Source organism: Prosthecobacter sp. (assembly GCF_044222565.1).
In the GTDB taxonomy this organism is placed as follows: Bacteria; Verrucomicrobiota; Verrucomicrobiia; order Verrucomicrobiales; family Verrucomicrobiaceae; genus Prosthecobacter.
On record NZ_JBGANA010000011.1, the window covers coordinates 115,344 to 172,349 of the forward strand.

The 57,006-nt window shown below is 60.7% G+C and carries 48 protein-coding genes (1 of these 48 cut by a window edge); 30 read left to right on the plus strand and 18 right to left on the minus strand.

All coding sequences use genetic code 11. The annotated features are described in order from the left end of the window. From ACILSR_RS17360 to ACILSR_RS17375, 4 genes are all read left to right on the plus strand, one after another. Positions 1-408: the end of an NUDIX domain-containing protein gene (locus ACILSR_RS17360; RefSeq protein WP_395751059.1), read on the plus strand. The gene continues 645 nt to the left of window position 1, outside the view; only the last 408 of its 1,053 coding nucleotides appear in the window; the start codon falls outside the window, past its left edge; the stop codon is at positions 406-408. Between the two features lie 7 nt (positions 409-415). After that, positions 416-772, plus strand: a complete 357-nt coding sequence (locus ACILSR_RS17365) for a dihydroneopterin aldolase (RefSeq protein WP_395751060.1) — start codon at positions 416-418, stop codon at positions 770-772. A 97-nt stretch (positions 773-869) separates the two neighbouring features. Further along, positions 870-1,187: a hypothetical protein gene (locus ACILSR_RS17370; RefSeq protein ID WP_395751061.1), complete on the plus strand. Its 318-nt coding sequence runs from the start codon at positions 870-872 to the stop codon at positions 1,185-1,187. Positions 1,188-1,248: 61 nt separating this feature from the next. Then, positions 1,249-2,193, plus strand: coding sequence for a peptidylprolyl isomerase (locus tag ACILSR_RS17375; RefSeq protein ID WP_395751062.1), 945 nt, complete (start codon positions 1,249-1,251; stop codon positions 2,191-2,193). Positions 2,194-2,766: 573 nt separating this feature from the next. On the opposite strand, the gene ACILSR_RS17380 is transcribed toward ACILSR_RS17375, so the two are convergent. Then, positions 2,767-4,296, minus strand: a complete 1,530-nt coding sequence (locus ACILSR_RS17380; protein WP_395751063.1) for a PQQ-binding-like beta-propeller repeat protein — start codon at positions 4,294-4,296, stop codon at positions 2,767-2,769. A gap of 114 nt (positions 4,297-4,410) precedes the next feature. Here ACILSR_RS17380 and ACILSR_RS17385 point away from each other — a divergent pair, with 114 nt between their 5' ends. Next, positions 4,411-5,412, plus strand: coding sequence for a ThuA domain-containing protein (locus ACILSR_RS17385; protein WP_395751064.1), 1,002 nt, complete (start codon positions 4,411-4,413; stop codon positions 5,410-5,412). 219 nt (positions 5,413-5,631) lie between these two features. Here ACILSR_RS17385 and ACILSR_RS17390 read toward each other — a convergent pair whose 3' ends face one another. From ACILSR_RS17390 to ACILSR_RS17415, 6 genes are all read right to left on the minus strand, one after another. Continuing rightward, the gene (locus ACILSR_RS17390; protein WP_395751065.1) at positions 5,632-6,405 is read right to left on the minus strand and encodes a transporter substrate-binding domain-containing protein; all 774 of its coding nucleotides are present in this window, start codon (positions 6,403-6,405) and stop codon (positions 5,632-5,634) included. 15 nt (positions 6,406-6,420) lie between these two features. Next, positions 6,421-8,373: an NAD(+) synthase gene (locus ACILSR_RS17395; protein WP_395751066.1), complete on the minus strand. Its 1,953-nt coding sequence runs from the start codon at positions 8,371-8,373 to the stop codon at positions 6,421-6,423. Between the two features lie 487 nt (positions 8,374-8,860). Continuing rightward, complete coding sequence (locus ACILSR_RS17400) at positions 8,861-9,280, minus strand: thiol-disulfide oxidoreductase DCC family protein (protein WP_395751067.1); 420 nt, start codon at positions 9,278-9,280, stop codon at positions 8,861-8,863. After that, entirely contained in the window at positions 9,281-9,922 is a 642-nt protein-coding gene (locus tag ACILSR_RS17405; RefSeq protein WP_395751068.1) for a DUF1361 domain-containing protein, read from the minus strand. An 88-nt stretch (positions 9,923-10,010) separates the two neighbouring features. Further along, on the minus strand, positions 10,011-11,084 hold the full coding sequence (gene rlmN / locus ACILSR_RS17410) for a 23S rRNA (adenine(2503)-C(2))-methyltransferase RlmN (protein ID WP_395751069.1): 1,074 nt from the start codon (positions 11,082-11,084) through the stop codon (positions 10,011-10,013). Next, on the minus strand, positions 11,084-11,701 hold the full coding sequence (locus ACILSR_RS17415) for an MBL fold metallo-hydrolase (protein WP_395751070.1): 618 nt from the start codon (positions 11,699-11,701) through the stop codon (positions 11,084-11,086). The genes rlmN and ACILSR_RS17415 overlap by 1 nt, the downstream gene beginning before the upstream one ends. A gap of 107 nt (positions 11,702-11,808) precedes the next feature. Here ACILSR_RS17415 and ACILSR_RS17420 point away from each other — a divergent pair, with 107 nt between their 5' ends. The 3 genes from ACILSR_RS17420 to ACILSR_RS17430 all read left to right on the plus strand — a co-directional run bounded on the left by ACILSR_RS17420 (position 11,809) and on the right by ACILSR_RS17430 (position 16,282). Beyond that, complete coding sequence (locus ACILSR_RS17420) at positions 11,809-14,202, plus strand: carboxy terminal-processing peptidase (protein WP_395751071.1); 2,394 nt, start codon at positions 11,809-11,811, stop codon at positions 14,200-14,202. A gap of 11 nt (positions 14,203-14,213) precedes the next feature. Next, positions 14,214-14,732, plus strand: coding sequence for a molybdenum cofactor biosynthesis protein B (locus tag ACILSR_RS17425; RefSeq protein ID WP_395751072.1), 519 nt, complete (start codon positions 14,214-14,216; stop codon positions 14,730-14,732). Positions 14,733-14,902: 170 nt separating this feature from the next. After that, positions 14,903-16,282, plus strand: coding sequence for a Gfo/Idh/MocA family protein (locus ACILSR_RS17430; protein WP_395751073.1), 1,380 nt, complete (start codon positions 14,903-14,905; stop codon positions 16,280-16,282). Positions 16,283-16,620: 338 nt separating this feature from the next. On the opposite strand, the gene ACILSR_RS17435 is transcribed toward ACILSR_RS17430, so the two are convergent. Further along, complete coding sequence (locus ACILSR_RS17435) at positions 16,621-18,024, minus strand: DUF1501 domain-containing protein (RefSeq protein ID WP_395751074.1); 1,404 nt, start codon at positions 18,022-18,024, stop codon at positions 16,621-16,623. Then, entirely contained in the window at positions 18,024-19,442 is a 1,419-nt protein-coding gene (locus ACILSR_RS17440; protein ID WP_395751075.1) for a DUF1501 domain-containing protein, read from the minus strand. Before ACILSR_RS17440 ends, ACILSR_RS17435 begins: the two co-directional genes overlap by 1 nt. Positions 19,443-19,495: 53 nt before the next feature. On the opposite strand from ACILSR_RS17440, the gene ACILSR_RS17445 reads away from it, so the two are divergent. Then, the gene (locus ACILSR_RS17445; protein WP_395751076.1) at positions 19,496-19,978 is read left to right on the plus strand and encodes a Uma2 family endonuclease; all 483 of its coding nucleotides are present in this window, start codon (positions 19,496-19,498) and stop codon (positions 19,976-19,978) included. Between the two features lie 191 nt (positions 19,979-20,169). Here ACILSR_RS17445 and ACILSR_RS17450 read toward each other — a convergent pair whose 3' ends face one another. Continuing rightward, positions 20,170-23,877, minus strand: a complete 3,708-nt coding sequence (locus ACILSR_RS17450; protein WP_395751077.1) for a DUF1553 domain-containing protein — start codon at positions 23,875-23,877, stop codon at positions 20,170-20,172. Continuing rightward, a complete protein-coding gene (locus ACILSR_RS17455; RefSeq protein ID WP_395751078.1) occupies positions 23,874-24,659 on the minus strand; it encodes an IclR family transcriptional regulator in 786 nt (261 codons plus the stop codon). The genes ACILSR_RS17450 and ACILSR_RS17455 overlap by 4 nt, the downstream gene beginning before the upstream one ends. A gap of 103 nt (positions 24,660-24,762) precedes the next feature. Here ACILSR_RS17455 and queF point away from each other — a divergent pair, with 103 nt between their 5' ends. Then, positions 24,763-25,200 (plus strand): preQ(1) synthase, encoded by a 438-nt coding sequence (gene queF, locus ACILSR_RS17460; protein WP_395751079.1) that lies wholly within the window; start codon positions 24,763-24,765, stop codon positions 25,198-25,200. Then, positions 25,197-25,859 carry a 7-cyano-7-deazaguanine synthase QueC gene (queC, locus tag ACILSR_RS17465; protein ID WP_395751080.1) on the plus strand — a complete coding sequence of 221 codons (663 nt, stop codon included), beginning with the start codon at positions 25,197-25,199 and terminating at the stop codon, positions 25,857-25,859. Before queF ends, queC begins: the two co-directional genes overlap by 4 nt. On the opposite strand, the gene ACILSR_RS17470 is transcribed toward queC, so the two are convergent. Continuing rightward, positions 25,841-27,316, minus strand: a complete 1,476-nt coding sequence (locus ACILSR_RS17470) for a sigma-54-dependent transcriptional regulator (RefSeq protein WP_395751081.1) — start codon at positions 27,314-27,316, stop codon at positions 25,841-25,843. The genes queC and ACILSR_RS17470 overlap by 19 nt on opposite strands. Positions 27,317-27,441: 125 nt before the next feature. Here ACILSR_RS17470 and ACILSR_RS17475 point away from each other — a divergent pair, with 125 nt between their 5' ends. From ACILSR_RS17475 to ACILSR_RS17495, 5 genes are all read left to right on the plus strand, one after another. Continuing rightward, entirely contained in the window at positions 27,442-28,038 is a 597-nt protein-coding gene (locus ACILSR_RS17475) for a TetR/AcrR family transcriptional regulator (protein WP_395751082.1), read from the plus strand. 99 nt (positions 28,039-28,137) lie between these two features. After that, a complete protein-coding gene (locus ACILSR_RS17480) occupies positions 28,138-29,304 on the plus strand; it encodes an efflux RND transporter periplasmic adaptor subunit (protein WP_395751083.1) in 1,167 nt (388 codons plus the stop codon). A 42-nt stretch (positions 29,305-29,346) separates the two neighbouring features. After that, positions 29,347-32,541 (plus strand): efflux RND transporter permease subunit, encoded by a 3,195-nt coding sequence (locus tag ACILSR_RS17485; RefSeq protein WP_395751084.1) that lies wholly within the window; start codon positions 29,347-29,349, stop codon positions 32,539-32,541. A gap of 16 nt (positions 32,542-32,557) precedes the next feature. After that, positions 32,558-34,072, plus strand: coding sequence for an efflux transporter outer membrane subunit (locus tag ACILSR_RS17490; protein ID WP_395751085.1), 1,515 nt, complete (start codon positions 32,558-32,560; stop codon positions 34,070-34,072). 93 nt (positions 34,073-34,165) lie between these two features. Further along, positions 34,166-34,600: a hypothetical protein gene (locus ACILSR_RS17495; protein ID WP_395751086.1), complete on the plus strand. Its 435-nt coding sequence runs from the start codon at positions 34,166-34,168 to the stop codon at positions 34,598-34,600. A 28-nt stretch (positions 34,601-34,628) separates the two neighbouring features. On the opposite strand, the gene ACILSR_RS17500 is transcribed toward ACILSR_RS17495, so the two are convergent. Then, a complete protein-coding gene (locus ACILSR_RS17500) occupies positions 34,629-35,606 on the minus strand; it encodes a squalene/phytoene synthase family protein (RefSeq protein ID WP_395751087.1) in 978 nt (325 codons plus the stop codon). A 64-nt stretch (positions 35,607-35,670) separates the two neighbouring features. Here ACILSR_RS17500 and hemW point away from each other — a divergent pair, with 64 nt between their 5' ends. Continuing rightward, complete coding sequence (hemW, locus tag ACILSR_RS17505) at positions 35,671-36,759, plus strand: radical SAM family heme chaperone HemW (protein ID WP_395751088.1); 1,089 nt, start codon at positions 35,671-35,673, stop codon at positions 36,757-36,759. Position 36,760: 1 nt separating this feature from the next. Here the strand turns inward: hemW and ACILSR_RS17510 are convergent, their stop codons facing one another. Beyond that, the gene (locus ACILSR_RS17510) at positions 36,761-37,312 is read right to left on the minus strand and encodes a DUF5362 family protein (RefSeq protein ID WP_395751089.1); all 552 of its coding nucleotides are present in this window, start codon (positions 37,310-37,312) and stop codon (positions 36,761-36,763) included. Positions 37,313-37,429: 117 nt separating this feature from the next. Here ACILSR_RS17510 and ACILSR_RS17515 point away from each other — a divergent pair, with 117 nt between their 5' ends. From ACILSR_RS17515 to ACILSR_RS17575, 13 genes are all read left to right on the plus strand, one after another. Continuing rightward, complete coding sequence (locus tag ACILSR_RS17515; protein ID WP_395751090.1) at positions 37,430-38,197, plus strand: RDD family protein; 768 nt, start codon at positions 37,430-37,432, stop codon at positions 38,195-38,197. Then, the gene (locus ACILSR_RS17520; protein ID WP_395751091.1) at positions 38,194-39,165 is read left to right on the plus strand and encodes a stage II sporulation protein M; all 972 of its coding nucleotides are present in this window, start codon (positions 38,194-38,196) and stop codon (positions 39,163-39,165) included. The genes ACILSR_RS17515 and ACILSR_RS17520 overlap by 4 nt, the downstream gene beginning before the upstream one ends. 10 nt (positions 39,166-39,175) lie before the next feature. Further along, positions 39,176-40,660, plus strand: coding sequence for a DUF4129 domain-containing protein (locus ACILSR_RS17525; protein WP_395751092.1), 1,485 nt, complete (start codon positions 39,176-39,178; stop codon positions 40,658-40,660). After that, positions 40,657-41,961, plus strand: a complete 1,305-nt coding sequence (locus ACILSR_RS17530) for a DUF4350 domain-containing protein (RefSeq protein WP_395751093.1) — start codon at positions 40,657-40,659, stop codon at positions 41,959-41,961. The genes ACILSR_RS17525 and ACILSR_RS17530 overlap by 4 nt, the downstream gene beginning before the upstream one ends. A gap of 17 nt (positions 41,962-41,978) precedes the next feature. Next, positions 41,979-43,031, plus strand: a complete 1,053-nt coding sequence (locus ACILSR_RS17535; protein ID WP_395751094.1) for an AAA family ATPase — start codon at positions 41,979-41,981, stop codon at positions 43,029-43,031. A gap of 4 nt (positions 43,032-43,035) precedes the next feature. Further along, a complete protein-coding gene (locus tag ACILSR_RS17540; RefSeq protein ID WP_395751095.1) occupies positions 43,036-44,340 on the plus strand; it encodes a DUF58 domain-containing protein in 1,305 nt (434 codons plus the stop codon). Positions 44,341-44,528: 188 nt separating this feature from the next. Further along, a complete protein-coding gene (locus tag ACILSR_RS17545; protein WP_395751096.1) occupies positions 44,529-45,665 on the plus strand; it encodes a DegT/DnrJ/EryC1/StrS family aminotransferase in 1,137 nt (378 codons plus the stop codon). Next, the gene (locus ACILSR_RS17550) at positions 45,652-46,431 is read left to right on the plus strand and encodes a class I SAM-dependent methyltransferase (protein ID WP_395751097.1); all 780 of its coding nucleotides are present in this window, start codon (positions 45,652-45,654) and stop codon (positions 46,429-46,431) included. Before ACILSR_RS17545 ends, ACILSR_RS17550 begins: the two co-directional genes overlap by 14 nt. Beyond that, positions 46,418-47,377, plus strand: coding sequence for a glycosyltransferase family 2 protein (locus ACILSR_RS17555; RefSeq protein WP_395751098.1), 960 nt, complete (start codon positions 46,418-46,420; stop codon positions 47,375-47,377). The genes ACILSR_RS17550 and ACILSR_RS17555 overlap by 14 nt, the downstream gene beginning before the upstream one ends. Then, positions 47,374-47,829, plus strand: coding sequence for a sugar 3,4-ketoisomerase (locus ACILSR_RS17560; RefSeq protein ID WP_395751099.1), 456 nt, complete (start codon positions 47,374-47,376; stop codon positions 47,827-47,829). Before ACILSR_RS17555 ends, ACILSR_RS17560 begins: the two co-directional genes overlap by 4 nt. Next, positions 47,826-48,938 (plus strand): sensor histidine kinase, encoded by a 1,113-nt coding sequence (locus ACILSR_RS17565; protein WP_395751100.1) that lies wholly within the window; start codon positions 47,826-47,828, stop codon positions 48,936-48,938. Before ACILSR_RS17560 ends, ACILSR_RS17565 begins: the two co-directional genes overlap by 4 nt. After that, a complete protein-coding gene (locus ACILSR_RS17570) occupies positions 48,925-49,602 on the plus strand; it encodes a response regulator (protein WP_395751101.1) in 678 nt (225 codons plus the stop codon). The genes ACILSR_RS17565 and ACILSR_RS17570 overlap by 14 nt, the downstream gene beginning before the upstream one ends. 115 nt (positions 49,603-49,717) lie before the next feature. After that, positions 49,718-51,694, plus strand: a complete 1,977-nt coding sequence (locus ACILSR_RS17575; protein ID WP_395751102.1) for a tetratricopeptide repeat protein — start codon at positions 49,718-49,720, stop codon at positions 51,692-51,694. A 15-nt stretch (positions 51,695-51,709) separates the two neighbouring features. Here the strand turns inward: ACILSR_RS17575 and ACILSR_RS17580 are convergent, their stop codons facing one another. From ACILSR_RS17580 to ACILSR_RS17595, 4 genes are all read right to left on the minus strand, one after another. Then, positions 51,710-52,735, minus strand: coding sequence for a WD40 repeat domain-containing protein (locus ACILSR_RS17580; RefSeq protein ID WP_395751103.1), 1,026 nt, complete (start codon positions 52,733-52,735; stop codon positions 51,710-51,712). Beyond that, on the minus strand, positions 52,732-53,997 hold the full coding sequence (locus ACILSR_RS17585) for a DUF1501 domain-containing protein (RefSeq protein WP_395751104.1): 1,266 nt from the start codon (positions 53,995-53,997) through the stop codon (positions 52,732-52,734). The genes ACILSR_RS17580 and ACILSR_RS17585 overlap by 4 nt, the downstream gene beginning before the upstream one ends. Before the next feature lie 15 nt (positions 53,998-54,012). After that, the gene (locus ACILSR_RS17590) at positions 54,013-55,569 is read right to left on the minus strand and encodes a DUF1549 domain-containing protein (protein WP_395751105.1); all 1,557 of its coding nucleotides are present in this window, start codon (positions 55,567-55,569) and stop codon (positions 54,013-54,015) included. Positions 55,570-55,634: 65 nt separating this feature from the next. Then, positions 55,635-56,453 (minus strand): alpha/beta hydrolase family protein, encoded by an 819-nt coding sequence (locus tag ACILSR_RS17595; protein WP_395751106.1) that lies wholly within the window; start codon positions 56,451-56,453, stop codon positions 55,635-55,637. Positions 56,454-57,006 lie beyond the last annotated feature (553 nt).

Genomic DNA, 57,006 nt, shown 5'->3' on the forward strand with positions numbered 1-57,006 from the left:
GTGCCGACGGTGGGAGCGCTCATCCTCAATGCGAAGGGCGAGATGCTGCTCATCCGCACGCACAAGTGGAGCCACCGCTGGGGCATCCCGGGAGGAAAAATCAAACGTGGCGAGACCTGCCTGGCCGCGCTCGAGCGTGAGATCACGGAGGAGACCGCTCTCACGCTGCAGGACATCGAATTTGTGATGGTGCAGGACTGCATTGAGCCGTCCGAGTTTCAGCGCTCGGCTCATTTTCTGCTGCTGAACTACATCGCCCGCTGTGCGGAGGCGCAGCCGCAGGTGGTGCTGAATGAGGAGGCGCAGGCCTTTCAATGGCTGCCGCTGGAGGAGGCGCTGAAGATGGACCTGAACATCCCCACGCGCATTCTTTTGGACGAGTGCATGCGGCGGAAGCTTGTGTCATGATCCGGCTATGACTCCCCTCGATGAGATCCACCTTTCCGCGCTGCGGCTGACGACGCACATCGGCGTTCCGGAGGAGGAACGTGCCGGCAGCCAGGTGCTGGTGGCCGATGTGGTGCTGCGCGTCCGCAGCCGCTTTGAGGCGATGAACGACGAGATCAGCGCCACGATCGACTACGCGGCGGTGGCCGCACGGCTGCAGGCGCTGGCGGCGGAGCGACCACGCCGGCTGATCGAGACGCTGGCGGCGGAGATGGCGGCCTGCGTTCTGGAGGAGTTTGGAGCCGCCGGAGTTACCATAGAATTGCGCAAACACATTCTGCCAGACACAGAGCATGTGGCCGTGCGTTTGGTGCGTGGAGACTGAACGAAATCCATACGCCGGGGTCCAAGACTTCGATCTTGCCAGCTAGAGCCACCCCGCTACTATCATGGTTAAACAAGCACTCACTTCAGCCAAACCAATGACTCCACTGCGCTATTTTCTTGCCGCCCTGCTTGCCTCGGCCAGCCTTTCTTCGTGCTCCTTTGAGCACTACGACTCCAGAACGCCGACGGTGGCGCAGCAGGACGCTTATGATGTGGCCTGGGGCCTTCCTGCACGCAAACCTCGCGGCAACCCGCGCATGCATTATAAGTACAATGCCCGTGCCGAGCAGGCTGAGCAGTCCGCCCCCATGAGCCTGAATCCTCCTAGTGCTGCACCTGCGCCTTCCTCGGCTCCAGCCCCGGTTTCCCCAGCCCCGGCCGGCAGCGCCACCATCCCGCCAAACCTGCGCTAAAATAGTGGCAGTCGCCCGGCTTTTCTTTTCCCGTCCCGCATTCAAACCACACGCTCGCCTAGTGAAGACCCCGCTTCTGACCTGCCTGCTGGCCCTTGGCTTCCACGTCGCAACAAACGCCCAGCAGACCAAGGCGCCGGAGACTCTCCGGCCCGGGCTGGCTCCAGCACCCACGACCTCGCCCGCACCTGCGCCTGCGACTACTCCTGCTCCCTCGACGGCGGAGATCGACAAGCTGGCGGAAGAAGCGCAGAAGGCTCTCTTCCAGTCCGTGGACAAAGGGACGAGCGGAGCCACGAAAGGCACAAGCCAAAACTACAATTCCAATACGCCGATGCGTCTGCCGGCGCAGCGTGCCGAGGATCCTTCGCTGTGGGCCAAGGACTCCGTGCACAAGATCGCGCTCATGGAGGTCGCGTTTGGCGGTGCACGTGAAACGGTCATGATCGAGCTGTTTCCAAACGACGCTCCGCAGACGGTGAACAATTTCATCGACAAATGCGACAGCGGCTTCTACAACGGCCTGGCATTCCATCGCGCCATCGAAGGCTTTCTGGTGCAGACCGGCGACCCGCTGACCTCGGATGAATCCGCCCGGACCAAATGGGGAACCGGTGGCGAGGAAAAGACCGTTCCCGCTGAGATCAAACTGCGGCACCGCGTGGGAGCCGTGGCCATGGCACGCCGCTCTGACAAGGTCAATCCTGAGCGCCGCTCCAACGGCTCCCAGTTCTACATCACACTGGGCAACTACGGCGCCATCGATGGCAAATACACGGTCTTTGGCCAGGTGGTCTCCGGCCTGGAAACCATCAAGCGCATCTCCATCATGCCGGTGGATGCCAACGACTGCCCGGTGGCGCGCATCGAGATCAAATCCATGAAGGTGATCAATCAAAAAGGTCCGATGCAGCTGCCATCCATGGCTTCTGGAGATGGCCTGCGCTACATCAAGCCCGATGCCGCGCGTGGCTTTGTGAGCCGCTGGTTCCACCATATTTGGTAGGAGTAGCTGCGGGGTGGTTTGTGAATATCACGAGCCATTGAAAACGGGTCTGCTGTGGCGCTCGGGCCGTAGGTTGGTTGTGTTTGGCGTCGAGAGTGCTCCTACGCTCCAATACTCCATCCGCCAAACCGACCGACTGCGAGGATGGTCGTACGCCACGTGGCTTGCGGTACGCTCGCAGACGGGCGGGCTGTCGCCACGCCCATCCTACGATCCGGCAGGCGCCAATAGCTGAGGGGTGGCTTGTGAATATCACGAGCCATTGAAAACGGGTCTGCTGTGGCGCTCGGGCTGTAGGTTGGTTGTGTTTGGCGTCGAGAGTGCTCCATCCGCCAAACCGACCGACTGCGAGGATGGTCGTACGCCACGTGGCTTGCGGTACGCTCGCAGACGGGCGGGCTGTCGCCACGCCCATCCTACGATCCGGCAGGCGCCTGCTGTTTGAACTCTGAGTGGTTACCCATAGACCTGATTTCGACCGATTGTAACATTGCTCGTCCGCAGTGGCGACACTGTCACCCCAAGGGGAAAGCATTGCCGACCGCAGCTGACTGAAAATCTCTGCGTCTCGCATCACTTCGCGGGCACTTCATAGCACACGGCCTCGTGGTCATTGCGCAGCAGCAGCCAGCGGCCTGCCAGGGTGGGAGGATTCCAGGTCTTCGAGCTCAGGGCTTCAAGGCGTGAGACCTCTTCCAGCTTTTCTGGGCTGGCTTTCACCAGGGCGACAAAGCCTTTCTCTGCCTGCACAAGCATCCATTGCTCACCCACGCGGATCTGCTGGCCAAAGCCGTAGCGCCCTTCGCGCCAGCCGCGCTCACCGGTGGTCAGGTCCACGCAGCAGAAAGTCCCTTCATCCAGCGCATAAGCATGGGTGCCGAAGACGCTGGCGCTGCTGAACTTCGTGCGCGGTGCCTTGCTTTCCCACACTGAGGTCGCGCTAAGCTTGCCACCGGCATCCGCCTTGATCTCCAGCAGGTGGCTTTTCAAGCCATAGCTGCTGGTGATGAAGATGCGCTCGGGCGTCACCTGCACTGGCTGCCCCACTTTGGGGAACATGCCCGGCCACTCAAAGCTCCACAGCACCGCGCCGCTGGCGGGATCATGCCCCGTGACGGAGTTGGCGTTCAGATTCACGATCTGCTCGCGTCCTGCCAGCGTGAGCAGCACAGGAGAGCTGTAGCTGCCTCCGTCTTCTCCCGCGGTCCATGCCACCTGGCCGTCCTTGCGACGGTAGGCGATGAGTGACTCGCCTTTGTCGCCGCCGCTGCAGACGACGTATTCTCCCACGAGCAGCGGAGCCGCGCTCTTGCCCCACTCGGGGCTTTTCGTGCTGGCGCCGTCCTTCAGCACATCTTTGCTCCAGCGGACTTTTCCCGTGCTGAGTTCCAGGCAGTTGAGCAAACCTTTGGCCCCCAGGGAGAAGAGCACATTCTCCTGCACATCCACGGTGGGCGTGGAACGCGGGCCGATTCCGCCCATGGGCTCATCAAAACGAGTCTCGTCCGCGTGAGACCACAGCAGCTTGCCGGTGGCGAGGTCATAGCAGGTCACGTACTCTTCTGTGCCGCGTTGCTCCTGGGTGATGGCACGGCCGCCAACCACCGCAAAACCTGCCCAGCCGTCTCCAACTTTGATGCGCCACACCTCGCGCGGCGGGTGGGCTTTCCAGTCGGTCTGCCAGCCAGGATCCGGCAGCACGCCATCTCCTTTGGCGCCGAGAAAGCGTGGCATGTCCGCCGCTCCGGGCGGAGTGGCGGAAGGGCCTGGGGCTGCCTCGGCATTCCCTTTGAGGGATGGCAGCACTTCCTGCTTCTGCCAGCGCCAGCCCAGGCTGGGCATGGCCGAGCCGTCAGCGGAGCCTTCATAGCGCAGCAGCAAGCGAGCTCCGCCCCCGATGACGATGACTCCGAGGATAAACAATCCCAGCCGCTTCAGGCGCACGCCACTCTTGTGCAGCGCCCACCACAGGCCGAGAAGCAGGAGGTACAGGGGCAGGAGAAGCATCACGCTCGCAGCGCGAAAGGTGTGATCTGTGGACCAGAGCCAGGCGAAAACTGCGCCAACCAGAAGGGTGAGAATGAGGGGGAATTTCGGGATCATGAGGAGGATGAGGCAGGGAGGTGCTGGATCTTCATACGCCTGTCGCAGAGCCGAGGAAATGCTTGGCCTTGTCGGGACGTATGGATCATCCTCCGCCAATCTCACCCAACCACCATGATAAAAAACCTGCTCTTTTCTCTGTTCGCCGCCTCCAGCCTCTGCGCCGCCGCCGACCACGTCGTGTATGAGCCCGCGGGCACGGCCAAAGGAAAGCACATCGTGCTCCTTTCCGGCGATGAGGAATACCGCAGCGAGGAGGCCATGCCCATGCTCGGCAAGCTGCTCAGCCAGCGCCACGGCTTCAAATGCACCGTGCTTTTCAGCCTCGGCACGGATGGGGGCATCGATCCCACCGCAGGCGGCAGCCTCAGCCATCCGGAGGCGCTGGATTCTGCCGATGCCATTGTGATGCTGCTGCGCTTCCGCCATTGGGATGAAGCCGCGAGCAGGAAGTTTGCAGCCGCCGTGAACCGCGGCGTGCCCATCATCGCGCTGCGCACCAGCACGCATGCCTTCAGCGGCTACGCCAAGGACAGCCCGTATGCCGCGTGGAATTTCAACAACAACGGCGGCTGGGGTAAAAAATTCCTCGGCGAGACCTGGGTGAGCCACTGGGGCAAGCACAAGGTGGAGGCTACGAAGGGCATCATCGAAGCCGCGAATGCCGGCCATCCCGTGCTGCGTGGAGTGAGCGATCTCTTTGCCAACACCGACGTGTATGAAGCTGCGCCGCCTGCGGATGCGACCATCCTCGTGCGCGGGCAGATCCTGCAGGGCATGACGCCGGACACCGCACCCGCCAGCTACAAAAAAGCCACCGCCGCCAAGGTGGAGCAGGACGTGAACAGTCCCATGATGCCCGTGGCCTGGCTGCGCACGGTGAAAAACGAAGGCGGCAGTGAAAACAAAATCATCGCCTCCACCATGGGCGCCGCCACCGACCTCACCAACGAAGGCCTCCGCCGCATGGTGGTCAACGGCGTGTACTGGGGCCTCGGACTGGAGGTGCCGGAGAAGGCCGACGTGAGCATCGTGGGTGAATACAAGCCCACGATGTACGGCTTCGGCGGCTTTCAGAAAGGGCTGAAGCCAGAAGGCTTTGAGCTGGCGAAGTAGCCGGGATTATTTGGAGTGCGGTCGCGCAGCGAAGAATGAGCGCAGCTACCGCTTTCGGACGACTCCTGACCTGCGAGAGCTGACCGCGCTTGCGAGTGACTGCGCGCTCCCGCTCGCGTATTCGAATGGTCGTTCGCTGCCGTTTTCCTCACGTCGGAAAGCGGTAGCTGCGTTCGTGCCTCACTTCGCGACCGCACTCCGAACGAGGTCGGCTTGTGCTTATTTCAGCTCAAACACAAAGGGCAGGCCCTGGTCTTCCATCATCTTCTTTTCCTTGGCCATGAAGCGCTCGGCCAGCTTGGTGAAGGTGCCGTCGGTGCGCATGCGCTGGATGACTTCGTTTACCTTGGCCTTCAGTTCTTCGTTGCCCTTCTTCAGTCCCACGGCCCACACCTCTTCGCGCAGCGGAGCCAGCAGCGCGCGAGTTTTCTCGGCATGCTTGGAGTGGTAGATCATGATGGAGACCTGGTCATAAATCCACGCATCCACGGTTCCGTTCACCACTTCCATCACACAGGAAACGTCGGCATCAAGGGCGATGATTTTGGCGTCCTTGAGGTTTTCTCGTGCCCAGCTTTCTCCAGTGGTGCCGAGGCGCACGACGATCCTGCGGCCGGGGGCCTTCAGATCAGCGGCGTTTTGAATGGTGGAGTCTTTCGCTGCCAGAACGGCCAGTCCGGTCTTCACGTAGGGCTCGGAGAAATCGATCGACTGGCGCCGCTCCGGCGTGGTGGACATGGAGGAGATCACCAGGTCGATGGAACCGGTGCGCAGCGCGGTGATCAAGCCGTCGAAGTTGATGTTGCGAAACTCCACCTCGCGTCCCAGCGCCTTGGCGATCTCTTTCCCCACCTCGATGTCCACTCCGGCAAGCTCGCCGGATTTTTCACCAAACTCAAACGGTGGGTAGGTGGCGTCCGTGCCGATGATGAGTTTGTTGCTGCGCGAGCAGGTGCAGAGGAGCAGGCAGAGGAAGGCGAGGAAGGATTTCATGACGTTGCGTTTGTTTTAGGAGTTCAAGTCACCCGCATAATCGCTCGGCATGCGCCAGTCGCCACGTGGCGAGAGGGCCACGGAGCCGACCTTGGGGCCATCCGGCACGCTGGAGCGTTTGAACTGGTTTTGGGCGAAGCGTTTGAAGAACAGCGCCAGCCATTTCGCGATGGTTTCCTCGTCGTAGCGGCTGGCAAATGCCTGCGCGGCGAGCCAGCGGATTTTCTCCGCGTTGCTGCCATGACGCACGAAGTGGAACAGGAAAAAGTCATGCAGCTCATACGGCCCGACGGTGTCCTCGGTCTTTTGCTGCAGAGATTCATCCGCCGCGAGCGGCAGCAGCTCCGGGGAGATCGGTGTGTCTGCGATGTCGCGCAGAACGTCTCCTGCTTTGGCCGCGAAGGGGCCTTCAGCGCACCATTCGATGAGGTAGCGCACCAGCGTCTTTGGCACGCCCACGTTCACGTGGTACATGGACATGTGGTCGCCATTGAAGGTGCACCAGCCCAGCGCCGACTCGGAGAGATCGCCGGTGCCGATGACGATGCCGCCGGTTTTGTTGGCCACATCCATGAGGATCTGCGTGCGCTCACGGGCCTGCGAGTTTTCATACGTCGTATCGTGCTGATGCTCCGAATGGCCGATGTCCGCAAAGTGCTGCCTCACCGCATCCGTGATCGAGATGCTGCGCAGCTCGACATTGAGTGCCTCGGCCAGCTTCTCGGCGTTGCCCTTCGTGCGCGAGGTGGTGCCAAAGCCCGGCATGGTGATCGTCAGTGCCGAGCTCAGCGGCATGCCAGCACGTTTGATGGCCTCCAGCATCACCAGCAGCGCCAGAGTGGAGTCCAGACCGCCGGAGAGTCCCAGCACGGCGGTCTTGGCGCGTGCTTGTTTCAAACGGCGTGCGAGTCCCGTGGCCTGGATGGCAAAGATTTCTTCGCATACCGCAGCGCGGTCCGCCTTGGCCGAAGGCACAAACGGATGCGCCGAGAGCGGGCGCTGCAGCCTGTCATCGCCGCCGAGAGCCGCACCAATGCTGAAGGCCACACGGCGGAAACCGATGCTTCCCGCTTCATCGCGGAAGGAAGTGCTCTTCAGGCGCTCATGCGCCAGCAGCTGCAGATCCACGTCCGCGACGACGCTGCGAGTCTCGAAGGAAAAGCGTTCGGTCTCGCCCAGCAGGTTGCCATTTTCCGCCACGAGTCCATGTCCCGAATAAACCACATCGGTGGTCGATTCACCGGCACCCGCTCCCGAATAGATATAAGCCGCCAGGCAGCGAGCCGCCTGCTGTGCCACGAGGTGGCGGCGATACGGGGCCTTGCCAAGCACTTCCGTGCTCGCGGATGGATTGGCCAGCAGCATGGCTCCCGCGAGCGCGAGGTGGCTTGAGGGCGGGATCACCGTCCACAAGTCTTCGCAGATCTCCACTCCGAGCACGAAGCCCGGGACATCCAGCACTTCAAAAACGAGGTCTGTGCCGATGGCGACATCCTGGTCGTTCAGGCGCAGGGTTGAAAGGTTCAGCGTGTGGGCAGGCGAGAACCAGCGGCGTTCATAAAACTCCGCTGAATTGGGCAGATAAGTCTTTGGCACCAATCCAAGCAGACGACCTTTGGCCAGCACCGCCGCCACGTTGTAAAGCCTGTCCTGCACCCGCAGCGGCAGGCCCACCACCAACACGCAGGGGAGATCTTGTGTGGCCTCCACGAGGTCGGCCAGGCCCTTCACAGCGGCAGCCAGAAGAGCATTGGTATGAAACAGATCCGCGCAGGAGTAGCCGGTGAGGCACAGCTCCGGGAAGACGGCCAGGCGGCAGCCGCGCTGCGCCAGCGTGCGGGCTTCACGTGCGAGGATCGTGACATTCTTCGCCACATCTCCCAGCACCAGTTCCGCGGAGACGGCGGCGACACGTACAAAGCCAAGTCGTTCACGGGTGGTGGTCGGGGTGGGGGATGCTTGCGGCATTGGCAATCCTAGCACGGGGTGTGCAGGGTTTGCGAGGGAGAAGTACGATGGGCACTCCAGCAAGTCGATCAGTGCTGGAAAACACCTCTGGTGTGCGAGTGGCCATTCGGTGCCTGATCAGCGAAGCGATGTGCGCGAGCGCGCTAGGCCGTGTTTGAAACCTGTTGCAACGTCGCGGGCCAAAGCGCTTTTGGAGCGCGGAATTCATTCCGCAGAACTCCGCTGCCTCCAGCAACTCCGCCTTCCACTTTCACTCACACCTGCTACGCCACTGGCGCTCCTCAGCATGCTCGTGCTTGCCACCTATTGGAAGCCGTGTTTCTGGCCTGTGGGTGTTTGCGACGTTCTGCGGAATAAATTCCGCGCTCCACGGAGCATGCGCTTAGTCGTTCAGTTGGTGTTTCAAACACGTCCTTTGCCATGCGGCGCACTGAAGCTGGTGTGTGTCCGAGGGAGCGCTGAGCGACAGACAGGAGTGTCTATCGTACTACTCCAGCATGCGCGCTCTCAGTTCCGGCGTCGGCATCATGCACGCATCATCCCTGCCGAACCAGCGGTAGCGGTTGCGGGCAATGATGTAGTAGGCGGCATCGCGCAGGACACTAGGCAGGAGTTTGAAGACAAGCGCGAGCTTCCACACGCCGCCGAGTGTGCGGGCGATTTCGAGGGCGGCGTCGCTGGCTTTGAATGCGCCGCGCGGAGTGATAAACAGCATCGCATTCGGTGCGGCGGGATCGAGGCCATGCTCCGTGTAGAGCCTGCTGCCCAGCGCGCTTTGGATGGGCGCGAATTTGATTTTGCCTCCTGGATCGCGCTTCAGAATGAACTTCACGCTGTTGTCGCAGAGATGGCAGACGCCATCAAAGAGCAGCAGGTGGTCATGGCTGGGATCGTAGTGGGACACCATTCAATCCTCCCGGCGGTGATCATGCGTGGCAGAGAACCAGAACAGGTAGGCAAGAATGAGCAGGGTGCCAAAGCCCAGCGTGAAGCCCCAGGTGCGCGTGTTTGCCAGCGGATGCAGGATGTAGCCGGCGATGCGGCCCAGCAGTGAAAAGGGCCTGTGCACCAGGTCCCAGCTATTCCAGCGGTCAAAGCGGCCGAGGTAAACACCAAAGCCGCTCAGCCCCAAAGTGCCGACCGTGACGCACCAGGCCGTCGCGTGAGAAAACTTCCGTGCAAACCAATGCTGCACGATGTGCATGGACTGAAAGCCGAACCACAGCGACACGATGGCAAACGAAAGCAGCATCAGCAGGTCCAGCCATTTGGGCACGGGGGAGTGGGTCTCATTCAGATGCAGCAGGTCCGTGAGGACGTAGGGTGCATTCGGAAAAAACAGCAGCCACACCGCCAGCAGCGGCAGCGCAAACACGAGGCTGTTGATCCTGCGCAGCCCCAGGCTCAGTCCCAGTGGTATGGCCGCCAGAAAGAGGTTCCACATCATGAAGGCGTAGTGGAGGTGCCCGGCCAGATGAAAGCGCAGACCCAGCATGAGGCCGCACCACAGGCAGGCGAACAGATTCAGAAGGAAAATGCGAGCGGACATGACTGGCCCAAGGATACTCTTTCCCAGACAACAGCAAGTGCTGCTCCATTTATGGAGATGATTTCACGCCGGCTTCACCGGGAGTTCATCAGGCCACCAGCTTCCGCCTCTCCCTCTTTGCCGCCTTGAGCTGACCACAGCCCGCCGCGACATCGATGCCTCGCCTTTGCCGGATGGTGCAGGGGAAGCCGGCATCCTGCAGAATGCGGTGGAAGGTGTCGGCGGCGCTGTCGCTGCTTTCCTCGCCGGTGTAGCCATCCGTGCGGTTGAGCGGGATGAGATTGATGTGCGCGTCCAGGCCCTGGAGCAGATCGGCGATGCGCCGGGCATGCTCGGGGGTGTCATTGACACCGTCGATCAAGGTCCAGGCGAAGAAGATGCGGCGGCCCGTCTGCGCATTGTAGCTGCGACAGGCGGCCATGAGTTCGGCCAGCGGCCAGCGCTGGTTGGCGGGGATGAGTTTGGCGCGTTCCTCCTCCGTTGCGGCATGCAGGCTCACGGCGAGGTTGTAGGGGCGGTTCTCCGCCGCCAGACGCAGGATGCCCGGGACCACGCCGACGGTGGAGACGCTGATCTTGCTGGGGCCGATGTTCAGTCCGCGCGTGTCGCAGATGATGTCCAGGGCGGTCATCACGGAGTCGTAATTGTGCAGCGGCTCGCCCATGCCCATGAAGACGAGATTGCGGAGGCCCTTTTCACCCTTGGCGCGCACACTGCGCTGCGCATGCAGCACCTGGGCCACGATTTCGCCGGGACGCAGGTGGCGCACAAAGCCCATCTGCCCGGTGGCACAAAAGACGCAGCCCATGGCGCACCCGGCCTGGGTGCTGATGCAGGCGGTGTGGCGTCCGGTGTAGCCCATGATCACGGTCTCGATCTCCTGACCATCTGCCATGCGCAGGAGGAACTTGTGCGTGAGGCCGTCGCCACTCGGTGTGTCCACTGAGACGGGCGGGACATCGAGCATCCAGGAGCCGTCGCCGAGCACCTGCGTGAGCCACCTGCGCAGCGGCGGAGGGAGATCTTCGCGGGCCAGGGGATCGGCCATGGCACGGAAGTGCAGCGTATTCCACAGCGTGCCCGCATGGGCGGGGCGCAGGCCTGCGGCCACGATCTGCTCGCGGAGCTGATCGAAGGTCAGGTCATGGAATGATTGTGGCATCAGGTGAGGTAGGGGTTTTCCATCCGCTCGCGGCCGATGGTGGTGTCGTCGCCATGGCCGGGGAAGACGCGGGTGGCATCTGGCAGCACGAAGAGCTTCTTGATGATGCCGCTGAGCAGCAGCGCGCCGGAGCCATTGGGGAAATCGGTGCGCCCGACGCTGTCCAGAAAGAGCACATCACCGCCGAAGAGCAGATTTTGGGAGGGCAGGTGGAGGCAGAGGCTGTCTGGCGAATGCCCTGGCACGTGGTAGAGCTTCCATGTCTCGCCGAGGAGCTCGAGTTCGTTTTTTCCTTCGAGGATTTCGTCCGCTACGAAGGGCGGAACAGAGAAGGGGCTGCCTGTGACCGCACCGTAGAGAATCTCCAGTGTCAGCTCGCGCGAATACTGGGCGAAGGAGTAGACCCGGCATCCATGCTCGGCCTTCACGGCGGCGGCATCCAGCACGTGGTCAAAGTGCTGGTGGGTGAGGAACAGGGCATCCACTTTGACATTCTGCCGCTTAAGCCATGCGCCTATCCCCTCAGGGGCATCCACCAGCAGGGTGCCCCCTGGCAAGGTGATCAGGTGGCCATTGGTGGCGGCGATGCCGCCTGTGTAAGTGGAGATTTCTGGCATAGGACTGGCGAAAGACGGGAAAGAGTTGGACATTTCAACCCAGAAAAGGCAAAATCTGAACGCAAAACGCACCGCGAGGTTCGTTATAGATCTGGACGACCCCCACCATGACTCGCTATTTACTCACCCCCGTCGCGGCAGCGGCCACCGCCCTCGCGCTCCTCATTCCCTCGGCGCAAGCGGAAACCAATTTTGGCCAGGTGGCCATGCATGTGGCCTACATGCTGCAGAACCACCATTACTCGAAGCAGGACTTTGACGACAAGGTGTCTGGCGAGATGCTGCACAACTATCTGAACATGCTGGACTTCAAGCACATCTTCTTCACCGAGCAGGATGTGGCCGGCTTTAAGGACAAGTATGAGACCACGCTGGATGACCATGTGCTCATGCGCAACATCAGCCCCGCCATCGAGATCTACGACATTTACAAGGAGCGCGTCAAAGAGCGCGTGGACTTCCTGAAGAAGGCGCTGGATTCCAACAAGTTCACCTTTGACTCAAAGCGCACCATCGAGATCAAGCGCGACAAGGCCCCCTGGCCCAAGGACAAGGCCGCTCAGGACAAGCTCTGGCTGGACATCATTGAAGACAATCTTCTGGCGGAACGCATCGCCGATGAGACCCGCGCTCGCGATGAAAAGAAGAAGGCTGAGAAAGCCGCCGCGAAAAAAGCCGCTGGCACAGCCGAGGCCAAAACGGATGCTCCGGCCACGCCTGAGGCTGACAAAGTGCAAGCCCCGCAGAAGCCGAATGAAGATGCTCCGAAGGTCGCTGCCAAGACTGACGCCAAGAAAGGCAAGGACGACAAAGACCTGACGCCGAAGGAGCGCGTCCTCAAGGACTACACCCGCCTGCTTGAGAGCATCGAGGAAAACGACACCAAGGATGTCGTGAACTTCTTCCTCTCCAGCCTCGCCACCGCCTACGACCCGCATACGGAGTACATGAGCACCGATGAGGCGGACAACTTCAAGATCCACATGCAGCACCAGCTCGTCGGCATCGGCGCGCTTCTCGGCCAGAAGGACGATGGCGCTGAGATCCAGGGCATCGTCGTGGGTGGCCCGGCTGACAAGCAGGGCGAACTCAAGCTCAACGACCGCATCATCGCCGTCGCCCAGGGCGATGACGAATTCGTCGATGTGAAGTACCTCAAGCTGCAGAAGATCGTGGACATGATCCGCGGGGAGGAGAAATCCACCGTGCGCATCAAGATCGTCCCCGCTGACGATCCTTCCGGCAACAAGATCATCTCCATCGTGCGCGACAAAGTCCCGCTCAAAGAAAAGCTCGCCAACGCCGAACTCCTCGTCACGCCTCCTGATCTTGGCAAGACCCTCAAGGTCGGCTGGATCAACCTTTCCAACTTCTACGCCGACATGGACAACGGCACCGTCAGCACCAGTGCGGACGTGGAGCGCCTGCTGCGCCGCCTGATGAAGGAGAAGATCGACGGCCTTGTGCTCGACCTCCGCGACAACGGCGGTGGCTCGCTCGATGAAGCGATCAAGCTTACCGGCCTCTTCATTCCTGCCGGACCCGTGGTGCAGGCCAAAGACTGGCGCGGCAGCATCACCTGGCGTGACTGCGAAAACGAGAAGCCCGTGTATGACGGCCCCATGATCGTCCTCACCAACAAGGCCTCCGCCTCCGCTTCGGAAATTCTCGCTGCTGCCCTGCAGGATTATCGCCGCGCACTCATCGTCGGAGACAAGTCCTCTTTCGGCAAAGGCACGGTGCAGACCATCCTCCCCGTGGAGCGCTACATGCCCTTCTTCAGCGACAAAAAAGGCGCTGGTGACCTTAAGGTGACCATTCAGAAGTTCTACCGCATCGCGGGTGGCTCCACCCAGCTCAAAGGTGTGGAGGCCGATGTGCCGCTGCCTTCCATCCGCGACGTGCTCGACATTGGCGAGTCCTCCGCTGAAAACCCGCTGCCCTATGACACCATCCCGCCGCGCAAATACCCCCTATTCCGCAAGGACCCTTTCCCGATTGAAGAGATCAATGCACGCGTGAAGAGCAGACTCGCCACCAATCCAGAGTTCCAGAACGTGGTGGAGGAGTCCAAGCGCCTGAAGGACAAAATTGACCGCAACACGGTTACTTTGAACCTGCAGGAGCGCGAGAAGGAGCGCCTGGACACTGAAGCCCGTCGCGACAAGCAGAACGAGGAACGTGCCCAGCGCGCCAAGGAAGTGGCCGAACGCATCAAGGACGCTGGCTTCAAGACCTACCACCTCACCCTCGACAACGTGGACAAGCCCGATCTGGTGCCTGAGTCTGCCTTTACCAAGGAGATGAACTCCGGCATGCGCACCGCCTCCAAGGATGACGAAAACAGCAGCGACGGAGCCAAGTTCCCCTATGGTATCGAGCCGGTGAAGCTGGAGACCATCCACATCCTGCGCGATCTCCTTGAGCTTGACCACAAGCCTACCACGGCGGCCAAGACGGGCGACAAAGCCCAGGACACCACCAAGCCCCAGGCTCAGTAATCCCGCCTCGCTTGCCTGATCCTCATTCACATCCAAACGGCGGTGCATCTCAGATGCAGGTAGGCATCATCACGGTGTCTGACCGGGCCAGCCAGGGAGTTTATGAGGATCTGGGCGGTCCGGCCCTGAGAGCGGCGGCGGCAGGTTACGGCTGGAATGTTGCTGCTGAAGCCATTGTCCCAGATGATCTGCAGCGCTTGCAGGACGCGATCCGTTCTTTCTCCGCCCAAGGCTGCGCGCTCATTCTTACCACCGGCGGCACCGGCATCGCCGAGCGCGATGTCACCCCGGAGGCCATTCGTGGGATCATGCGTGTGGAGATCCCCGGCTTCGGCGAACTCATGCGCATGAAGTCGCTCGAGCTGACCCCGAACGCCATTCTCTCCCGCTGCCTCGCGGCAGTTGTGGAGCGCAGCCTCGTCATTGCCCTGCCTGGAAAGCCCCAAGGCGCGGTGGACTGCCTTGGGTTTGTGATCGGCGCCATCCCCCACACCGTAAAGCTGGCCCAGCGGGTGCCCACGAGCTGCTAGGAAGCACGACAGACACTCTAGTCTGCGGGCGAGCGCTCCCGCAGGGTCTCTGGTCCCCATCCTGCCCAAAACATCGGAAATGTCTCGCTGTATGCTTCCCCGCATTTTGCGGCTGGACTTGCCCTTCAGGTTTCGTTTAAAACTCTCTTCCGTCAGCCCAACCCACTCCCATGAAACGCATTCCTGTTTCCTCCCGTCGTCAGTTCCTCACCAAGTCTGCCGCCGCCATCGGCTTTCCCACCATCATTCCGGCCAGTGTGCTGGGACAGAATGCGCCCTCCAACAAGATCACGATGGCCGTGTTTGGCTGGGGCATGATGGGGCCGGGCAACACCGCCAAATTTTTGCAGGAGCAGGACTGCCAGATCGTGGCTGCTTGTGACATCGACAAACGCAATCTGCAGAAGGCATTGGACACCATCAACGGCGCTTACAAGAACAAGGACTGCAAGCCCTACCATGACTATCGCGAGGTGATGGCCCGCAAGGACATCGACACGGTGATGCTCGCTCTGCCGGACAACTGGCACGCGCTCACCGCCATCGAGGCGGCGAAGAACGGCAAGGACATCTACGGCGAGAAGCCGCTGGCACGCACCATCGCGGAGCAGCAGGCGATTGTGAAGGCGGTGCAAAAGCACGGGCGCATCTGGCAGACGGGTTCCTGGCAGCGCAGCGAGGACAACTTCCGCATCGGCGCGGAGATCGTGCGCAACGGCCTCATTGGAAAGCTCAAAGAAGTGCACGTGGGCCTGCCTGCTGGACACAATGACTTTGCCGGCACGAAGGACAAGCGCAGCGTGACGCCGCCGCCTGCGGAGCTGGATTATGAAATGTGGATCGGTCCGGCGGCGATGCAGGACTACATCGAGTGCCGCGTGCACAAGAACTGGCGCTGGGACTACAACATCGGCGGCGGCCAGCTTCTGGACTGGGTGGGCCACCACTGCGACATCGCGCACTGGGGCATGGGCATGGACAGCAGCGGCCCCATGGAGGTCAGCCCCATCCAGGTGGACATGCCGCCGCGCACGGACATCTGGAACACGGCGACCAAGTACCGTGCCGAAGCCAAGTATGCGGGTGATATTGCGATGACAATCGCCGGCGGCCATGACGACATCAAGATGGGCACCAAGTGGATCGGCTCGGACGGCTGGGTGTATGTGAACCGCGGGGGCGCGTATGACTGCTCCAATCCGGCGTTCAAGCAGATCGTCAAGAAACGCAAAGACGACAAGGATCCGAACAGCGAGGTCATCGAAGTGGCCAAGGCACCGAAGCTGGGAGACGACGTCATCAAAACCCGCCTCTACGAGACCAAGGGCCACCACCGCAACTTCCTGGACTGCGTGAAGAGCCGCCAGCCCACCGTCACCCCGGTGGAAACCGCGCATCACAGCGCCACGCCTGGTCACCTCGCGCTCATCTCCTTCCTCGTGAACCGCTCCATCAAGTGGGACCCCGTGAAGGAGGAAATTTTGGGCGATGCAGATGCCGCGAAGCTGCTCACACGTGAGTATCGTGGGCCTTGGAAGCTGGAGGTGTAGTTGCTCTCCGGCTGTAGGTTGGGTGTGTTTGGCGTCGAAGGCATTGCAATGCCTTCGGCGTGCTCTTCGCCAAACCGCCCGACTGCGAGGACGTTCGCAGACTGTGGGGTTTGCGGTGCGCTGATGGACGGGCGGGCTGTCGCCACGACCGTCCTACGCCCATCTACGCGAATCACATCTCGCAGCTCTTTGAGAAGCGAGCATGCCGGGCTCCGCCGACGGCGGGCTGAGGACAGCCCGCCCTACCTTGCGCTGGGCGTTCGCATGCCCAGCGCTGGTAGGGAGGCTGATCCTCCAGCCTCCGCCGAACGGCTCCTGAATTTCTATTGGAGCAGCGCCTACGCGATCACATCCCGTAGCACATTTCCATGCACATCGGTGAGGCGCAGATCTCTTCCGCTGAAGCGGTAGGTGAGCTGTTCATGATCAATCCCCATGAGATGCAGCACCGTGGCCCAGAGGTCATAGACGGTGCTGACGCCCTCCACGGCGTGGTAGCCGAAGTCATCCGTGGCGCCGTAGATGTGACCGGGTTTGATGCCGCCGCCGGCCATCCAAAGGCTGAAGCCGTAGGGGTTGTGGTCGCGGCCATCGGTGCCCTGGGCAAAGGGCGTGCGGCCAAATTCGCCGGCCCAGATGACGAGGGTGCTGTCCAGAAGTCCGCGTGATTTGAGATCTTTGACCAATGCGGCGATGGGCTGATCCACCTGATAGGCCATGTTGCCGTGGCCTTTTTTGATCTGCCCGTGTTGATCCCAAGGGTTCGCCGCCTGGCCGCCGCCAAGTGTTTGCGGCAGGCAGCTCAACTCCACAAAGCGAACGCCGCGCTCCACGAGGCGTCGTGCGAGGAGGCACTGGCGGGCATACGCGGTACGCGTGTCGTCGGGCCCGTCCATGCCATAGAGCTTTCTGGTGGCTTCGGTCTCGCCGGAGATGTCGCACAGTTCCGGCACGGCGGACTGCATGCGCCAGGCCATCTCGTAGTTCGCGATGGCGGCATCCACATGCACGTCATGCTGCGCCATGCTGGCAAAGCGGTGATCCATGGAGCCGATGAAATCAAGCTGGCGGCGCTGGGAGCTGCGGGACTGATAGGAGCGGATGTTTTTCACCGCGTCTTCTTTGTCGGCCTGCACGATGCTGGCCTGATGCTGCGCGGGCAGGAAGCCATTGCTGAACACGCCCACACCGCCATGCGGCACCGTGGCGCCGCCGCTTTGCAGTACGATGTAGCCGGGCAGATCGCGCGACTCCGTACCGAGGCCGTAGCTGGCCCACGCCCCCGCGCTGGGATAACCCAGAAATGGGAAGCCGCTGTGCATGAAAAAATTGCCCTGAGCATGCTCGCTGAACTTCGCCGTCATGCTGCGGATGACGCAGATCTCATCCGCCAGCGTGGCCATGTGAGGGAAGAGCTCGCTCACAGGCATGCCGCTATGGCCGCGGCGTTTGAACTCCCAGTGCGCAGGCTGCACCGTGCCGTTGTTGTTGAACTGCGTCTTCTGCACCGCCACCGGCATGGCCTGTCCGGCGTACTTCTCCAGCAGCGGCTTCGGATCAAACGAGTCCAGGTGCGAAACGCCGCCGCTCATGTAGCAGAAGATGACACTGCGGGCCTTCGGCGCGAAACGCTTTGCGCGGTGCACGGGAGACTCGGCCTGCATCAGTCCTGCAAGCGCGGCCATGCCAAAGCCGGTGGAGGCATTGGCGAGGAGCTGACGGCGTGAGAGAAGGGGATTCATCAGGCGATGATGTCTTTGAGCACATTTCCATGTACATCCGTCAGGCGAAGATCTCGTCCGCTGAAACGATAGGTGAGCTGTTCGTGGTCGATGCCCATGAGGTGGAGGACGGTGGCCCAGAGGTCATAGACGGTGGAGATGCCTTCCACGGCGTTGTAGCCGAAGTCGTCCGTCGCGCCGTGCACGTGGCCGCCTTTCACACCGCCGCCGGCCATCCAGACGGTGAAGCCGTAGGGGTTGTGGTCGCGGCCATTGCTGCCTTGCGCGAAAGGCGTGCGGCCGAACTCACCGGCCCAGACGACGAGCGTGCTGTCCAGCAGGCCGCGGGCGCGCAAGTCTTTGAGAAGCGCTGCGATGGGCTGGTCGATCTGATTTCCCATCTTGCCGTGGCCTTCCACGATGGCGCTGTGGTGGTCCCAGGGGTTCGCGCCGTTGCCGCCGCCGACATTGTAGGCCAGCGTGCTCAGCTCAATAAAGCGCACGCCGCGCTCCACCAGACGCCGTGCGAGAAGGCACTGCCGCGCATAGGCGGCTTTCTTTGGCTCGGGATCGTCCAGGCCGTAGAGCTTTTTGGTTGCCTCGGTCTCGCCGCTGATGTCGCAGAGGTCCGGCACGGCGGACTGCATGCGCCAGGCCATCTCGTAGTTTGAAATCGCGGCCTCGATGTGCATGTCGTGCTGCGTGGTGCTGACAAAGCGGCGGTCCATGCTGCCGATGAAGTCGAGCTGCTTGCGCTGCATTCCCTGCGACTGGCGCGGGCGGATGTTTGCCACCGCCTCGGCTTCATCCGCCTTCACGATGCTGGCCTGATGCTGCGCAGGCAGGAAGCCATTGCTGAAGAGCCCCACGCCGCCGTGCGGGGTGGATGCCCCGCCGCTTTGCAGCACGATGTAGCCGGGAAGATCCCGCGACTCCGTGCCGAGGCCATAGCTCGTCCATGCTCCTGCGCTTGGGTAGCCCAGGAAAGGAAAGCCGGTGTGCATGAAGAAATTTCCCTGCGCATGCTCGCTGAATTTCGCCGTCATGCCGCGGAGCATGCACAGCTCGTCTGCCACGCCGCCGATCTGCGGAAACAGCTCACTCACCTCCAGCCCCGACTGTCCACGTGGTTTGAACTCCCAGTGGGAAGGCTGCACCGTGCCGTTGTTGTTGAACTGCGTCTTCTTCACCGCGCCCGGCATCGGCTGCCCTGCGTACTTCGTGAGCAGCGGCTTGTGGTCGAATGAGTCCACGTGAGACACGCCGCCGCTCATGTAGAGAAAGATCACGCTGCGGGCCTTCGGAGCGAATTTCTTCGCGCGATGCACAAGCGGCATGTCTGCGAGCGCCTGTTCCTGCATGAGACCTGCAAGTGCTGCCATGCCGAAGCCGGTGGAGGCGCGGGAGAGGAGGGCGCGGCGGGAAAGGGGGGATTTCATGAAAGCGAGAAATGAATGTTGCGGGAAATCGGGCGTGAGGTCATCTTTGAGCCATGCGCACGTGGAAAGAAATTTGCGAAGACCGCACTCTGCAGGACCTGCCGTACAAGATTGAAACCAACCGCTTCAACCAGATCGTCATGAGTCCCGCATCCAACTGGCATGGTGGTTTTCAATCTGAGATCGCTCGCCGACTTGCTGATGCACTGCCTGAAGGCCGCGTCATCACTGAGTGTGCTGTCGAAACCTCCGACGGCGTTAAAGTTCCTGATGTCGCATGGGTTTCCACTGACCGGCTCCAGCCTCATCGCCGATCTGCCTCGATGCCTATTGCGCCCGAGATTTGTGTCGAGATCAGATCCTACTCGAACAGTGTTGTCGAGATGATGGGCAAGATGCAGCTCTACTTTGCTCGTGGCGCGGAAGAGGTGTGGTTTTGTGACGAGGATGGAAACATGAAGTTTTACCGCCATGATGAGCCTGACGCGACGAAGTCCAAGCTCTGCCCGGATTTTCCGGTGAAGTTCGAGTGGTGATTCAATTCGAGGGAGGTTTGGCTGTTTTGTAGTGCTACAACCCGCTGAAGCTGTGCACAACCCGGGGGATCTTCGAAAGCTCCAGAGGACTGGAGCATTGATTGGCTTCGCTCTCCCTCCGGGCAACCTTTGGTTGTCTATCTCCGCTTCGCTCCGATTCCAGGACGCTGGCGCAGACTGTGAAAGCGTATTCATTGCAGATAAATGAACTCCTTCAGGTTGATGAGGGACTGCGCGAAACTCGTCCACGCCTGAAGCTCCACGTCGTCTCCTGCAATGGCGCGCAAGGCTTCGATCTTGGGGGTGAGGTCCTTGCGTTTGAGGTTCAGCTTGGAGAGCTGCACGCGCTGCTCGGCGGTGAGGGTGGCGATGATGTCGGCTTCGGTAATGCTGCTGGATTCGATGCGGGCGGTTTGTGAGATTTCTTCAGGCGTCAACGCTCGGTCGTAGAGGCGGGCGCGGAAGATGCGGCCGGTGAGGCCTTTGTTGCCAGCAGGGGAGCCGTGGCGGCAGCCCAGGAGGACCTGGGAGGCTTCGGCCTCGAAGGTGGCGGCTGGGGCTTTGCGGTAGGTGCGGCCGTAGGGCTTGCCATCGCGGTAGCCGGAGATCGTTCCGTCGGGCTGATACACCACGGCCACGTGCACGGGGCGGGTGGTGGCCTCGGTTTCGGCGCTGCCTTCAAAAAGCTCGCTGCGATCAAAGAAGTTGCTGCCTGCCACCCAGTGCTGCGGCGTTTTCTCCGCGAAGACAATGGAGTCAAACTGGCCGCCGTCCTTGTGCTGCAGCGTGATGACGCCGCCGCCTCGTTGCGCGAGGTTGTCCAACATCACCCAGGCTTCGAGCGTTTTCGTCTTCACGGGCTTGGGCAGGGAGCCGGTCTTGGCCATCGATTTGCCATCCAGAACGAGCGCGCCTTTTTCGATGTGCGCGGTGCCGGTGAGCTCCAGATTCATGCGGCCCTTGGTGTCTTTTCCGTCTTTGTCGAAGGTCCACTCGGCCAGAGGTTCGGGGGTATTGACCGGTGCGGCGGGCAGCTTGCGTTCGGATTGCAGTTTCTGCCGTGCGGGATCGAGGATGGCGGCCATCTGTTTGCTGATCTCGGAGGCCTGCTGCTCCTGAAAGGCCAGTTCCTGGGCGCGCTCGTTGTTTTCCTGCTGCAAGGAGGCGAGATAGGCCAGGCTCTGCTTCACTTCATCCGCTGTGGCTTCACGGGCGAAGGCTTCGCGAAACATCTGCTTCACACGCTCCTCGGGTGAGACCTTGCCGGAGCGTAGAGCCCACTCTCGGGACCAGCGGATGACGTTGTTGTCATTGAGCAGGGTGAGCGACTGCGCGGGCACATTGGTGGTGTCGCGCTTGCCACGGGTGGCAAAGGGGACGGGTGAATCAAAGGTGGTGAGGAAGGGGTCCAGCGCATTGCGCACCACGCGAACGTACACGCTGCGGCGTGTCTGGCCGCTGCCCGCGGGTTCGCCATACATCTCGGGCTCCAGCTTGCCGGTGAGCGTGAGGATAGAGTCGCGAATGGCCTCGGCTTCCAGGCGGTGGATGCTCCAGTGGCTGAGCATCTTGTTTTCCGGGTCTTTCTGCATGGCGACGTCTGCCGCATGGGCGCTGCGCTGGAAGGCCCTGGAAGTGACCATGAGTTTCAGCATGGCCTTGATGTCGCCGCCGCTGGCGATGAAGCGCTGGGCGAGGAAGTCCAGCAGCTCGGGGTGCGTGGGCAGGTCCCCCAGCTTGCCGAAGTTATCCACGCTGGCCACGATACCACGACCAAACACATGGTGCCACAGGCGGTTGACGATGACGCGCGCGGTCAGCGGATTGTTCTTCATGTCCGCCATGTGCTCGGCGAGCTGAAGGCGGCCACTGCCGGGCGAATTGAAGGGCAGGGGATCCAGCGCATCCAGGAAATGGCGAGGCACCAAAGCGGCGGGCTGCTTGTGGTCGCCACGGACAAAGAGCGGCGCGTCCTTGGCATCTGCCTCGATGACGCCGGGCACGCGGGTGGGCGCGGGCAGCTTTGCCTCCACCTCGCGATAGCGTGCCACCAGCTTGGCGGCTTCGGGGATGTCTTTCAGATGATTCGGCAGCAGCCCGGCCTGCACGAGGCGGTTCAGCGCCTCGGCCTGGCTGTTGGTGAGCGTGCCTTTCTGCCAGGCCTGGACGACTTCCGGCGCGGAAAAGGGCGTGCGCACCTCCGCGGCGGGCGGTGTTTTGTCCTTGGTGATGACCACGTCCGTGAGGCCAAACCAGGAGCGTGCGTCTTTATTGTACTCCGCAGGCAGGTCGGCTGAGGTTGTGATCTGGAGGAAGATCTCGTCGCCCTTCCAGAAGTCGAGATCCACGGAGCGCCAGCCGAGCTTTTCATCGCGCGGTTCACTGAGCAGCACCGCCTTGTGGATGGTGCCTGTGCGCGGGTAGTTCTGCACGACGTACTTTGCCTTCACGCCGCCGTTGCCTGCCACGCGGAACCACAGCGTGCCTCCCTCGCATTTGAAACGATTGGAGAAGAGTACGGCGCGGTCCTTGGTGGTGAGGACGTTGCTGAAGTAGCCGCCGGGATACACCTGCGAGACGATGCCATCGCCCTCCAGCGCCACGGAGAACTCGCCTGCCTTCGTCAGACTGACGCCGCTGGTGTGCCACTGGTATTTGTCCAGGCCGGGATGAGCCGAGTCGGAGTTGTCATAAGTGACGGTCTTGGGTGCGACCTTCAGCCAGTGGGCGGCAACGGCGTCTTTGATCTGCGTCTTGAGCTTAGCGAGTTCTTCACGCTCCGCCTTGCCCGTGCCGGGGGCGTTCACATCGATCACCGCCGGGTGGGTGCTGGTGAAGATGCCGTAGAGGGAGTAAAAGTCCGCCTGGGAGATGGCGTCAAACTTGTGATTGTGGCAGCGCGCGCAGCTCACGGTCAGCGCCTGGAAGGCTTTTGTGACGGTGTCGATCTGGTTGTCGGTGAAGGTCACCATTTCATCCAGCGAATCGACGGGGGAGAAGCCGTGCAGCACCATGCGCAACTGCGCGATGCCGATGGCGCTTTCGTTGATGCCGTTTTTGATGCGCGGCTTTGGCAGCAGATCTCCGGCGATGGCCTCCTTCACGAGCTGCGGATACGGCACGTCATCATTGAAGGCGCGGATGAGGTAGTCGCGGTACTGATGCGCGTAGGGGATGGCGGGGTCGCCTTCAGAGCCATAGGTCTCGGCGTAGCGCACCCAGTCCATGAAATGGCGCGCCCATTTCTCGCCATAGGCGGGGCTGGCGAGCAGTTCGTCCACGGTCTTGTCTCCAGACGGCGGCAGACCGGTGAGGATGTAGCTCATGCGGCGGCGCAGCGTCTGCGCATCCGCTGGCGGTGCTGCGGGGATGCCATGTTTGGCGAGTTCGGCGTCGATGTAGTCGTCGATGGTCTTGGTCGCGGGCTGCTGCGTCACAGGCTGAAAGGCCCACCACTGCCTGCGGCGTTCCAGAATGCTCTTCCAGTCTGTCTCTTTCGCGATCTCCGCTTTGGAGGGCGGATTGTCGCGCGGGTCTGCGGCGCCGTCGCGAATCCACTGCTCAAAGTCGGCCACCACCTTGTCATCCAGCTTGGCTCCAGCCTTGGGCATCTTGATGTCGTCGTGCTCGTGCTTGATGGTCTGCACGAGCAGCGAGCCCGCGGGATCCCCGGGTTTGATCACATCGCCGGATTCACCGCCTTCCTGCCAGCCAGGGCGGGAGTCGAGCACGAGGCCGCCTTTCTTCTTGGTGCCGGTGCTGTGGCACTCGTAGCACTCCTGCGCGAGAATGGGGCGGATTTTGGACTCGAAGAATTCGATCTGCGCGGGCGTGGGCGCAGCTTTCCCACAAAGAGGCAGGGCGGTAACGACTGCGGATATAAGGAAATATTTTTTCATGCCAGGAGCCTCCGGGTGATGGTTGCGGCGGCCTCGAGGCAGAGCTTGCCGGCTTTTTCAAACTGGTCGCGTTTCAGACGGAAGGAAGGGGACATGACGGTGATGGCGGCGACGGGGTAGTGGTACTCGTCGAGGATGGCGGCGGCCACACAGTGGATGCCCTCCAGTCCCTCTGCGATGTCTGTGGAGAAGCCTCGCTTGCGCGTTTTGGTCAGGTCCGTTTCCAGCAGCTCACGCGTGGCCAGCGTCGTGGGCGTGTACTGCTTGAGCTGCACCGTGGTGAAAAAAGATTCCAGCTCCTGCGGTGGCAGGTGCGCCAACACGGCCTTGCCGGGGGCGCAGGAGTACATGGGCACCTGCAGGCCCACGGTGCTGCTCACCTTGATAGGCTGGGAGGAGATGCACTGCTCCAGCACGGTCATCTTGTGGTTCACGCTGGCGAGGATTTGCGTGGTCTCACCGGTTTCATCGCGCAGCCATTTGAGGGACTCCAAAGCGCAAACGACGAGGCTTTTCTCGCGCACTTGGGGGCGGGAGAGGTCAAAGAGCTTGTTGGTGAGGACGAAGCGCTTGTCGTCCTCGCGGCGTTGCAGGTAGCCACGGCTGTGCAGCGTGCCGGTGATGCGAAAGACGGAGTTCACCGGCAGATCGAGTTCGCGTGCGATCTCGGTGAGGCTGAGTCCGGCGCGGTGGCGGCCGAGGAGTTCGAGGATGGCCAGAGTGCGCTCCGTTCCGGGGGCGAGCGTGTCTTCGGCGAGGGGGATGGCGGCTTCTTGGAGCATTCTGGATTTAGAAACGCTCCCACATTTGGAAAACTATCGGCAAATTGAAATGGGCGGTTATCGACGTTTGCATTCTCCGCGCTCTCCCGCATTCTGCGCGGACATGAGTCAGGAAAAAGACCTCACATTGCTCGGACGTTCTGAAAACCGCCTGCCGGCCTCGCCGGATGTGGCGGTGCTGGAGACCTTCCCCAACCGCACACCGGGGCGGAACTACCGCATTCACCTCAGCGCGCCGGAGTTCAGCTCCATCTGCCCGGTCACGGGCCAGCCGGACTCGGCGCACCTGGAGATCTACTATATCCCAGACGCCACCTGTGTGGAGACGAAGTCGCTGAAGTTCTATCTGGCATCCTACCGCAACCACGCCTCCTTCAATGAAGCGATCGTGAACCGCGTTCTGGACGACATCGTGAAGGCCTGCGCGCCCAAGCAGGTCGTCGTAAGAGGGAAATTTGGCGCACGCGGCGGCATCCAGCTCACCTGCGAGGCACGCTTTCCAGACATCGAGGAAACCCTGCGCCTGCCGGACTGCGAATGAAAACGGTGGTGCTGCTCTCCGGCGGGATGGACTCCGTGACGGCCCTGCACTGGGCGCGACAGGAGCATGAAGTCGTGGGTGCGGTGAGCTTTGACTACGGCGCCAAACACAACCACCGGGAGATCCCGCTGGCGGCGTGGCATTGCGCGGACTCGGGTGTGAGGCATGACATCATCGACCTCGGCTTCATGAACGACCACTTTGCCTCCGATCTGCTGAAGTCCGGTGGCGAGGTGCCCGAGGGGCACTACGCAGACGAAAACATGAAGAAGACCGTGGTGCCTTTCCGCAATGGCATCATGCTCGCCATCGCCTGCGGTCTGGCTGAAAGCCGGGAGGCCCAGGCGCTGGTCATCGCCGCGCACGCGGGGGACCACACCATTTATCCGGACTGCCGCGAGCCCTTCATGCAGGGCATGGCAGCGGCCATGCGTGAGGGCACGTATGCGCACGTCGAGCTTCTGCGCCCGTTCATTCATCTGGACAAAGCGGGCATCGCGAAGCTGGGTGCCACGCTCGGAGTGGACTACGGCAAAACGTGGTCCTGTTACAAGGGCGGCGACCTCCACTGCGGCAAATGCGGCACCTGCGTGGAGCGTATTGAGGCTTTTGTGCTGGCGGGCCTTCCCGATCCCACGGTTTACGAGTCGGAAGTCTGATCCGGCGCGGCAGGTGTCCCCACGCGCCGACGGTGGGTGCGCACCATGTTCAGGTCCTTGAGCTTGCGCTGGAGGGTGCGGCGGCTCATGCCGAGCATCTCTGCGGCGACAGTGCGGTTGTTGCCGCTGCGCTGCAAGGCGGTGAGGATCAGCTGGTGCTCCGCCTCGGTGATGTCGAGATCGCTCTTCGGTTTGACCGCCGGATCAGCGCTGGCTGGCGTTGATGCGCCTTCTTTGCTGGCAATCAATGACGGCGCACGCAGGCCGATCCCGAGGCCGTGTGGATTGAGCAGGTAGGAGGGCAGGTGCTTGAGCATCACGCGGTTGCTGTTGCTCATGACCACGCCGTGCTCGATGGCGGCGCGCAGCTCGCGGATGTTCCCGGGCCAGTCGTAATTCATCATGGCGGGCAGGGCGTCCTCCCCCAGGGGCTTGTAGGTCTTGGCGTTGGCTTTGGCCAGTTCGCGCAGGAAGTGGTCCGCCAGGATGGAGATGTCGCTCTTGCGGGCGCGCAGGGGCGGCAGCTTGATGGTGACTACGCGCAGGCGCCAGTAGAGGTCCTCGCGGAATTTGCCCTCCTCCACCATCTTGGCGAGGTCGCGGTTGGTTGCGGCTATGACGCGCACATTGATCTGGATGGGCTTGCTGCTGCCCACGCGCTCGATCGTTTGCTCACCCAGGGCGCGGAGCAGCTTGACCTGCGTGCTGGCATCGATCTCACCGATTTCATCGAGGAAGAGCGTGCCGCCATTGGCCTGCTCAAAGCGGCCGATGCGGCGCTCCTGCGCGCCGGTAAAGGCGCCTTTCTCATGGCCGAAGAGTTCGCTTTCCAAAATCTGCGGGGACAGTGCCGCGCAGTGCACCGAGACGATGTTGGCCTTGGGACGGCCGCTGAGATTATGAATGGCGCGGGCCACCAGTTCCTTGCCGGTGCCGCTCTCGCCTTCGATCAAGACGGTGGCGCGGGAAGGGGCCACCTGCTGGATGGTGTCCAGGATCGGCTTCATCACCTCCGCCTGGCCAAGAATGCCTTCGATGGAGAACTTCCGCTCCACCTGCTGCTTCAGCGCCATGTTTTCGTGCTCCAGCGTTCGGCTGCGGAGGGCACGTTTGATGAGGATCTCCACCTCGTCCAAGTTCAGCGGCTTGGTGACAAAATGGTAGGCGCCCCGGCGCATGGCCTCCACGGCGGTGTCCACACTGCCGTAGGCGGTCATCATGATGCACACGGGCGGCTTTGGCATCGCCAGCGCGGTGTCCAACAGCTTCATGCCGTCGTCCTCACCCAGACGCAGGTCGGTCAGCATGACATCGATATGGTCATTCTTGAGGTACTCCATCGCCTCAGCGGCATTGGAGGCCACGTAGCAGTCGAAGTCATCCTCCAGAGACAGGCGCAGTCCGTCGCGGGTGTGCTTTTCGTCATCGACGATCAGGACTGTGGCTTGGTCATGCATGAGTGAAAGAATGGCACAGTATGGAAGGTGAAGTCTTCCGGAGCAATGACGGAGGCGGAATAATTCTTGACTGACCGTCTAGTCTGTTGCAAACCTCTGGCCAGTTACCGACAGACACCTCCCCCATGGGCCGCACCTCCACAGCCAAAGATCGCCTGATTGACGCCATGATCGAACTGATCTGGGCGGGCAATTACGGCAGCACCTCGGTGGATCACATCTGCGAGAAGGCGGGGGTGAAGAAGGGCAGCTTTTACCACTTCTTTGAGTCGAAAACGGACCTGGCATTGGCCGCCATTGAGCACGGGTGGGTGGAGCACCGGAAGGAGCTGGACCAGCTTTTCTCCCCGGTGGTGCCGCCGGTGGAGCGCATCATGAACTGCTTCCGCAGCTTTCGCCAGGAGCAGGAGGAGCTGTTTCAGAAGCATGGCCGCGTGCTGGGCTGTCCCATTCACTCTCTGGGGGCGGAGGTCAGTACGGTGGACGAGCGCCTGCGGGACAAACTGCAGGAGATTTTGAGCCAGTTCATCCGCTACTACGAGAGCGCTATCCGCGACGCGCAGGCGCAAGGCAGCATTGTCACTCACGATGCGATGGCCTTGGCACGAATCGTGTTTGCATATAGCGAGGGGCTGCTGCTCCACGCCCGCATGTGGAATGACTTGGGCCGCTTGGATGAATTTGAGTCCGGTGCCAAAGTGATCCTCGGCGTCAAAGACTGATCCTATCCTAATGTCCTCAAAGGCAGTGTTTTGCTGCCCTTCTTTCGTTTTCAAATTAACCAACCGGTCAACTTCACCCTCAAAACCCCCGTCCGCCCTGTGAAACTCGTCGCCTTCTCCCTCCTTTCTCTCGCCCTGGTGCTTGCCGCCTGCAAACCGCCTGCGGGTGGCCATGGCGGTGGTGGCATGCCACCGGCTCCTGTGACGATCGCTCCAGTCGAGCAGAAGGAACTCGTGGAGTGGGAGGAGTTCACCGGCCGGGTGGAGGCGGAGGAAATGGTGGAACTGAAACCACGAGTCTCCGGCTACATAACGGACGTGCATTTCCAGGCTGGCGCGCTGGTGAAGAAAGGGGATACGCTTTTCACCATCGACCAGCGCCCCTTCCAGACCCGCCTGCGCGCCACCGGTGCGGAGGTGGCGCGGGCGGAGGCCAATGCCATGGCGATGAAGCGTGAATTTGACCGCGTGCAGACGCTGCTGACCGCCAAGGCTATCGCGCCTGAGCAGGCTGAGGCGCGCGAGTCAATGAACCTGCAGGCCATCGCCGGGCTGGAGGCCGCACGCGCTGCGCAGCACAGCGCGGAGATCGAATTTGAGCACAGTACAGTGAAGGCTCCGATCAGCGGGCGCATCAGCCGCGCCATCACCACCACCGGGAACTTTGTCACCGCCGGTACCACGCTGCTGACGACCATCGTCACAGTGGACCCCGTGCATGTGTATGCGGATATCGACGAGAACAGCCTGCTCAAACTGCAGGCGATGCAGCGCAGCAAGACGACCCTGACCAATGGCGACGGTCGCGTGCCGGTGGAGCTGCAACTCTCCAATGAAAAGGGATTTCCGCATCGTGGCCATATCGAGTCCTTTGACAACCGTCTGGACGCCAGCACCGGCAGCATGGTGATCCGGGCCGAATTCTCCAATGCAGACGGTTCGCTCACGCCGGGCCTGTTTGCGCGCATCCGCATTCCGATGACGGGCAAGTATCAGGCGCTGCTGGTGGATGAAAAAAGCATCCTCACCGACCAGGCCAACAAGTACGTGCTCGGCGTGGATGAAACGAAGACGCCCGCCATCTCCGTGTACAAACCGATCGTGATCGGACCGAGCATCGACGGCAAGCGCATCGTCCGCTCCGGGCTGGCGGCGGGGGACAAGATCATCATCAATGGGCAGGCTCGTCTGCCACAGCCCGGCATGCCCGTCGCTCCAGGCACTCCTGCAGCTCCTCCTTCAGGCAAGGAAACAGCGGCCAAGTAACGGCGCAGAAGCGCCCGCATCATCCTCTTTAGCCACGCTGCCATGAACATTTCCCGTTTCTTCATCACGCGCCCCATTTTTGCTGGCGTCCTCTCGCTGCTGATCTTCATCCTCGGCGCCATCTCGCTGTTCCAACTGCCGATCTCCGAATACCCGGAAGTGGTGCCGCCCACGGTCATCGTCACGGCGACTTATCCCGGTGCGAATCCCAAGACGATTGCCGAAACGGTGGCATCGCCGCTGGAGCAGACGATCAACGGCATTGAGAACATGCTCTACATGTCCTCCCAGAGCACGGCCAATGGAGTGATGACGCTCACGGTCACGTTCAAGATCGGCACGGAGCTGGACCTGGCGCAGATGCAGGTGCAAAACCGCGTGGCGCAGGTGCTGCCAAAGCTGCCGGAGGAGGTGCGCCGCTTCGGTGTCACCACGGTGAAATCTTCGCCAAACATGACACTGGTGGTGCATCTGCTCTCGCCGAATGAACGCTACGATGAAATCTACCTGCGCAACTACGCCACGCTCAATGTGAAGGATGAGCTGACGCGCCTCTCCGGTGTGGGGCAGGTGAACATCTTCGGCGGCGGTGACTACGCCATGCGTGTGTGGATTGATCCCGACAAGGCAGCCGCTCGCGGCCTGACCTCCGGGGACATTGTGAACGCCATTCGCGAGCAGAACATTCAGGTGGCGGCGGGCACCATCGGCCAGCAGCCGACCCGGGATTCGGCCTTTGAGCTGACCGTGAATGCCAAGGGCCGCCTCATCAGCGAGGAGGAGTTTGACCAGATCATCGTCAAGATCGGGCCGCATGGTGAAAAGCTCCGCCTGCGGGATGTCGCACGTGCTGAGATGGGTTCAGGGGACTACTCACTCCGTGCGCTTCTCAATAACAAACGCGCCGTCGGCATGGGCGTGTTTCAGCTTCCTGGAGCCAATGCGCTCGCCGTTTCCGAGGCCGTGCGTCATTGCATGACGGAGCTGAAAAAGAAAATGCCGGAGGGCGTGGATTACGCCATTGCCTACGACCCAACGGTCTTCGTGGAAAAATCCATCGACGCCGTCATTCACACGCTGCTGGAGGCGCTGGTGCTGGTGGTGCTCGTGGTGGTGCTCTTCCTGCAGACCTGGCGTGCGTCCATCATCCCGCTGGCGGCGGTGCCGGTGTCGCTCGTGGGCACCTTTGCGGTGATGCACGCGCTCGGTTTCTCCATCAACAACCTCTCCCTCTTCGGTCTTGTGCTGGCCATCGGCATCGTGGTTGACGACGCCATCGTGGTTGTTGAGAACGTGGAGCGCAATATTCAAAACGGACTCAGGCCGCTGGCCGCCACGCAGCAGGCCATGACGGAGGTGACCGGCCCCATCGTCGCCACAGCGCTGGTGCTGTGCGCGGTGTTCATTCCCACCGCGTTCATCAGCGGTCTCAGCGGCCAGTTCTATAAACAGTTTGCCGTCACCATCGCCATCTCCACGGTCATTTCGGCCATCAATTCGCTCACCCTTTCTCCGGCTCTCTCCGCGGTGCTGCTGAAAGGCCACCATGACAAGCGCGACATCCTCACCCGTCTCATCGACGGTCTGTTTGGCTGGTTCTTCCGGCCGTTCAACCGCTTCTTCGAATGGTCGTCGAACATGTACGTGAGCATCGTGAAGCGCATCATCCGCTTCAGCGCCATCGCGGTCATCATCTACGGCGGGCTCGTGTGGGCCACGTGGAAAGGTTTTGAAATGGTGCCCGAAGGTTTCGTGCCTGCGCAGGACAAACAGTATCTCGTGGGCTTCGCCCAGCTGCCGGAGGGAGCCTCGCTGGATCGCACCGACGATGTCATGCGCCGCATGTCAAAGATTGCGATGGAGCATCCGGGAGTAAAGGACGCCATCGCATTCCCAGGTTTGTCGATTCAAGGCTTCACCATCAGTCCCAATGCGGGCATCGTGTTCGTGGGACTGGACAATTTCGAAGATCGCACATCGCCGGAACTGAGCGGCTCGGCCATTGCCGCCGCGCTCAATGGCAAGTTCATGGCCATCCAGGATGCCATGGTTTTCATGCTGAGCCCGCCTCCGGTGAACGGCATTGGCACGACCGGGGGATTCAAGCTCATGGTCGAGGATCGCGGCAATCTCGGCTACGCTGAGCTTTACAAGGCGACGCAGGCGCTCGCGGGCGCGGCGATGGGCAGCGGGAAATTCACGCCTCCCGTTTTGTCCGGCTACACCGTCAATGTCCCCCAGCTCGAAGCGGATGTGGATCGTGAAAAAGCCAAGATCCAAGGCGTGCCGCTGGCCAATCTCTTCGAGACGCTGCAAGTGAATCTGGGCAGTCTTTATGTGAATGACTTCAACCGGTTTGGCCGCACCTACCAGGTCGTCGCCCAGGCCGAGGAGCAGTTCCGGGATGAAGCCAGCGACATCACCCGGCTCAAGACACGCAATGCCGCCGGCGAGATGGTTCCTGTCGGCTCTCTGGTGAAGGTGAAAGAGGGCTTCGGGCCGGACCGCGTGACGCATTACAACGGCTACCTTGCCGCAGACCTCATGGGCTCGCCCATGCCGCCGCTGAGTTCAGGACAGGCCGAAGAGGTCATCGCAAAACTCGCGAAGGACGGACTGCCCGGAGGTTTTGATTTTGAATGGACTGACCTCACTTATCAAAAGATCATCGCCGGCAACACGGCCGTTTTTATCTACCCGCTCTGCATCCTGCTCGTCTTCATGGTGCTGGCCGCGCAGTATGAGAGCCTGCGCCTGCCGCTGGCCATCATCCTCATCGTGCCGCTGTGCCTTCTGTTTGCTCTGGCGGGTGTGATGATCACAGGCGGTGACAACAACATCTTCACGCAGATCGGCTTCATCGTGCTGATCGGGCTCGCCTGCAAAAACGCCATCCTCATCGTGGAGTTTGCGAAGGAGAAGTTCGACCACGGGCTCAGTCCGTTTGAGGCCGCCATCGAGGCCTGCCGCCTGCGTCTGCGTCCGATTTTGATGACGTCCATCGCGTTCATCGCCGGTGTGTATCCGCTCGTGGTCTCCACCGGTGCCGGTGCCGAAATGCGCCGCGCCATGGGCACCGCCGTGTTTGCCGGCATGATCGGCGTGACCTTCCTCGGTCTGTTCTTCACGCCCGTGTTTTACGTGCTGGTGATGCTGGGCCACAAGAAAAAGAAAGCCGCTGAATCTTCTGCCTCTGCTGCCGACGTCCCTGTCGCCGCTCTTCCTGTTCCTCATTGATCCATTGAACCCTGCCATGCGTTTTCTACTTCCCTTCCTCCTCGCGGCGACGAGTGCCGTCGCCCAGCTCGGCCCTGACTATGAGCGGCCGGAAACCGTGACGCCGCCGAACTACAAAGGCAGCGTCAAATGGCGCGAGGCGCGTCCGCTGGACACGCTGCCGAAGGGCGCGTGGTGGCGCGTGTTTGGCGATGCGCGGCTCAATGCCCTCATGGAGCTGGCCACGGCGAACAATCAGACGCTGAAGGCCTCCATCGCGCGCTTTGACCAGGCGCGTGCGGGCACGGGGCTGGCGCGTGCGGCGTTCTTTCCCACGGCGGATATCAACTCCGCTTTCACCACGCAGCGCACCTCTCCGAACATGCCCAGCGCCTTTCCGCTGAACGGCCTGCATTACGTGGGACCCAGCTACACCGTGCCGCTGGATTTTAGCTGGGAGCTGGACCTGTGGGGCAAGATCCGCCGCCAGAATGAAAGCGCGCGGGCCGATGCTGCCGCCGCTGCGAATCTCATGCAAAACGTGCTGCTGGGAGTGCACGGAGACGTGGCCACCAATTACTTCCGCATCCGCGCTCTCGATGGCGAACTGGCCACCGTTCGCGCCGCCGTGGGCTGGCGCAGACAGGCGCTGGACATCGCGCGTGCCCGTGTCAAAGCCGGTGCCGGCAGCGAGCTGGAGCAGGCGCAGGCAGAGACCGAAGTCGCTACTGCGGAGGCCGAGGTGAGCGCGCTGCAAAACCAGCGCGACCAGCTTGAAAACGCCATCGCTTTGCTCACGGGGGCCAATCCCGCTGCGTTCAAGCTCGGCAGCAATGCCAGCCTGCTTTCCAGCCCACCCGCCATTCCAACCGGAGTGCCCACGGACCTGTTGGAGCGCCGCCCGGACGTGGCCGCCGCCGAGCGCACGCTGGCCTCCACCACTGCGCAGATCGGTGTGGTCAAAGCGAACTTCTTTCCCAGCATCCGCCTCACCGGCCGTGCCGGTTACCTGAGCGGAGATGTCGAGAAGCTCTTCGAAATGGGCAGCATGAACTGGAACATCGGCCCCAGCATCAGCGTGCCGCTCTTCGCCGGCGGCAAAAACCGCGCCTACATGGAACGCGCCCGCGCCGCGCACGATGAGGCGCTGGCGAACTACCGCCAGGCCATCCTCGCCTCTTTTAATGATGTGGAGAACGCGCTGGCTGCCATGCGCAATCTTACCACGCAGACTGAGGCGCAGCACCGCGCCCGCGCCAGTGCGCAGGAGGCTGCGAAGATCGCCCACGCACGCTACGAAGCCGGCACCAGTCCGTATCTGAATGTCATCGAAGCCAACCGATCTCTGCTGTTGACGGAGCGCGCCTGCGCCACGCTGGCCGGCCAGCGTTTGATCGCCAGCGTGAGTTTGATCAAAGCGCTTGGTGGCGGGTGGGATCAGAGCCTTCCAGTGACAGTGCCTGCAAGTGCGCCTGATCCTGAAGCACGCAGCGTCACGACGGAGAAGAAAGGCTTCTTCACGAAGGTGAAGGGGTGGTTTAAGAAGGATTGAGGACTATGTTTGGGGGGCTTCTGCCCCCCAGGCTTCAAGAATTGGCTGAGCATCGTCTTGCCCAGTTCTTATGATGAAGTTTAATGTCTCGGCATGACTCGAAGCTTTTTGAGCGCCACCCCGATGAAAGTCTTTGGGCTGCTGTTTGGGCTGATCGTGGACGTCAGGTGGATTGACATGGGATTGTTCAGCGGTGTCTCATGGGATTCCGTGCCGTGGTGGTTGATCGGGATTTTGGTTTTCTGCTTTGTGTTTTTTGTGGCGTCTGTTTTTGCACGTCTGGTATTTTCCAGGGTAATGGAATCATGGGATTCATGGTTTCCGTCGAGTGAAGCGATGATTCGTCTGCAGGCCTGGGCTGATGAGCAAGTCATGTGGGCCTTGCCCGCTGCCGCTTTGCATTACTTGATCACACTGGCCCTGTGGCATGATACAGAAAGCCTGTTGCTGGCCTGGCTTCATTTGGTTTCTTTTGCGCTGTTCCTGATGTATCAGAAAGCAAAGCAACTGCTTAGCATGAGGTTCTAGATTGACGATGGGAAGCGCCTCAACGACGTCAACTTTCCGCCAGTTTCCTGTACAACTTTTCCATCGCCCCTGCGCTTCGGCACGCAATCGCCGCCTGCGCCAGGATGCTCGCCACATCCAAGCGTGAGATTTTGACCCCCTGCTGAATCTTCTCCCAGGGCGTTGCACGCATTTTAGCCACGGTTTGAATGCCGAGCAGCAGCGGCAGGGCGGTGGCGTAGCGGAGCTTGGCGTGGGTGACGTGCTGCACGTACTTCAGGCCGCATTCGAGGTGCTCGGTGCAGGTTTGCAGCCAGAGGCTCCATTCGGTTTGAATGTCCGCGGGCTGGCAGGGGAGGTAGCAGCGGCCGTCGCGGGTGTCCTCGCCGATGTCGCGCAGAATGTTGATGAGTTGGAGGCCCTTGCCCATTCTCCCTCCCCATTCCATCATTTGCTCAGTGGTCACTGAGGGATCGAGCGAGCCTGGCAGCTCCGTGGCGCAAAGCTGCGTCCAGAATTCGCCGACACATCCGGCCACGAGCCAGGTGTACTGATCGAGCTCTTCGGCGTTGGCGAGATTGCGAAGACGGCCGTCCGCAGGAAATCGGCGGATGTCCAGCATCTGGCCGTCGATGATATGCTCCAGCACGCTCTGGATGGCGGCGAGGGGAACGGGCGGCATGGTGCGCAGCCAGGCGATGCCGTCGGCAAATTTTTCCATGAGGCGGCGCTCGGAGTCATCGCTCTGCTGGGTGCAAAACTGCGTCTTCAGCGTCTGCGCGAGGCACTGGGCTTCACCGGTGCCACGCACGAGCTCGCGGTAGCGCTCCAGGCAGTCGAGCCGTACGGAGGCGCTCACCACGGCTGTGTCGGCGATGGTATCCGCCGTGCGTGCCAGCAGATAGGCCAGGGAAATGGGTTCGCGCAGCTCCTTGGGCAGCGCTTTCAGCGTGAGATAGAAGGAGCGCGATACCGACGCCAGCAGCTGGCCGCCGAGTTCGCGCTCGTGGTGGGTTTCGTCAGACATTGGGGGGCTGCTAGATTCTAGATGCTGGATGCTGGATCAAGCATTCTCTGCTACCATTCGCAGAGTGAAGCATCTTTACGTCCACATCCCTTTCTGCCACCGCATCTGCCCTTACTGCAGCTTTCACAAGCATACGCCGGGCGGCACGGACATGGTGGCGTTTGTGGATGCGCTGCTGAAGGAGGTGGAAAAGCAGCCGCTGAAGCCTCAGACGATCTTTTTTGGTGGCGGCACGCCTACGATGCTGAGTGAAAAGCACATGGAGCGCCTGCTCAGCGGGCTGCGGCAGCGCGTGGACATGTCTGAAGTGGTGGAGTTCACCATGGAGGCCAATCCGCGCAACATCACCGCTGCAAAAGCAGACATCATGCGCGATCTGGGCGTGACTCGTGTCAGCCTGGGCATCCAGTCCTGGGACAATAAGACGCTGAAAACTCTGGGGCGCGACCATACCTATGCGCAGGCCCAGAAAAACTGGGGAGTGCTTTGCGACGCCCGGTTCCCGAGTTTGAACATTGACCTGATGTTTTCCATCCCTGGACAGAGTCTGGAGACCTGGCGGGACACCCTCGAATCCACCCTCTGTTCGCGGCCGGACCACATCTCAGCCTACAATCTCAACTACGAGGAGGACACTGACTTCTTCCGCCGTCTGAAAACGGGCGAGTTCCGCATGGATGAAGATCGCGACGCGGATTTCTTCCATCTTGCGATCGACATGATGGAAGCGGAGGGCTTTGAGCACTACGAAATCTCGAATTACGCCATGCCCGGCTTCCGCTCCGTGCACAATGAGGCCTACTGGATGGGCGAAGACTACCTCGGCATCGGCCCCGGTGCCTTTTCCACGGTGAATGGCAGGCGCTGGCACAATGTGAAGGACACCCCGCGCTACATGGCGATGACGCTGGCTGGCGAAGACACGGCCACGGAGATCGAGGAGATCACGCCGGACAAACGCCGCACCGAACGCTTCGGCCTTGAGCTGCGCACCGCGCGCGGACTGCCGCTGGATTTGATCCAGCCTGAATCACGCAAAATGCTCGACATCCTGCGCGATCAGGGACTGCTCAGCTACGACGAGCACCACGTGCGGCTCACACGGGCGGGAAAGCCGCTGGTCGATCCTGTCGCGGTGGCGCTGATGGGGTAGATCAGCGCAAGGCGGCGGAATTGACGCTGGAAAAGGCCATGGCGAAAATGGCGATGAAAGCGACGACCATCAGGCAGATGCCAATGATGACCATGATGCCGTTGAACTTCCAGTAGCGGCGGTGTTCCGTCAGGGCAGCATCGAGATCGACGGTTGAACGGGATTGCTCGAGCTGGCCAATGCGGTTGGCCTGTTTCCACAATTTCATCGCAGGATAGATCATGAGAAGCATTATCGCTCCCATGTACACCGAAGTGCCCAGCATGGTGTACGTGAGGAATTTGGCGCCGCCAGGAAGTGCAGCGTTGCCTTTAAAGGCAGGATTGTTCTCAAACTGCGCGGCTCCCACGGTGCCGATCATCGCGTAAGTGAAGCTTAGAAACCCCATTCCCGCGCAGCCTAGCCACATGATGATCGACATGAAACGCAGCCAGGGCTTGGTGCCGGCCAGCTGGGCGATTGTGCTGGCGGCGACGGCGTCACCAAGGCCGCTTGGGGAGGAGCCGTATAGGTTGGCGGCCGGGGCGGAGTAGGGATTGGCGGGTGTTTCCATGATAGGTGGGAAAAGAAGGGGGGAATCAGGGCCGGGGGCATTATCCGGCATTCATAAAACTTACGAAAATAATTCGGTGGTTGTCAAAACCAAACGGAACAGCTTCATTGTCGCTCAATGGCAGCGGCACGCGCGGACACCTTGCAATCAGTCGAACTCGCAGATGGCGTGGAGATTCAGCTCCGCGTGGCGGGGCTGGCGGTGCGCAGCATGGCCTTCATGATCGACCTGCTGATCCGCATCGGTGTGGACATTGCGGCAGCCATTCTCATTTTTGGGTTTCTCCAAAGTGTGATTGGACTGGAGATGGCGCGGGGGTTGTCGCTGCTCTTCGCTTTCTTCATGGAGTGGTTTTACAACGTGATTTTCGAAGCCGGAGCCAAAGGGGCGACACCCGGGCAGCGCTCGATGAAGCTGCGCGTGATGAGCGTGACCGGAGGTCCGGTGTCGCTGGCACAGGCGGTGATGCGCAATTTCCTGAGGGTGGTGGATTTCATGCCGGGTCTTTACCTCACCGGCATCGTGTGCCTTCTCTTCACGAAGCGGTTTCAGCGGCTGGGAGATCTGGTGGCGAACACCGTGGTGACCTATGCCGAGGTGCCGCAGCCGGTGATGCCGAATGTGGAAATCCGTGCGGAACGCCGTGCGCCATCACAGGTGCTCACCCGCGAAGAACAGGCGGCGCTGCTGCAGTTTCTGGAGCGCGCGCCCATGTGGGCGGATGAGCGCAGGATTGAGCTTTCTTCGCTGGCGCAGCCCCTGACGCGCGCGGTTGGCATGGAAGGTCTGCGCCGTCTTTGCGGAATGGCCATGTGGCTGCGAGACCCGGAGGAGAAACGCGCGGCGCCGCCACCGATGAAAGGAGCATTTTCCTATCGCTCATGACACCGGCCCAATTTGAAAAACACATCGAGCCACGCTGGAAGAAGCTGGAGAAACTGCTGACGGATGCCGAGAAGTCGGTGCAGTCACACGAAATGGACGAACTGCCCTCGACCTTTCGCCAGGTGTGTCATGATTTGAGCGTGGCGCAGCACCGCATGAGTCCTCAAAGCCTCACGCAGCAGCTCAATTCGCTGGCCATTCGCGGCTATCGCATGCTGGAGCGCCGCAGTGCTGGGGGCTGGGAGTCGTTCATGCGCCTGTTTTTCGTGGAGTTTCCGCAGGCTGTGCGGGCTGACTGGAAGCTGTTCTGGTGGTGCACGGCCCTGTTTTATCTTCCGGCGGTGCTGCTGGCCGCCATCACACCCGCGTACCCGGAATGGTCCATGGCCATGCTGGGAACCAACGGCATGGCGCAGATCGAAAGCATGTATGGGGAGGCGAGCAAGCCTTCGGACTATGTGCGGGAGAGCTTTGGGTCCGGCTTTGCCGCGTTTTGCTTTTACATCATGAACAACGTCAGCATCGACTTCCGGACATTTGCCGGCGGGATCATGGGCGGTGTGGGGGCGCTGTTTGTATTGATGTACAATTCGCTGCACCTAGGCGCTGTGTTTGGCTATGTGCACTATTCGGGCAATCCGCTGACGCTTTACTCCTGGGTGATCGCGCATGGAGCGCCGGAGCTCACCGGATGCGTGATCTCCGCCATGGCAGGCATGCGGGTGGGGTGGTCGGTGCTGCGTCCGGGCAGGCTGGAGCGCCGTGCTGCGCTGGTGCTCGCCGGGCGCAAAGCTATGCCCTTGCTGATCGGGGCCGCCGTTCTGACCAGCCTCGCGGCCGTGCTGGAGGGGTTCTGGTCGCCGATGGACTACCCCCTGCCGATCAAATTTGGCGTTGGCACCTTGTGCTGGATTGCCGTGGCGGCGTTTCTCATGTTCAGCGGAAGGAGGCAAAAGGATGCGGCTTGAGGACATCACCGTGATACTGCGTCCGCGCCAGCCCTGGGAGGCCGTGGACCTCGGCTGCGCCATGGTGCGGCGGGATTATGGCGGCATCATTGCGCTGTGGGCCTGCACCGTATTTCCCCTGTGGGCGCTGGTATGCGTGCTGCTGCGTTCCGTTCCCGAAGTGATCCCGATGGTCGTGTGGTGGCTCAAGCCCCTTTATGACCGCATCCCGTTGTTTTTCCTGAGCCGCGCAGCGTTTGGTGTGCGGCCCACCTTCCTGGAAACCTGGAAGCAGTGGCCGCGACTGTGGATCTCGAACTGTCTGCCGGCATTGTTCTGGAGAAGGCTGTCCTTCATCCGCAGTTTTGCGCTGCCCGCACAGATGCTGGAGGGACTGCGCGGCTCGGCGGTCAATCAGCGGATCAGGACACTGGCCACGGACGGCGGGGGCTCCGGCTTCTCGCTCTCTTATGCGTTCTCGAAAATCGAACTTGTTGCATGGATCGGTCTGATGTTTGGCACTTACGGGCTGCTGCCGGAGTATGCGCGGCCAGACTGGGAGGGCCTCTTTGAGTCCATGGATTTTCAGACCACCATACCCAAAGGTTTTCTTTGGTGGGGCGCTGCCTGCCACATGGTCATCGTGACCCTTGTGGAGCCTTTTTACGTGGGAGCAGGTTTCGCGCTGTATCTGAACTGTCGCACACGCATCGAGGGCTGGGATGTGGAGCTGGCTTTCAGGCGCATGGCCACGCGCCTGTCCTCGGCGGCTGCGGCGGTGATCATCGCGCTTCTTGCGCTCATCTGCATGCCTTCGTCCTCCCAGGCGGCGGCGAAAACAGACCCTGCTGAAGCTGTGGAAAGCGTGCTCAAGCACCCTGACTTTGAGGTTCATAAGATGCCATCCCGAGTCTGGGTGCCAGATCTGGACCCGAAGGAAGCGGAAAAAGAGAAGGAAAAGGAGAAGGAGAAGGAAAGGGCCGATAACGGAAACTTCGATGGATCGTTGGGTTCGCTCCTCGCGCATCTTGGTTTGGGAGGGTTCAGCATCATATTCTGGGCCATTATTGCGGGCCTGGTGGCATGGTTGATCGTGTACCTGGTGAACAACCGGCATTTGTTTATTTCACGCGGTGTCAGCAGAGCTCCAGTGCGGGCGCCCAAGGTTTTGATGGGAATGAACATCACGCCTGAAAGCCTGCCCGATGATCTGGTCACCTGCGCGCGCAAGGCCTGGGCGGCGGGAGATTTTAAGGAGGCTCTGAGCTTGTTGTATCGCGGATCATTGTCGTGGCTGGTGAACCGCCGCCGGGTGCCGATCTCGGACAGCGATACTGAGGAAGACTGCCTGCTCCAGGTGCTGCAGGCCGGTGAAAAAACAGAGGCCGACTACTTCCGCCAGCTCACCGGAGCCTGGGTGCAGGTGGCCTATGCCGTCATGCCAGTGTCGAATGAAGAAATGGGGGCGCTCTGCGACAAGTGGCCGTTTTTGGAGAGGAAAGGAGGCGCGTCATGAAGCCGCTCTTCATGCGCCACCTGATGGCTCTCTGCGGGACGCTGCTGCTGTTCGGCTGCAGCGGCGGGCATTGGGAGGAGGTGGACCGAGTCACGGGCTACAAAGGCAAGGCTCGTGTGAATCCCTTCCTGGCCGCTGAGCGGCTGCTCGACTCTCTCGGTCACGATGCGCACACAACGAAGTCCCTGGCGAAACTGCCTTCGACAAATGCCGTCATCATGCTCTCCAGCGAAGGAGATCTGCCGGAAGGTCGTGCAAAGCAACTGCTGCAGTGGGCCTACAGCGGCGGCCATATTATTTATGTGCTTAGTGGCACGAGTCCGTACAATGACTTTGACCGTCCGTTTGGCTCCTACTTTTCCGCTGTGCTGCTGGAGGAGGAAAAGGATCCGTTCCTTGAGAAGCTGGGCGTAGGCGTGCAAAAGCGTTTTTCAGACGACGATCATAAGGACAACCTGGCAAAAAGCGAGGAGTCCGAAACGGACAAGCAGGAAGCAAAATCTGATGATGACGAGGAGTCCAAGTCCGAAAATGACAAGGATGCGAAGATCAAGGGGAAGAAGATCAAAGGCGACGAAGAATGGCTGGTGTCCGACCGGGAGGTGAACTGGAATGGCAAGACCTATAAGCTCAGCCTGGGCGGCTATCAAAACCTGATCCTCAAACGCAAGCTGAGGCCTGGTGAGTTTTCCGCCGGTTCCAAGAACGAGTCGCAGGCGCTGCATCTGAAGCATGGCATGGGCGCCGTCACCCTCCTGGTGCACGCGCGCCCGTTCCGCAATCACTGGATCGGAGAGCATGACCATGCGCGCTGGCTGGCGGCGCTGGTGGGAGATTATGGCTCCAAGGAGGTTCTCTTTCTCTCCCACTCCTCGGACAGTTTCTTTGGCCTGCTGTGGCTGCACGGGTGGAAGGCTGTGGTGGCACTGGTTTTATGCATCGTCTTCTGGCTCTGGATGCAGATGCCACGCTTCGGCCCGATGGCGGAGGTCGAGCTGGATTCCACCCGGCATTTCGCCAGTCACGTCGGGGCGCTGGGAGAATTTTTCTGGCGCATGCGCCGCGGTCCGGCACTGGTGCAGGCTGCACGAGAAGCCATCTGGGTGCGTGTGCGGGAGCACCATCGCTCGCTGGACGATGGCAGCCGCCAGATGAATGACCAGCTTGCCGAGGAGATCTCCCGCCGCACGGGACTTCCGGTGAAGCGGGTGGCGGCCGCGTTTGATGTGGCTCCTCCAGAAAGCGCCCACAATTTCGTCAATCTCATGCGTGACCTCCAGGCCATCCGCCGAGCTCTCTAATCTTCACCCTTCCATCCATGAATCCGATCCTCCCTGAACCCGACGTTTCGAGCCTCTACACGCCGCCGCCGCCGGCCGGATATCCTCAGCAGCCCAGTTATTACACGCCGCCGACCGTGCCCAAAAGCACCTCGGTGTTCCAGCAAATTCGCGCGGCGGTGGGCCAGGTCTTCGTGGGACAGGAAGAGGTGATGAACCAGGTGCTCGCGGCCCTGCTGGCAGGCGGCCACGTGCTGCTGGAAGGCAAGCCGGGACTGGGAAAAACGCACCTTGTGCTGGCCCTCTCCCGCACGTTTGGCGGCAGCTTCCGCCGCATTCAGTTCACGCCCGACCTCATGCCTTCAGATGTCTGCGGCCACACGCTCTTTGACATGGCCAGCGGCACCTTCCGTGTACGCCGTGGACCGGTGTTTGCCAATCTGCTGCTGGCGGACGAAATCAACCGCGCACCGGCCAAAACCCAGTCCTCTCTGCTTGAAGTCATGCAGGAAACGCAGGTGACGATCGACGGCGAGAGTCACGCGCTGCCTCCTCCCTTCATGACCTTTGCCACGCAGAATCCCATTGAACAGGAAGGCACCTACCCGCTTCCAGAGGCCCAGCTCGACCGTTTCCTGCTCAAGGTGCTCATCGACTATCCGGATGTGACCAGCGAAACCTGGGTGGTGAAGGCGGTGTCATCGCGTGCTTCGGGCGGCGGTCTTTCGGCATCGGTGGTACAGCAGGTCTGCACCCCCGAGGACATTCTGGCGGCGCAGGAGGAAGCCGCTGCGGTGCAGGCGGTTGAGCAGGTCGTTGACTACGCCGTGAAAATCGTGCGTGCCACCCGCCAGCACAGCGCCATTTCTCTCGGCGCCGGCACGCGCGGTGCCATCAGCCTCGTGCGAATTGCCAAATCCTACGCGCTGCTGGAAGGACGCAGCTACATCACCCCGGCGGATGTGAAGCGCGCGGTGCTGCCCGTCCTGCGCCATCGTGTGCAGCTCGCGCCGGAAATCGCGATCAGCGGTCAAAGCGTGGACGACATGCTGAACTCACTTCTGAAGACCATCGAGGCTCCCCGCGTCTAGTTTCATGCGTCCCACTCTGCTGCTGCTGAGGCTTTTCATCGCCTGGTTCGTCCTGGCCGTGGTGGCATGTCTTTGGGAGAACATGATTCTAGTCTGGCAGATCGCAGGAGGCGCGCTGCTTTTCGCGATGTTCGTGGATGCCTTTACGCTGCCGCGTCGGGGGCGCATCACCGGAAAGCGATCTTTGCCAGGGCGTTTTGCTCTGGGGGTGGAGTCGCCAGTCACGCTTACGGTGACGCATACCGCCAGCCGCACGCTGAAGCTGGAGTTGTTTGATGGCATACCCACGGCTGCGGAGGCGGTGGATCTGCCCTGCCGTGTGACCATTCCTCCCGGGGAGTATGCCGCCTTGTCCTACCAGGCCCGGTTTTTGCGGCGCGGACAGCATTTGTTCACTCCCGCGCACGTGCTTGTCTCGTCCGCTTTTGGTCTGTGGAAAAAGCTCCACTTCGTGGCTGGAGAGAGCGAGACCCGCGCCTACCCCAACTACGAACCTGTGGTCCGCTTTGCCATGCTGGCCATGGCCAATCGGGTGGAGCAGATGGGCATCGTGAAACGCCGCCGCATGGGAGCCTCGCTGGATTTCCACCAGCTGCGTGACTACCAGGACGGGGACGTTTTGTCCCGCATCGACTGGAAGGCCACTTCACGCCGTTCGACGCTCGTGAGCCGTGACTATGAGGAGACACGCAACCAGACCATCCTGCTGGTGCCAGACTGCGGCCGCCGCATGCGCGCTTTGGATGGCGGGCTCAGCCAGTTTGACCACTGTCTCAATGCGATGCTGCTCATCGCATTCATCGCCCTGCGGCAGGGAGATGAAGTGGGCGTGGTGGGCTTTGGCGGCGTGCAGCGCTGGCTGCCGCCGGTGAAAGGAGCCCATAGCATGCCCAAGCTGCTGAACCACCTCTACAACTACGAGGCCAGCAATGAGCCGAGTGATTTCATCGAGGCGGCTGAACGCGTGATGACGCTGCAGCGGCGGCGCGCTCTGGTCATTCTCCTGACCAACCTGCGCAGTGAGGACGGTGCCACGCTGGCCTCTGCCGTGGCTGCCATGCAGCGCCGTCATCTGGTGCTCACCGCCACTTTGCGGGAGCAGGAGCTTGAGGAACGTGCCGCCGCGCCGATCGATCATTTGCAGGATGCTCTGCAATATGGTGCCCTGACCCACTACTTCGGAGAACGCCGCCAGCTCATGGAGTCCCTGCGCTCCCGCCGAGTGCTCACGGTGGATGAATCGGCGCAGATGCTGCCGGTGGCGCTGGCCAACAAGTATCTCGATGTGAAAGCTGGTGGGCTGCTCTAATGGGCACCTGAGAAGAGGAGAGGATCGGAAAAAAGGGGGAATGTCTCCATGTCATAGCGGGAGATCTGCGGCTGCCCCTCGGCCAAAGCATTGGCGAACCGGACCTTAGTCGGAGGTTTATCCCAAGTAGTATTTTTCGCCACATGTAGCGTCGCTTGCGACAAGCTTGTCGTGGACTAAGATCGCGCATGCCCCGCCCTGCCCAGCACTGGTCCACGCTCTATCCGAAGGCGGATCTGCTCAGACATGAGGCGGCCGTGGCGGGGGCGCTGCAGCGTGTCTGCGCCAGCGGCAACTACATCTTGGGGAACGAAGTTGCGGCGTTTGAGTCAGAGTTTGCCGCATTTCTCGGAGTCGATCATGCGGTGGGCGTAGCCAATGGTACGGATGCGATCGAGGTGATTCTTTGGGCGCTTGGGATTGGCCCTGGCAGCAAGGTGGTCGTGCCATCCTTCGCCCCCTCTGCGGTGGCGGCAGGTGTGGCGCGGAGCGGAGCGGAGCTGGTATTTGCAGACATCGAGCCGGACACCTTGACGCTTTGTCCCGATGCACTGGCATCCCTGCTTCGTTCACCCGAAGGTCGTGGCGTTAAAGCAGCGCTGGTGGTCCATATGTTTGGCCACCCTGCGGACTGGGAGAGTCTGCAACTTGTGGCGGAAGAGCACGGGATCGAACTGCTGGAGGACTGTGCGCAGGCTCACGGTGCGATGTACTTTGAAAAGATTACCGGCACCCTTGGCCGTGCTGCCGCCTTCAGCTTTTATCCCACGAAAAACCTGGCGGCACTGGGAGATGCCGGAGCAGTGGCCACGAACGATGGCGAACTGGCGGAGCGGATCCGCTTGATCCGTCAGTATGGATGGAAGCAGCGCTACATCAGCGAGTGTGCCGGCATGAACTCACGTCTGGACGAAATTCAGGCGGCAGTGCTGCGCGTGAAGCTGACTTCTCTGCATGAAGGAAATCTGCAAAGGAGAAGACTGGGGGCGGAGTATGATGCCCGGCTGGGAAGCAGCCCTGTAGTGAAGTGCCCCACGGTGCTCGGCGGCTGCCAGCATGTGTACCATCAGTATGTCGTGCGCTCTGAACGGCGGGACGCACTGTTGCAGCATTTGCAGCGGGAGGGGATCCCGGCTGCCATTCACTATCCCGTGCCCTTGCATCTCCAGCCTGCATTTGCCTCGGGTGCAAACCGGGAGGCGCAGCCGGAGTCTGAGCGTGCTGCTGCAGAAGTCATGTCACTGCCACTGCATCCTTACCTGGCTGAAGAGGCCGTGGGTGCAGTCTGCGAAGCCATAGAAAGGTTTGACCATGCAGGCTCCTGAGTACGACATCATGCGCTCGGTGGAGGACCGGCACTGGTGGTACAGCGTGCTGCGCGATCTGGTGGAGCGTGCGCTGGCTGGCCGACTCGCTTCTCATAGCAGGCTGCTGGATGCCGGATGTGGCACCGGCGGCATGCTGGATTATTTGCAAAGACGGAGCGGTGACCTGGAAGTGACCGGAATCGATGTCGCGGAGCAGGCGGTGCGCTGCTGTAATCAGCGGGGGCTGACCACCGTGAGAGTGGCGGCTGTGGAAGCGCTCCCGTTTGATGACGCCAGCTTTGACGCAATACTCAGCCTGGATGTGCTTTACCACTCAAGTGTGAATGAAGAGCGGGCCCTGGCGGAGATGCGCCGCGTCCTGCGTCCGGATGGCCTGCTGCTGATGAACCTGCCCGCTTTTGCAGGATTGCGCGGCTCCCATGACGTGGCTGTGCATGGAGCCAGGCGCTATGCTGCATGTCAGGCGCGATCATTGCTCGAGCAGTCCAACTTCGCTGTGGAGCAGGTTCACTACTGGAATGCCTGGCTTTTCCTGCCGCTGCTGCTCTGGAGGCAAGTGAGCCGTCTGTCTGCCACACCTGCACGTGAAAGCGTCTCAGACCTGAAACTCACGCCTGCCTGGATGAACTCTCTTCTTGCAGGCATGGGCAGGCTGGATGCAGGATTTTGCCAGGAGTTTCACATTCCCTTTGGATCGTCGGTCTTTGCTGTCGCACGGAAAACTCAGTCCATGAAAGGAGGGGGGGCGCATGGCTGCAACTGATGCCCCTCCGGAACTGAGCTTCGTCGTTCCCCTCTACAACACGGGAGAAGGAATACGCAAGCTGCTGGATGCCTTCCGTGCGCTGGCCCTGACGGAAAGCTGGGAACTGGTGCTGGTGGATGATGGCAGCAAGGACGGCACGCCTGCTATGGCCCGGCGTCTGCTCGAAGATTTTCCGGCACCGGTGACCCTGGTGGAGCTTGCTCGTAATTTTGGCGAGCATGCTGCCGTCCTGGAAGGCTGCCGCCACGCGCGCGGCGCCATCGTGGTGAACCTCGATGATGATCTGCAGAATCCCCTCAGCGAGGCGATCAAGCTGTTCCATCATCTGCGTGATTCAGACGCGGAGGTGGTTTATTCGTATTATGCTGAAAAGAAGCACCACTGGGCGCGCAACGCTGGCAGCAGGCTGGCGAACGTCTGCGCCACATTTCTGCTAGGGAAGCCCCGGGACCTCTACCTCTCGAGCTTTCGAGCGATGCGCCGTGAACTGATCGGGCGGATCGTCGTTTATCGAGGCCCCTATCCTTACATCGATGGTCTCATTCTTGGTGCAACGAACCGCATCGCGACACTGGAGGTGCTGCATGCCGAACGCAGTGGCGGCGAAAGTGGATACACCCTGCGCAAGCTGATCCGTCTGGCCATGAGCCTGCTGTTTGATTTCAGTGTGATGCCGCTGCGTCTGGCCAGTGTGCTGGGCATGCTGCTCTGCGCCCTGGGCGGCGTGATCCTGGCTGAGGTGGTCATCGAACACCTTTTTGTGGGCCGGCGGCAGATCGGCTGGGGTTCCTTGATGGGTGCTCTGGCAGTCTTCAGCGGCGCTCAATTGCTGATGCTGGGGCTTATTGGTGAGTATCTCGGGCGCGCATTCCTGACCGTTTCCGGCAAGCCTCAGTCCCTCGTTCGCTCCATCACCCCTTTTGGAAAAAACCCTTCGGCATGATTCACGAGACCACCATCGGAAAATGTTCCGTTCGCGGAGTGCGCCTGTTTGAAATGCGGCACGTGCTCGATCCGCTGCGTGGCAACCTCACGGCGTTGGAGTTTGCCCGCGAGCTGCCGTTCGTGCCCCAGCGCATCTTCCTCACTTACGGCATACCTTCAGAGAGCACGCGTGGCGAACATGCGCACCGCTCCTGTGAGCAGTTCCTGGTCTGCGTCCATGGCGAGTGCCACCTCATGGTGGACGATGGAAAGAACCGCGAGGAGTTCTGTCTGAACCGGCCGACTTTTGGGGTGCTGGTGCCGCCCATGGTCTGGGCTCTGGAACATCTGCACTCACCAGATTCCGTGCTGATGGTCCTGGCATCCCGTCCTTATGAAACCGATGACTACATCCGTGACTACCAGGAGTTTGTGTCAGCCGTAAACCCCGAGCCCCGACCCTCCCCATGAACACAACCGCTCTTGATGCCGCGTTCCCAACGGAGGCGGAGAAGACAACGATGGCAGGCATATGGAAAAGCCTGACGAACCGTATGCGCAGCCACCCCGCATGGATGACGCTGGCGCTGACGATCCCTGCGACGGCAGGCATCGGCTGGCTGGACTACATCACGGGTTTTGAAGTGAACTGGTTTATCTTTTACACCGGGCCGATCTTTATCACAGTCTGGTGGGCGGGGGGAAGGTCGGGGAGGTATGTGGCGCTGCTAACCGGAGCGGTGTGGTGGCTGGCCAACAAGAGCACGAGTCCGCACTCGACAGAGCTGGGCTATGCGTGGTCTTTGATCAACCGGCTGGTGTCTTTTTACATCGTGGTGGTAGCGGTGTCGGCGTCACGTAACAAGCAGGAGGCGAACGAGGCTCAGATCAGAATGCTTGAGGAGCGGCGTCAGCTGGAAAAAGACATTGTCAGCGTCAGCGAGCACGAGCAGCAGCGCATCGGCCAGGATTTGCACGACGGCATCTGCCAGCAGCTTGCGGCGATCGGCTGTGCGGCGCGCGTGCTGTCCGAGGATCTGCAGGCGCAGGGTGTGCAGTCAGCGCAGGACGCGAGCATGATCGAAAGCTCGGTGCAGCAGGTGGTGCTGGAGGCGCGAAACCTGGCTCGGGGCATCTTTCCAGTGCACGTGGACCGCAGCGGACTGACAGCGGCGCTGGATGATCTGGGCAAAATGATGGGCCGCCTGACGGGCATCCCCATCGTGGTGAGCCACTGCGTGGACGTGTCTGTGGACGCGCCTGAGGTTTCCATGAATCTGTACCGCATCGCTCAGGAGGCGGTGGCAAACGCGGTGAAGCACAGCGGTGCCACCGAGATTGTCATCGACCTGAAGCAGGAGAATGGCTGGCTGGAAATGCGCGTGGAGGACAATGGGAAAGGCATGACTCAAACCCAGGGCCAGCGTGATGAAGGCATGGGACTGCGCACGATGCACTACCGGGCGCAGGCACTTCTTGCGAAGCTGGCCATCAGCCGGCGTCCGCAGGGCGGGACTCTCGTGTGCTGCCGCCTGCAGCTCGAAAAGATCAAACACCTCAATGACCATGAAAAAAAATGAAATGAAGACGGCAAACAGTTACAAGGTTCTTCTTGTTGAAGATCATCCCATGTTTCGCGAGCATCTCGGCCAGCTGATCGATCGCGATCTCGGCATGTCCATCTGCGGGGAAGCGGACAATATCCGCGATGCCATGCGGCTGATTCTCGAGACCAAGCCAGATATCGCCATTGTGGACATCACCCTGCATGGCTCCAGCGGGCTGGAGCTGTTGAAGGACATCAAAGCCCAGGGGCTGGACATCAATGTGCTGGTGCTCTCCATGCACGACGAAGAACTTTACGCGGAGCGCGCGCTGCGTGCGGGAGCCAAGGGATATATCACTAAGAACGAAGCCTCCACCGAGGTGATTGAAGCCATCCGCTGCGTGATGAAGGGGGATGTGTACGCGAGCCGTCAAATGACGGCGAAACTTCTTGAACGAATGACGCAGAAGCGAAACAACACCGAATTGGCCGGCATGGAAACGCTGGCGGACCGGGAACTGGAGGTCTTTCAAATGCTGGGCCGTGGGAAAAGCACGCGCGAAATCGCCCAAACGCTAAATCTGGGGGAGTCAACGGTCGAGACCTACCGAGCACGAATTAAAGAAAAGCTGCAGCTGCGGAGCGCTGCGGAGCTCTATCTGCGCGCTGGACAGTGGGTGAGGGATCACGGGGCGTAAGTTTGCGTCTGAGGTTACCCTTTAGTCGCGGTGGTGTCTGACGCGACAGGGTATGTCTTTTGCTTATGCGAGGCGTTTCGGGGCAAAATGACTTCAGAATTAAATTTTTGAAGTCATGTCGAAGCGCCACCGCAGCAAAAACTCCAAAAACAAAAACGTGACAAGACATGTCACGAACCCATCCACAATTCCTCAGGAATCTCCGGGGCCTGTCGACGAGGCGCCACAAACGCTGCCTCAAACTCCAAGCTCTCCTTCCGCGTGGGTGCATGCGGCAGTCGTCACCTTGCTGCTGGGGCTTTGCGCAAGCCTTTATGTCTGGACAGCCGACTTCCCGATGGCGTTTGATGACCACACCTACCTCAAGGACAATCCCTTCTTTCGCAATGGCAGCAACTTTGACTATCTCAAAGACTTCAATGAGTTTGCGACACGACCGTCAAAAATTGGCTCGGATCCCGACTATGCAGTCAATGCCATCATGCGTCCGGTCGCCTATGCCAGCTTTCGGCTGAACTACCTGCTGGATGCATTTAAACCACGCTGGTTCCGTGTGGGCAATGTTTTCATTCATGCTTTTAATGCGATCTTGCTTTACGTGCTTCTAAACCTTCTGCTCAGGCATTCTAAACTGGCAGGAGGGCTGCGGCGCGGATCCGTGCTGTTTATATCCGCGTCTTCGGCCCTGCTGTTTGTGGCACATCCGCTGGCCACGGAATCAGTGACTTACATCATTCAGCGCTTCACATCGCTCGTGGTCCTGTTTTCACTGCTCAGCCTGGTTTTGTTTTTTGCCTCCTGCTTTACTTCGTCAAAATGGCGGTGGCTGCTGAAGGCGGGGGCTGTCATCGCGGTGGTGATGGCCATGCAGACGAAGGAGGACGCAGTCATGGTGCCGCTGCTGGCGCTGCTGCTCGACTGCCTCGTAATCGGCACGCGTCTGCGCGCGGCTCTGCTCAGGGCGCTGCCGCTGCTTCTGTGCCTGCCGCTTATTCCCATGCTGGTGTTTTTCACGGCGTCCGCACAGGCCGGCGGGTTTGATTTCAACGCGGCCCTGAACATTGTGAATTCCAGGGACGCACCGATGAATCACTGGCATTACATCGTGACGGAGTGGACTGTCATCGCGCACTACTTGCGGCAGATGTTCTGGCCAAAAGGAATGAATCTTGATCCGGACTGGCCGAAGTATGAGTCACTCTGGCAGGGGCCGGTGCTGCTGGCCTTGGCAGCGCTGGGCGGACTGGTGGCCTCCACGTGGATTCTCTGGCGTCGTTTCCGCGGAGATGTGCGTCTTGTTTTGGGGTTCGCCTGCGTGCTTTGGTTCCTGCTTACCATTTCGGTCTCATCAGCCCTGGTGCCGCTTCCGGACCTCGTTGCAGAGCATCGCTCCTATCTTCCGTCCATCGGCATTTTTATCCTTGTGGCCTGTCTGCTGGACTGGCTGCGGGGCAGTGAAATCCGCCTGGGGGCGCAGCGCATATGGGTTCCGGTTCTGGTGTTTCTTTCTGTGGGAGCGCTGTCCTGGAAGACCTGCATTCGCAACAATGTCTGGCGGACACGCGAATCTCTGTGGGAGGACACCGTGGCAAAGAGCCCCGGCAAATACCGCACTTGGGGGAACCTGGGCGCGGCCTATTCAGACGCGGGAAAAAATGAGGAGGCGGTGCATTGCTTTCGTGAAGCCCTCAAAGTCGAGCCACGCTTTCAAAACGGACTGCTGAACCTTTCCAATTCTCTGCTCAAGCTCAACCGTCCCAAGGAAGCTCTCGACACGACCATGCAACTGATCAACCTCGACAAAAATGCCACCTCGAGACTGCCCGTGGCCTTTACGCTGGGACTCAGCTTTGCCGGGGTTGGGCGCTACGATGAATCGATCAACGTGTTCAAGAATATCTTGAACGCATTGCCTGACGATCCACAGACTCACAAGGCTCTGGGACTGGTGTATTACCAAACCGGGGTGCCACATCGCGCCCTCGACCATTTTCAGCATGCCGCCCGCGTCCAGCCGGAGGATCCCAATATCAAGAAGCTCATTGAAGCAACCCAGCTCGCCATTGCTAATCGAAGCAAAGTGGCGAGGTGAGGGGCTGTACCCGGCTCACATTTCAAACAGATGCAATGGCGAGCTGTTCGTCTTGTACTCTCCATTCTTTCCCAGGCTGCGGCCGTTGCCATTGCTGTCGCGGTTGGTGGAGGTGACGACAAAATATTTGCCATCCGGGTGCAGCGCCAGAGAATGACAGTTCGCCATTTTGGTATTCACATGAAATGGTTCTTTGTCCGCTGGGTTGGTCAGGAAAAGCATGCCGCTTCCTGGTGTGCCTGCAGTCACGGCCATGAGGTGACCGTCCGGATGCTGCACCAAGTCATGGATGAAGCCCTCCTTGTTCGCGCCATGGGTGAATGTCCTGGTCAGTGCGCCGCTGGCGAAGTCGAAGTGGAGGATGGTGGGGACGCTCTGCGGTGTGGCGCCGTTTTGCGGCGTGGTCCCGGCGGCGAGCAGGGTTTTGCCGCCATCGATGAAAAGCAGCACACGCAGGCCGCCCAGATCCTGGATGCGGTCCAGCTTGTAGAGCGCGGAGGCATCCAGCGTGCGCTGCGGCTTTTTGAGATCATGGTCCATCACCACCAGCCGCCCGCGCATGTCGCCAAAGGCGAGGTCCTGGCCATCGGGTGAAAAGGCAAGCGCATACACGTCTTCGCCAGCCGCGTGTTCGGCCAGCTTTTTGCCCGTGGCGGCATCCCACAGGCGCACGAACTGATCTTTGCCGCAGGTGGCGATGCGGCCGCCATCAGGTGAGACGGCGATCTGCCGCAGCCACCCGTCGTGCGCGGCGCCATGCTGCCAGAGCGTCTTCTCCCCCTCGCAGCAGCGCAGCTGGCCCCAGGTGTCCGCGCAGAACAGGTGCGGCAGCTTCGGGTGAAACGCGATGGCCGTGCTGTAGCCGTGAAAACCTTCGAGCGAGGGCAGGGGAGCCAGCGTTTTGCCATCAAACTGCCATCGCCTCACCACGGGCTCGTAGCCTGCAGTCACCAGCACACTGCCATCATGGCTGAAGCGTGCAGCGCTGATCTGATGCTCGCTTTTGATTTCGGCGAACTGTTTGGGTTCGCGGTTGTTCATGCCAGCGCCTCCTTGATGGGAATCATTTCATCGTGTGCGATGGGCAGCGGCTGCCCGGCGTTGTCAAACTCCGTTCTCAGCGGGTCGATGCCCAGGGCGCGATACCAGGTGTGAAACATGGAGCCGATGTCATAGGGCTGAGATTTCACCCAGGTGCCTTTGTCATTGGTCTCGCCCACGATGGTGCCGTGGCGCACGCCGTGGCCTGCCATGGCGATGCTCCAGGCCTCGGGCCAGTGGTCCCGGCCTACATGGCCGTTGATGCGCGGTGTGCGTCCGAATTCGCTCAGGCAGATGACCAAGGTCGTTTTGAGCAGGCCGCTGGCTTCGAGATCTTCCAGCATGGCGCTGAAGGCCTGGTCAAATTTGGGCACCATCGTTGCATGCGCGTTGAAGTTGTCGCCATGCGTGTCCCAGCCGTAGCTGGTGACTTTGACGAACCGCACCCCGGCTTCGAGCATCTGCCGCGCCACGAGCATGTGCTGGCCAAAATCATTCCGCCCATAGCGTTCGCGGTCGCGCTCCGGCAGCCGCGAGGTATCAAAGATGTCCGCGCGGGCCATGAGCTTTTCGGCCATATCAAACACGGAAGCATTGGCTTCCACCACCCGTTTCTCGCGCTTTGTGGCAAAGCGCTGGTCCAGCATGCTGCGCAGCTCATTGCGTGCGCTGTCCTGCTCCGCGCTGATGTCTGGATGCCGCAGCAGATTCTCCGGCGGCTTTCCATCACCAAAAGCCAGCGATCCGTATTTAGGGCCTAGAAAGCCGGCATCTTCCGCACGAAAGCCCCCGCTGCCGGGCTTGATCCAGACATACGGTGGCAGGCCGCTTGCCCCCGGTCCCAGGAGCTTTGCCACACCTGAGCCGAAATGCGGATAAGGCACGCCGCGGTTTTTGGGATCACCTCGCTGAATGCGGTCCACACCCGAGGAGTGAGCATTGTCCTTGGTGCACATGCTGCGCACCACGCAGAGCTTGTGCATCTGCTTGGCCAGCTTTGGCATGAGCTCGCAGAAATGCACACCGGGAACGCTGGTCTTGATGCTGCGGAAGGGGCCGCCAAACTCCGTGTCTGGCTTCGGATCCCATGACTCGAGCTGCGACATGCCGCCATCCATCCATACAAACAGCACCTGCTTGTCCCTCTCCCTCATCACTTCCGCCACTGCGGGTGAAATCAGTCCGCCCAGCGCACCCAGTCCACCGCCAAGAAAGGCGCGGCGGGAAAGCAGGTGGTCGCCAGGAGTGCAGAGCGGATTCATGGGAGGCGGAGCATGTCAGTGGTTTACAAAGAACTCGGTGGAGCTGAGCAGTGCCCAGGCAAAATCTCCAATGGCCTTTGCCTTTTCGGAAGCGTGCGCGGCGAGCCAGGTTTGCAGCTGTTTCTTTTCCTCGGAACTCGGCAGACGTGTCAGGGTGCTGAGATAAAGATCATCAGCAGGGTCCGGAAGCGCGGCGAGCCGCTCGATGAGGTTTCCAGGTCGCGGCTTCAACGCCCAATTCACGTGGTCGCTGTTGCGGAAGAACAGCGCGCTGCGCAGCGAGGGATTGGCGGCGAGCTCCGGTTCCTTGGCAGGATTGGCGAGCGCTCCGGCAAAGGCCTTTTGGAAATCGGCAAGGCTGTACTTGGCGGCATCCACCTTTACATCAGGCTTCTTGCTCGTCTCCAGACGCTCGCGTTCGCCCGTGGCGATGAGAAAGGCCCTCAGCTGCTGCTCTGTGGTGAGATGGCGCTGCGGCACTCCTGTGTCGGTGCTGCTTCGCTGGTAGGACTGCGTGTGGGCGATTTCACGAATCAGCCAGCGCAGATCAAACTGATGCGACGTCAGTTCCTTCGCCAGGAAGTCGAGCAGTTCAGGATTCGCCGGCGGATTGTCACTGTGGTGCAGATCCAGCGGTTCGACGATGCCTTTTCCCATGAGCAGGAACCAGACACGGTTGGCGATGTTCCTGGCAAACAGAGGGTTCTCAGGGGCCGGAAGGCGCTGAGCTATTTCGTGCAGAGGGCTGAATTTTGGCTGGCCGACCTCCTTGGTTTTGCGGTCGGGTTTGATCAGCCACCCTTCATCAGCAGCGGAAGCTGGAATCATGACCTCCTCACCAAAGGGCACGCGAGGCGCAGTCTGCGATTTTTTGCTGGTGAGCACGGAGGCAAACTCGTATTTGGCGGTGATGAGGCCTTCGCTGACCCATGGGGTCTTGTGCTTCTCATCGGTGGCTTGCAGCTTGAGGTTTTGATAGACGGCGAAGAGGCCGTTGAAGTCGATCTGCTTGTAGTCACCCACGCTGAGATGCCGGTGGCACTGGCAGCACTGCAAATCGATCCCCATGAACATGCGTCCCACATCACGCGTGAGCCCAGGGTAGTCCGTGTCCTGCTGCCCCACCTTCTCCAGCCTTCTTGTGATGAAGTAGCCCGCGCCACGCTGCTTCTCATGGAGAAAATCTGGAGCCAGCATTTCTCGAACCATGGCATCCCACGGTTCGTTGGTTTGAAATGCGTTCACCAGCCAGGCTTTCCATGCCTCGTTCTCTCCACGACGTTCCATCAGCATGACATTGAACGCCTCCGCCATCCGCACCGCAAATCTCGGGGCTGCGATGAGCTTTTCGATCAGTTTGGAGCGCTTGTCCGGCGCCTCCTCGGCGAAAAACGACCTGGCTTCGTCAGCCGTCGGAATCCCACCATCGAAATCCAGCCACACGCGGCGCAGGAATTCCGCGTCATCCGCAGCAGTCACTTTTTGTGCCTTGTTTTTCGCCGCGAACAAAGAGTCGATCTTTTCTGCAGTAGACGGCTCCGCTGCAGCCGATGAGGCTGTCAGCAAAAGCATGCTGGCTGCGCATGAAACCCAAGTCCGGTGCATGCTACCAAGTACGGCACAGAGCCGCCCTTGTTTCATGGCGGGCCGTTTGTGCGGGGGAACGAATCCAGCCAGTCGGCCACCTTGGCAACCACCTCGCTGCGACGGCGGAAAAACAAAAAGTGGTCTTCTCCTTCAAAGCGATGCAGCGTGACCTCCATTCCTTCAGCCTTCAGTTTTTCTGCATAAATTGAGACATAGTCCCACGGTACGCGGTCATCGCTGCCACCGGAAAGAATCAGCATCCGGCGCTGCTGGAGCCGCGAGGCCAGTTCCGCAGGGGCGATGCGATCATGCAGCACCGCGGAAAGAAAAATCAGCGAACGAAACTTTGGTCCCGGGGCCGATTCCGCAAGACACAGTCCCTTGCCTCCATTGGAGAGCCCCATCAGGTGAATGTTCTCCGGGTCGATCGCCGCATGCTTTCCGGCATCCGCCAGAGCGTTGGTGATCGCCTTATAGCCGCCCTTTTTTTCCCAATTTCCCAGGCCGAAGCTCGGGGCGATGACGATGAAGCCCAGCTTATCCGCCATCTTGGACAGCAGCCAGATGTAGGCTTTGAAATTGCCGCCGCTGCCATGCAGGAAGACAAGGGTGGGGGCAGGCCTGGCGCGGTCCACGCCCGCCGGGATGTAGTGAAAATAATGACCATCCCGAAACTCTTCAAAACTGGCCTCGCGATAAATGGACGGAAGCGCGGAGCCCACGGCGACGAAGTCTGAATCGTCGCCGATTTCCGTATAAATGGCATCCGTCATGGCCGACAGTTCTTTGCGTTGCCGCCGGGTAAAGAGCGGATCGAACGCCACGGCCGCCACATAGCCCAGATGGATCTGATCGATCTCCGGCAGCAAACTGCCGACGGAACACGGAGCGTGTTTTCCACTGCTGGTCCAATATCGCGTGTGAATCTTTGCGCTTTCCGCCGTCTGCCCGTCTGGGGACTGCCATGCCACCAGCCCAAAAGCCGCAATGCCCGCCAGCAGAAGGCCCTTTCCAAGCCCGCTTTGCAGCTGCGACTCGCGCTCATGTCCGAAAAGCCAAAGCAATGGCCCCAGACCAATCATTCCGAAGGAGGCGCAAAGCAGTCCGCCCTGCCAGGTCACCATGCAGCAAAGCCCAATGAAAGCCGAGGGAACCAGCAGCAGTGCCAGGATTAAAACGAACGATTTGAGGAGCGCAAACGCACGAGACATGAGGAGACGCAATCGTGGGGTGAGGGGGACTGCAACGAGTTGTTTCGTCAGCTCTGACCTTGGATTCCCGTGCGTGGGCGGCGGAGCCGAGGTGTCCTCCTGTCCAGTTCATTGGAATTCAGGCTTTCAGGGGCGTGGAAAGAGGATTATATTTTTTGGTAATTATCTAAGATAGCATCTGCATGAACGTGTCCCGAAACCGCTACATTCC

Excerpts from the sequence above, each read along its gene's own strand:
- ACILSR_RS17455 (WP_395751078.1), bottom strand. The coding sequence starts at position 24,659 with ATGCTCCAAGAAGCCGCCATCCCCCTCGCCGAAGACACGCTCGCCCCC.
- ACILSR_RS17395 (WP_395751066.1), bottom strand. The coding sequence starts at position 8,373 with ATGCCGCAAGCATCCCCCACCCCGACCACCACCCGTGAACGACTTGGC.
- ACILSR_RS17590 (WP_395751105.1), bottom strand. The coding sequence starts at position 55,569 with ATGCTTTTGCTGACAGCCTCATCGGCTGCAGCGGAGCCGTCTACTGCA.
- ACILSR_RS17550 (WP_395751097.1), top strand. The coding sequence starts at position 45,652 with ATGCAGGCTCCTGAGTACGACATCATGCGCTCGGTGGAGGACCGGCAC.
- queF (WP_395751079.1), top strand. The coding sequence starts at position 24,763 with ATGAGTCAGGAAAAAGACCTCACATTGCTCGGACGTTCTGAAAACCGC.
- rlmN (WP_395751069.1), bottom strand. The coding sequence starts at position 11,084 with ATGCCACAATCATTCCATGACCTGACCTTCGATCAGCTCCGCGAGCAG.
- ACILSR_RS17370 (WP_395751061.1), top strand. The coding sequence starts at position 870 with ATGACTCCACTGCGCTATTTTCTTGCCGCCCTGCTTGCCTCGGCCAGC.
- ACILSR_RS17485 (WP_395751084.1), top strand. The coding sequence starts at position 29,347 with ATGAACATTTCCCGTTTCTTCATCACGCGCCCCATTTTTGCTGGCGTC.
- ACILSR_RS17445 (WP_395751076.1), top strand. The coding sequence starts at position 19,496 with ATGCGCACGTGGAAAGAAATTTGCGAAGACCGCACTCTGCAGGACCTG.
- ACILSR_RS17380 (WP_395751063.1), bottom strand. The coding sequence starts at position 4,296 with ATGATCCCGAAATTCCCCCTCATTCTCACCCTTCTGGTTGGCGCAGTT.
- ACILSR_RS17545 (WP_395751096.1), top strand. The coding sequence starts at position 44,529 with ATGCCCCGCCCTGCCCAGCACTGGTCCACGCTCTATCCGAAGGCGGAT.
- ACILSR_RS17520 (WP_395751091.1), top strand. The coding sequence starts at position 38,194 with ATGACACCGGCCCAATTTGAAAAACACATCGAGCCACGCTGGAAGAAG.
- ACILSR_RS17405 (WP_395751068.1), bottom strand. The coding sequence starts at position 9,922 with ATGTCCGCTCGCATTTTCCTTCTGAATCTGTTCGCCTGCCTGTGGTGC.
- ACILSR_RS17555 (WP_395751098.1), top strand. The coding sequence starts at position 46,418 with ATGGCTGCAACTGATGCCCCTCCGGAACTGAGCTTCGTCGTTCCCCTC.
- ACILSR_RS17560 (WP_395751099.1), top strand. The coding sequence starts at position 47,374 with ATGATTCACGAGACCACCATCGGAAAATGTTCCGTTCGCGGAGTGCGC.
- ACILSR_RS17500 (WP_395751087.1), bottom strand. The coding sequence starts at position 35,606 with ATGTCTGACGAAACCCACCACGAGCGCGAACTCGGCGGCCAGCTGCTG.
- ACILSR_RS17440 (WP_395751075.1), bottom strand. The coding sequence starts at position 19,442 with ATGAAATCCCCCCTTTCCCGCCGCGCCCTCCTCTCCCGCGCCTCCACC.
- ACILSR_RS17515 (WP_395751090.1), top strand. The coding sequence starts at position 37,430 with ATGGCAGCGGCACGCGCGGACACCTTGCAATCAGTCGAACTCGCAGAT.
- ACILSR_RS17495 (WP_395751086.1), top strand. The coding sequence starts at position 34,166 with ATGACTCGAAGCTTTTTGAGCGCCACCCCGATGAAAGTCTTTGGGCTG.
- ACILSR_RS17390 (WP_395751065.1), bottom strand. The coding sequence starts at position 6,405 with ATGAAATCCTTCCTCGCCTTCCTCTGCCTGCTCCTCTGCACCTGCTCG.
- ACILSR_RS17415 (WP_395751070.1), bottom strand. The coding sequence starts at position 11,701 with ATGCCAGAAATCTCCACTTACACAGGCGGCATCGCCGCCACCAATGGC.
- ACILSR_RS17450 (WP_395751077.1), bottom strand. The coding sequence starts at position 23,877 with ATGAAAAAATATTTCCTTATATCCGCAGTCGTTACCGCCCTGCCTCTT.
- ACILSR_RS17470 (WP_395751081.1), bottom strand. The coding sequence starts at position 27,316 with ATGCATGACCAAGCCACAGTCCTGATCGTCGATGACGAAAAGCACACC.
- ACILSR_RS17540 (WP_395751095.1), top strand. The coding sequence starts at position 43,036 with ATGCGTCCCACTCTGCTGCTGCTGAGGCTTTTCATCGCCTGGTTCGTC.
- ACILSR_RS17385 (WP_395751064.1), top strand. The coding sequence starts at position 4,411 with ATGATAAAAAACCTGCTCTTTTCTCTGTTCGCCGCCTCCAGCCTCTGC.
- ACILSR_RS17535 (WP_395751094.1), top strand. The coding sequence starts at position 41,979 with ATGAATCCGATCCTCCCTGAACCCGACGTTTCGAGCCTCTACACGCCG.
- ACILSR_RS17570 (WP_395751101.1), top strand. The coding sequence starts at position 48,925 with ATGAAAAAAAATGAAATGAAGACGGCAAACAGTTACAAGGTTCTTCTT.
- ACILSR_RS17575 (WP_395751102.1), top strand. The coding sequence starts at position 49,718 with ATGTCGAAGCGCCACCGCAGCAAAAACTCCAAAAACAAAAACGTGACA.
- ACILSR_RS17490 (WP_395751085.1), top strand. The coding sequence starts at position 32,558 with ATGCGTTTTCTACTTCCCTTCCTCCTCGCGGCGACGAGTGCCGTCGCC.
- ACILSR_RS17420 (WP_395751071.1), top strand. The coding sequence starts at position 11,809 with ATGACTCGCTATTTACTCACCCCCGTCGCGGCAGCGGCCACCGCCCTC.
- ACILSR_RS17365 (WP_395751060.1), top strand. The coding sequence starts at position 416 with ATGACTCCCCTCGATGAGATCCACCTTTCCGCGCTGCGGCTGACGACG.
- ACILSR_RS17475 (WP_395751082.1), top strand. The coding sequence starts at position 27,442 with ATGGGCCGCACCTCCACAGCCAAAGATCGCCTGATTGACGCCATGATC.
- ACILSR_RS17510 (WP_395751089.1), bottom strand. The coding sequence starts at position 37,312 with ATGGAAACACCCGCCAATCCCTACTCCGCCCCGGCCGCCAACCTATAC.
- queC (WP_395751080.1), top strand. The coding sequence starts at position 25,197 with ATGAAAACGGTGGTGCTGCTCTCCGGCGGGATGGACTCCGTGACGGCC.
- ACILSR_RS17585 (WP_395751104.1), bottom strand. The coding sequence starts at position 53,997 with ATGAATCCGCTCTGCACTCCTGGCGACCACCTGCTTTCCCGCCGCGCC.
- ACILSR_RS17565 (WP_395751100.1), top strand. The coding sequence starts at position 47,826 with ATGAACACAACCGCTCTTGATGCCGCGTTCCCAACGGAGGCGGAGAAG.
- ACILSR_RS17400 (WP_395751067.1), bottom strand. The coding sequence starts at position 9,280 with ATGGTGTCCCACTACGATCCCAGCCATGACCACCTGCTGCTCTTTGAT.
- ACILSR_RS17435 (WP_395751074.1), bottom strand. The coding sequence starts at position 18,024 with ATGAATCCCCTTCTCTCACGCCGTCAGCTCCTCGCCAATGCCTCCACC.
- ACILSR_RS17430 (WP_395751073.1), top strand. The coding sequence starts at position 14,903 with ATGAAACGCATTCCTGTTTCCTCCCGTCGTCAGTTCCTCACCAAGTCT.
- ACILSR_RS17580 (WP_395751103.1), bottom strand. The coding sequence starts at position 52,735 with ATGAACAACCGCGAACCCAAACAGTTCGCCGAAATCAAAAGCGAGCAT.
- ACILSR_RS17530 (WP_395751093.1), top strand. The coding sequence starts at position 40,657 with ATGAAGCCGCTCTTCATGCGCCACCTGATGGCTCTCTGCGGGACGCTG.